Origin of the sequence: Streptosporangium sp. NPDC023963 (assembly GCF_040639135.1) — a bacterium.
Classification (GTDB): Bacteria; Actinomycetota; Actinomycetes; order Streptosporangiales; family Streptosporangiaceae; genus Streptosporangium.
This window is the reverse complement of sequence record NZ_JBEZZK010000014.1, coordinates 115,343-172,126: the sequence shown is the minus strand read 5'-3', so window position 1 is coordinate 172,126 and position 56,784 is coordinate 115,343. Positions and strand designations below refer to the sequence as shown.

Below are 56,784 nucleotides of genomic sequence, written 5' to 3'. Positions count from 1 at the left end.
GAGCAGGCCGCGAGCCTCCTGGACCGCCAGGACTCCTGGCGGCAGCGGCACCGCAGCGGGCTGGCGGCGCTCCAGGAGGACATTCGCGACGTGGAGGCGCGGACCACCCAGCTGCGGGTGTTCGAGCCCGGCGTGATCATCGGACTGCTGCAGACCACCGAGTACGCCCGGAGCATCTTCACCCGGATCAAGCGCCTCTACCAGGCGCCCGACGAGATCGACGCGGCCATCCGGGTGCGCATGCAGCGCCAGGACATCCTCTACGACCAGAGCAAGCGGTTCAGGTTCGTCATGCCGGAGGCGGCGCTGCGCCACCGGCTCGCCCCGCTGGACGTGATGCGCGGGCAGCTCGACCGGTTGCTGGCGGTGACGGCGCTGCCGAACGTGGAGTTCGGCGTGATCCCCTTCGAGGCGCCCCTGCCCTCGGCGCCGCTCAACGGCTTCTGGATGTACGACGAGGACCACGTGGCGGTACCGACCAGGACGAGGGACCTGCTGCTGCGCGACCCGGAGGACGTCGCCTTCTACGCGCGGACCTTCGAGGAACTCTGCGAGGTCGCGGCCTTCAGGGAGGATGCCAGATCGGTGATCGTCCGAGTACTCAGCGATTTCTCCGGACAATCAGCGGACCAAACACCGCAATTGCTTGATTAGCATCCCAAGATCGTGCAATTCTCTGTCGAGACGGAGGTGACGCACGATGCTGGACACGCTGTCTTGTCTCGAGAGACTCGTTGCCGCGATACGACTGCACGCCGACCTTTCCGTGCAACGGATCTCGTTCGGCGATCCCGCTTACGTCTACGTCCGCAACCGCTTCAGCAGCACCCTGGCCGAGACCGTGACCTGCTCCCCGGACGGGGGCTTCATCACGTCGTGGGGTTACCGGCTCGGCTGCAGCGAGAACATCGACGCCGCCGCGGCCCGGCTGGCCTTCCTGCTCGCCGCCCTGCCCACCCCCCGGACCTGACCGCCCGGACACGCCGCGACGGCCGGAAGCCGGACGAGACCCCCCTCTCAGGTCCGCGTCGCGTAACGGGCGGGTGTGGTGCCGACGTGCCGGGTGAAGTGCCGGGTCAGGTGCGCCTGGTCGTGGAAGCCCACGCTCGTGGCCACCTCGGCCGGTCTCCGGCCGCTCAGCAGGGCCCGGCGCGCGTGTTCGACACGCCTGCCGGTGAGGTAGGCGTGCGGCGGCAGGCCGTAGGTCTGCTTGAAGCATCGAATCAGGTGGGTCGGGTGAGCGTGCAGGATGGCGGCGGCCTCCCGCAGTGACAGGCCCTCCTGGACACGCGCGTCCAGGAGCTCGCGCAGACCGGCTGCCAGGCGGTGTGCCTCACGGCCGGGTGTGCGAGGCCGCGACGCCTCCAGATGGAACCGCAGCCGCTCCGCGACGAACGCCAGGCGCGATCCGGCCTCGAACTCCTCTCCGGGCCGGCCGAGAGCGGCGTGCAACCGGTGGATCCGGTGACGCAGGAGCGGGTCGGCGACGATCGGGGCGTCCACCGCCCTGCCGGTCAGGTGTTCCGGGAACACGGTGGTGTCCAGGTAGAGCACTTTCTTGCGGAAGCCGGCGGGGGTGACGGTCCTGCCGTCGTGCGGGACACCCGGCGGCAGGAGCACGACGGCGGCGGCGGGGTCGGCGGCGCCGTGCCGGTGACGGTCCAGCCCGAAGTCGACCGCGCCGGCATCGAGGATCATGAGATCCCACGTGTCGTGCGTATGGGCCGGGTAGGCGTGGTCGGTGAAGTGCGCGTGGAAGACCTCGGCGACGCCGGCGACGGGCGGCCGCCACGCCCTGATCGTCGGCGGCGGGCGGCGGGAGGTCATGCAAGGAACGTACAAGACGGACGGCCCGCGAGCGGGCCACGCTCGTCACATCGGCCACCGCCCCGATCGGGGCGGTCCTGTTCGAAAGGTGGCAGTGAATTGTCCGTTTCCCTGGATCCCGTCAACATCGTCCGCGCGCTGGACCGGTTCAGCGAGCTGTGGACGCAAAAGAAGATCGCCGACCTCAACGACTACGAGATCAAGCTCGCCAAGCTCAAGGGGGAGTTCGTCTGGCACACCCACCCGGAGACCGACGAGCTGTTCCTGGTCGTCAGCGGCCGGCTCACCATCCAGCTCAGAGAGGGGGACGTCGTCCTCGGGCCCGGCGAGCTGTACGTGGTGCCCCGCGGTGTCGAGCACTGCCCGATGGCCGAGGAGGAGACGGCCATCCTGCTCGTGGAGCCCGCCGGCACGCTCAACACCGGTGACGCGGGAGGTCCGATGTCCAAGGCCGCCGAATCCCTCGGTTAGGGCCACGAGGTCACGGGCCTCGTCGCCGTGACCGGCGGACGGCTCCGGCCCGCCTCGGCACAGGCCCCAAAACCTTTCTGCTCAACGCCCACCCCGTGAACCTCGTGGTCACCGCGAACTTGGGGGAAAGTCACCTGATTGAGCGATTTGCGGTTTTCTTAGAGCCATCGGCACATCATGATTTCAGGGCTTATGCATGAGCTTGTCGCTACATATCTGTCCTCAGTGGGATTCGTGGTTATTATCTGCCCAGTTCCCCGCGATCAAGCGGGGCCCCGATCGGAACGAAGGTGGCGAGGTGTCCGAAAGCGGCGAGGATTGGAGCGGGGCGACGCTGAACAGGAGTCAGCTTCCCGCGGAGATCGACACGACGAAGCCCAGCATCGCGAGGGTCTACGACTGGTTCCTGGGCGGGAAGGACAATTTCGCCATCGACCGGCAGGTCGCCGAGGCGGCCCTGAAGATCGCCCCGGGAGCCGATCAGGCCGGGCAGCAGAACCGGGCCTTCCTGCGGCGGGTCGTGCACCACATGGCGGCCGAGGCGGGGATCAGGCAGTTCATCGACATCGGGTCGGGCCTGCCCACCCAGGGCAACGTGCACCAGGTGGCGCAGGAGGTCGATCCGGCCGCCCGGGTGGTCTACGTGGACAACGACCCCATGGTGCTGGTCCACGGGCGGGCGCTGCTCACCACCGACGACAGCACGACGGTCATCCAGGCGGACGCGCGCGACCCGCGGTCGATCCTGGAGAGCGATCAGGTCAAGAAGTTCATCGACTTCAGCGAGCCGGTGGGGCTGCTGATGCTGAGCATCCTGCACCATCTGAACGACCAGGAGGATCCCGCGGGAGTGGCGGCCACGCTGCGCGCCCCGCTGGTGTCCGGCAGCTTCGTGGCGATCTCACACTTCTGCAATCCCGGTGAGGCGCACCAGGCGGCGTCCCAGCAGGCCACGACGGTCGAGAAGCTCTTCAACGAGAACCTCGGCACCGGCCGCTGGCGCACCAGGGACGAGATCACGGAGTACTTCGGCGACTTCGAGCTGCTCGAACCGGGCCTCGTCCCGCTCCCCGAGTGGCGTGACGAGCCGAGCTTCTTCGTCAGGAACGCCCTGCTGTACCACACCTATTACGGCGGTCTGGCCCGCAAGCCCTAGCGGCGCGAGGGCTCCAAACCCGCTGGTCGAAGGGTTCCAAACCCGCTGGTCACCTGGGCAGGCCGACGCCCCGCCTGCCACCGGCGACCGCCCCGACCGCCTGACGAGGCACCGCTAGGGGGACTCGGCCGGCGCGTCGGGGAAGTCGGAGAGGGCGAGGCCGACCTCCCGGGCGGCGGCGACCCGGGCGTGGTGGAGCATCCTGCTCCGCGACATGTTGCCGGTGTGCAGGGTGTACCGGACCACGAGGCCGTCGAGCATGCCGTCGATCCGCTCGGCCGAGCCCAGGGGGTCGTCGCAGGTGAACTCGCCCGAGGCCACGCCGTCGGAGATCACCTGGCTGAGGATCTCGATCCAGGCGCCCTCGAGCTCCAGCAGGATCGTGCGGACGTGCTCCTCGCGCACCCCGACGGCCCAGGCGTCGACCCACAGGATCCAGCTCTGGTCGGAGCGGGAGGCCGGGATGTAGAAGCGCAGGACCCGGTCGAGAAGCTGGACGGCGGTGCCGGGGCCCGCGACGATCTCCTTCAGCCGCTGGATCTCGGAGTCGCTGGTGCTGCGGAGCATCTCGGTGATGAGATCGTCCTTGGTGGCGAAATGGTAGTGGATCAGCCCGCCGCTCACGTTCGTCGCCCTGGCGATGTCGGCGACGCGGGTGCTGGCCAGCCCGCGCTCCAGCACGACTCGCCTGGCGGCTTCAAGGAGCTCCGCTCGGCGCTGGTCGGCCTGGTCGGCGCGGCTGCTGCGCGCTCCTCCTCCGCTGTGCACGGCGCAAGACTACAGCAGCGCGCGGCCACCGCCTCACTACTCCTGATTGGCGAATCAGTCAATAGCTTCGCCCCGGTCTCACCGGCCGTATCCGGTCACCGTACGAGCGGCTCACGCGCCCGCGGCGGCGGGGGACCCGGTGGGGGAACCGGGCAGGCGGAGGCGGGCGAGGGTGCCGCCCCCGGCGGCGTTCTCCAGGTTCACCTCTCCCCCGGCGTCGCGCACGGCCTTGGCCACGATGGCCAGCCCCAGTCCCGAGCCGGGCATGCTGCGGGCCGAGGACGACCGCCAGAACCGGTCGAACACGTACGGCAGCTCCTCCTCCGGGATGCCGGTGCCGTGGTCCCTGACGGTCAGCTCGCCGCCGCGGAGCCGCACGCTCACCGGATCGGCCCGGCCGGCCGAGAACTTCACCGCGTTGTCCAGCAGGTTCACCACGGCCCGCTCCAGGGCGGCCTGGTCGCCCCGCAGGTACCAGGGGCTCAGCTCCACCTCGATCGCGGTGTCGGGGGCGCGCAGCCGGGCCCTGCGCACGGCCGCCTCGACGGTGTCGTGGAAGGCGACCTCGACGTGCGGCTCGTGCTCGTCCTCCGAGCGCGAGAGCTGGAGCAGGTCCCCGACGAGGGTGGACATCTCCTCGAACTGGGCCTTGAGGCTGGCCAGCAGCCTGCGCTTGGGAGCGGCGTCGAGGGGGCGTCCGGCGTTCTCGCTGCGCAGCAGCAGGTCGATGTTGGTGCGCAGGCTGGTGAGCGGGGTGCGCAGCTCGTGCCCCGCGTCGGCGATCAGCCGTCGCTGGCGCTCGCGGGACCCGGCCAGCGCGGTGGTCATCGCGTTGAAGGAGACGCCGAGCCTGGCGATCTCGTCGGTGCCCTCGACCGGGATCCTGGTGTCGAGGTCCTCGGTCCTGGCGACGTACTCGACGGCCTCGGTCAGGCGGCCGACGGGACGCAGCGCCGTACGGGAGACGAGCAGCCCGGCGGAGGCGGCGCCGAGCACGCCGAGCGCGGTGACCCCCGCGAGGAGCCAGGCGAGCGCGGCGAGGGTGGAGCGGACCTCCTCCAGGGACCGGGACTCCATGACCGCGAGACCCGGGCGGACGCTCTTCGTCATCACCCGGACCTCCTCGCCGCCGTCGGTCACGCCGTTCCGCAACGCCCGCCGGCCCGGGGGGCCGTGGGTCAGGGCCAGGTCCGCCGGGGTGACCTTGACGGGCGTGGAACCGGCCACGCACCTCCCGCCGTCGGCGTAGACCAGCTGGACGGGCGGCAGGCGGGACGGCAGCCTGCGGCCGGCGATCTCTCCCCGGTCTCCCGGGACTCCCGGGACTCCCTGCCCCCGCGGCCCTCCCGGCCCGCCCGGGCAGTACGGCCCGATCCACTCCATGCCCTGCGGCCGTCCCTCCAGCGAGCCGTCCACCTGCCGCAGCAGTTCGGCCCGCACGACGAACCAGCACAGCATCGCGCACACCGCGATCGCCAGCGCCACGGCCGCCGCCACCAGCAGGGTCAGCCGGGAGCGCAGGGAGCGGCGACCGTTCACGCGGAGGCCCGCAGCACGTAGCCGACGCCCCGGACGGTGTGGATCAGCCGGGGGCGCCCGCCGATCTCGGTCTTGCGGCGCAGGTACATGACGTAGACGTCGAGGGAGTTGGAGGACGGCTCGAAGTCGAAGCCCCACACCTCGCCGAGGATCTGCTCGCGGGTGAGCACCTGGCGGGGGTGGATCATGAGCAGCTCCAGCAGCAGGTACTCGGTGCGGGTCAGCTCCAGCGGCTCGCCGCCCCGGGTGACCTCGCGGCCGGCGACGTCCATCCGCAGGTCGCCGAAGGTCAGGACCGCGTCGTCCTCGGCCGCGGGCGCGCTCAGGGCCCCGCGCCGCAGCAGCGCCCTGACGCGCGCCAGCAGCTCGTCCAGCTCGAACGGCTTGACCAGGTAGTCGTCGGCCCCCGCGTCCAGGCCCGACACCCGGTCGCCCACGGCGTCGCGGGCGGTGAGCATGAGCACCGGCAGGTGGTTGCCCGCCGCCCTGAGCCTGCGGCAGGCGGTCAGCCCGTCCAGCCGGGGCATCATGACGTCGAGCAGGACCAGCTCGTACGGCTCCCGGTCGATCGCCTCCAGCGCCGCCTGGCCGTCCGAGGCCAGGCCGACCCGGTAGCCCTCGAACTCCAGGCTGCTCTGCAACGCCTCCCTGAGCGCGGGCTCGTCGTCCACGACCAGCACCCGCGCCGCCTCACCCTCGGCCATGGCCTCCACGGTAGACGCCCATCATGAGAGCCGGATGAACGCCTCAGGCGAGCAGCGCCATGGCGGCGTTGTGGCCGGGGATGCCGCTGACGCCGCCGCCGCGCCGGGCGCCCGCGCCGCAGAGCAGGACGCGCTCGAAGGCGGTCTCCACCCCCCACCGCCCCGGCTCCCCGTACGGCCAGGACAGGTCGCGGTGGAAGATGTGCCCGCCGGGCAGGCCCGCCTCGGTCTCCAGGTCGACCGGGGTCTTCGCCTCCAGGCACGGACTGCCGTCGGGGGCGCGCAGCAGGCAGTCCTCGACGGGTTCGGCGAGCACCGCGTTCATCGAGGCGAGCGTGGCGCGCAGCGCGGCCTCGCGCGCCCCCGCCGGGTCCTCGCGGAACAGCCTGGCGGGCATGTGCAGGCCGAACAGCGTCATCGTGTGGGCTCCGGCCTCGCGCAGTCCCGGGCCGAGGATGGAGGGGTCGGTCAGCGAGTGGCAGTAGACCTCGGCCGGGGGCAGCGAGGGGATCCGCCCGGCCGACGCCTCCGCGTACGCGCGGGCGAGCTGGTCGCGGCCCTCGTTGATGTGGAACGTGCCGCTGAAGGCCGCCGCGGGGTCCACGCCGGGATCCCGCAGGCGCGGCAGCCGCGAGAGCACCATGTTGACCTTGAGCTGGGCCCCCTCCGGGACGGGCTCGGCCTCTCCGAGCAGCCGGGCGAGCACGGCGGGCGGCACGTTGGCCAGGATCCGCTCGCCCGTCACCGCGTGCTCGCCGTCCGCGTCGCGGAAGGCGACCTCGCCCGAGGGGTCGACCGCGAGGACCTCGGCGCCGGTCAGGATCTCCGCCCCGGCGGCGCGGGCGGCGTCGGCGAGCGCGCCGGACACCGCGCCCATGCCGCCGACGGGGACGTTCCAGTCGCCGGTCCCGTCGCCGATCACGTGGTAGAGGAGACAGCGGTTGGCCAGCAGGCCGGGGTCCGAGGGGTCGGCGAAGGTGCCGATGAGGGCGTCGGTGAGGACCACGCCGCGCACGGTGTCGTCGGCGAACCGCTCGTCCACCACCTCGCCGACCGGCCGCTCGAACAGGTCGCGCCAGGCCTCCTCGCCGACGAGGTTCCGCATCGCCGCCCGGTCCGCGAGGGGTTCCAGCAGCGTCGGCGCGACCCGCTCGGCGACGTCGGCGGTCATCCCGTAGAAGCGCCGCCACGCCTCCAGCTCGCCGTCGCCTCCGGTGACCCGGGCGAAGGACTCCGCGGTCCGCGCGGCGTCGCCGTTGTCGACCAGCAGCCCGGTCTCCCCCACCGGCGTGTACGAGGCGTACCGGCGGCGGCGCAGCGCGATTTTCAGCCCCAGGTCGGCGACGACCTTCGAGGGCAGCAGGCTGACCAGGTACGAGTAGCGCGAGAGCCGGGCGTCGACCCCGGGGAACGCCCGCGCCGACACGGCGAGGCCGCCGACGTGACCGAGGCGTTCCAGGACGAGGACGCGCCGCCCGGCGCGGGCGAGGTAGGCGGCGGCGACCAGGCCGTTGTGGCCGCCTCCGACGATCACGGCTTCGTAGCGAGAGCGGAGCACGAGACTTCCCGATGGGGGTGAGATGAGGTGAGGGGACGCGGGGCCGGGGCCGCGGCTGTCAGAGACCCGTCTGCCAGTGCGGCTCGGGGCAGAGCACGCTCGGCGTCTCGACCGTCACCATGCGCCTCACCATATCCCGAAATCCCGAAATATCGCTGTATCGGCAGCCATGAGCGCAGCCGCACCGCTCCACCGCCCCCACCTGCCGGCGACCGCACGCGCTCCGCCGCCTCACCTGCCGGCAATCGCACGCGCCCCCGCCCGCGCCCCGCGGCCACCCCGATCACCGCCCCTCGCGGGCGGCGGAGAGGGTGATCGTGAGGAGGGTGGCGGCGGGGCCGGTGGGGGCACGGCCGTCGCGCCAGATCGCCCGCAGCCGGCGCGTGAGGTCGATGTCCCTCGTGGGCACCTCGACCAGGCGGCCGGTGGCCAGCTCGGCCTCCACCGCGTAGCCGCTGAGCACGGCGGGGGCGGCGCCCTCGCGGGCGGCGCCCTTGACCGCGGCGTTGGAACCGAGCTCCAGCTTCGGGGCGGCGACGTCGTGCCCGGTGAGCGCGAGGTCCAGCGTCTCGCGGGTGCCCGACCCCCGCTCGCGGACGACCAGCGGGGTGGCGGCCAGTTCGGCGGCGAGCAGCGGGGTGCGGCGGCGCGCCCACGGGTGCCCCGGCGCGACCACCACCACGAGCCTGTCGGTGGCCACCACCCGCGACACCAGCCCGGCCGGGACCGAGGGCCCCTCCACGAACCCGAGCTCGATCTTCCCGCCGATCAGCCTCGCCACCTCGGCCGAGTTCTGCACGTCCAGACCGACCTGGACCTGGGGCTCGCGGTCCTGGAGTTCCCCCAGCCAGCGTGGCAGCAGGTACTCGGCCACCGTCATGCTGGCGGCGATGTGCAGGTGCGCGGCCCGGCCGCGCCGCACCGCCTCCGCCCCCCGCATGAGCTCCTCCGCCGCCGCGAGCACCTGCGTGGCCCAGGCCGAGACCATCACGCCCTGCGGGGTGAGGGTGGACCCGCGCGGGGTGCGTTCCAGCAGTGGCAGCCCGAGGCGGCGTTCCAGCAGCGAGATGCGCTTGCTCACCGACGGCTGCGCGATGCCCGCGGCCCGGGCAGCCTGGCCGAGGCTGCCCAGGCGTTCCACGTCGACGAGCAGGCGCAGGGATTCGAGGTCGGGCAGCTCGCTCATAGCTCCAGGCTATGACCTTCCAGGAAGGTGATGGCTACCGGCCTCCCGGCGCCGCGCCGACACTCGTGGGATGCCCGTCTCCCCCTCCCCTCTCACCCGTTCCCCCGGCTCCGCCGCGAGCACCCCTCAGGTACCCGTACGACCGGCACCGGCGACGAGACCTGGAGCGCTCGGAGCGCTCGGAGCGCTCGGAGCGCTCGCGCCGGGGCTGGGGGCCGCGACCGTCGCGGTGGTCCTGGCGACGGCCGCGACCAGGATCGTTCCCGGGGTGAGCGCCGCCGTGATCGCGGTGGTCCTCGGGGTCGCGCTCACCAACCTCGGCGGCCTGCACCGGTCGCTGGCCCCCGGGCTCGGGTTCGCCGCCCGCCGGGTGCTGCGCCTGGCGATCGTGCTGCTCGGCCTGCAGATCGCGCTGCCGGAACTGCTGGCGCTCGGCTGGAGGGCACTGGCGGTGGTCGCCGTGGGGACCGGCGTCACGTTCGCCGCGACGCGGTGGATCGGAGGCCGCGTCGGGGTGAGCCCGCGCAGGTCCCTGCTGATCGCGACCGGCGTGTCCGTCTGCGGGGCGGCGGCCGTGGCCGCCATGCACGAGGTCGCGGAGAGCGACGACGACGACGTGGCGGCCGCGGTCGGCGTGGTCGTCCTGTACGGCAGCGTCTCGATCGTCACGCTGCCCCTGCTCGCGGGGGCGCTGGGGCTGACCCCGCACCAGCTGGGCCTGTGGGCCGGGGCCTCGGTCCACGAGGTCGCGCAGGTGGCGGCGATCGGCGCGGCGGCCGGGGCGGGGGTGCTGGTGAGCGCGGTGGCCGTCAAGCTCGCCCGGGTCGTCCTGCTCGCCCCGATCGTCGGGCTCACCTCCGTCTCCCTGCGCCGCGCCGCGGCCTCTCCGCGCCGTACCGCGGCGGAGCGCCCCGAGGCCGGGCGGGCGACGCGGCGCCCGCCGGTGGTGCCGCTGTTCGTCGCCGGGTTCGTCGCGGCCGTGGCGGCGCGGAGCCTGGGTGTGGTGCCGGACGGGATCACCCGGGTGGTCCCCGACCTGACGGCGGTGCTGCTCGCGGCGGCGCTCTTCGCCCTGGGCACCGGTGTCGACCTCCGGAGGCTCGTGCGGGGTGGGCGCTCGCTGCTCCTAGGCGGGATCGCCACGGTCATCATCGGCGGGATCTCACTGCTCGGAGTGGTACTCATTGGCTGATCTTTAAGTGGACGTCTCCCCGCAACCGCCGTAACGTGCTCTTTTTGGGGAAGACGGTGTCGTTTACACCGTTCCAAAAGCAAGCAATGATTACGACCTCGGACAAGGAGACAGAACCAGCTCATGCGTACCACCCGACAGTCCCTCTCCGGCATGCTCCGCCCCTCCAGCGAGGTGGCCGAGGCGCTGGAGCAGGGCGCCCCGATCGTGGCCCTGGAGTCCACGATCATCTCCCACGGCCTGCCCCAGCCCCGCAACCTCGAGGTCGCGGTGGAGCTGGAGCAGATCGTCCGGGAGGCCGGGGCGGTGCCCGCGACGATCGCGGTGCTGGACGGCGTGGCGCGCATCGGTCTCGACAAGAGCGAGCTGGAGCGCGTCGCCGGTGAGCCGGGGCTGCGCAAGCTGGGCTTCCGCGACCTGCCCGCCGCCGCCGCGCTCGGGGCGAGCGGGGCGACCACGGTCTCCGCCACCTCGTTCCTCGCCGCCAGGGCGGGCATCCGGGTCTTCGCCACCGGCGGTCTCGGCGGCGTGCACCGCGGGTGGACCGAGAGCCAGGACGAGTCGGCCGACCTCGACATGCTGAGCCGGACCCGCATCACCGTGGTCTGCGCGGGCGTGAAGTCGATCCTGGACGTTCCCGCCACCCTGCAGCGGCTGGAGACGCGCGGCGTCACGATCGCGGGGTTCCGCACCGACGAGTTCCCCGGCTTCTACCTGCACACTTCGGGCGAGCCGGTCGACTGGCGGATCGAGACCCCGGACGAGGCCGCCGGCATCATGCGGGCCCAGGACACGCTCGGCGGCCCGGAGACCGCGCTGATCGTCGCCAACCCGGTGCCGCTGCCCGAGCAGCTCGACCCCGAGCTGCACGACCGGGTCCTCGCCGGGGCCCTGGCCGAGGCGGAGCGGCGGCAGATCACCGGTCAGGCCATCACCCCGTTCCTGCTGGGCTACCTGGTGCGCGGCACCGACGGCGCCTCGCTCGAGGCGAACCTGGCCGCGGTGCGGGGCAACGCCCGCGTCGCCGGGCAGATCGCGGCCTCCTGGAGCCGGGGAGACTGAGGACACCGTGACCGGAACGGGTCTGCTGGTCATCGGCGACGTGGTGACCGACGTCGTCGCACTTCACGGCGGGTCCGCCAGGAGCGGCCTGGCCGTCGGGACGGACACCGCCGCCGACATCGTGCTGCGCCCCGGCGGGTCGGGGGCCAACACCGCCTCCTGGGCCGCCCGGCTGGGCGCCGACGTGCGGATCCTGACCCGGGCCGGCTTCGACACCGCCGACTGGCACGCCGCCGAGCTGCGGCGGTTCGGGGTACGGCCGCATCTGCGGGTCGACCCCCACCGGCCCACCGCGGTGGTGATCGCCATGGTCGACGTGACCGGGGAGCGTTCCATGCTCACCAACAGGGGCGCGGGCGGGCACATCGGCACGGGTGACTGGGACGAGAGCCTGCTCGACGGGGTGGGCCATCTCCACCTGTCCGGGTACACACTGTTCGCCGAGCCGGGGCTCCAGCTTTCCCGGCTCGCCATGGCCGAGGCGTCCCGGCGCGGCGTCTCGATCAGCGTGGACCCGGCCTCGACCGGTTTCCTGCGCTCGTTCGGCGTCGAGCGGTTCGTCCAGGAGACCCTGACCGCCCAGCTGATCATCCCCAACCTGGACGAGGCGCTGCTGCTCACCGGCGAGACCACCGCCGAGGGGGCGGCCGAGAGCCTGAGCCTCCGCTACGGCGCGGCGGCGGTGAAGCTCGGATCCCGCGGCGCGTTGATGGCCAGGGACGGAAAGTTGGCCGCTCGGGTTCCCGCGCTCACCACCGAGGTGGTTGACTCCATTGGAGCGGGGGACGCGTTCGCCGCCGGACTGCTCACGGCCCTGCTGAGCGGGGCCGCGGACGAGGCCGCGCTGGACGCCGGACGCCGTGCCGGAGCGGAGGCCGTGACGGTCCTGGGCGGACGTCCGCGTGTCCTTCCGTCTGATTTGGGTACTAAGGAGCTTTACCCTCTTAACACCAATTGATAGCTTGCGGCGTAAGCTGCACCATTAGCCACACGCGTCACTTTGGGGAGGTTACGGTCCGCCGATGGATGCCGAGTCATCGATCTGCCTGAGTGATCTGGTCCCGGCCCTGCGCTGGAGCCGCCCCCAGCAGGTCGCCGAAGCCCTGGCCGACCCCCGGCTGCCCGCCGGCTGGTGGTCGTCGGTCACCTTGCCCAAGGCCCTCGGCGCCGCGGGGCTCGACTGGGTCTGCGACCGGCTGGCCCGGCTCTCGCTGTCACGCTGGGACCATCTGCCGTTGAGCGACGTGCTGCCCGCGCTGCACGTCCACACGGTCGACCCCACCCTGCCCGGCTGGCCGGAGCCCACGCGCTCGGCCATCGCCGGCCTGGGCGGCTGGAACCGCCTGCGCCGCCTGACCGCGGGAGACCTGAGCGGGCCCGCGACAGGGCCCGCGACGTTCTCCCCCGAGATCGTGGTCACCGCCGTGTTCCGCGAGGTGCTCGGCCACATCCCGGGGATCGCCGAGCAGGCCGCGCCGGCCGCCGTCCACGCGCAGGTCCCGCTCCAGGAGCGGGTCCAGGACCCGGCGCAGACACCCGTGCCGCAGGTCCCCGCCCAGCCGTCGCCGCCGCCGCAGGAGCAGCGGCAGGCGCCGGTCCCGGAACCGGCCGCCCCGGAGCCGGTCGCTCCCAGCCCGCAGGCCCTTCTCAGCGACTACCCGCTGGTCCGCCTGGTCGACAACATGTTCAGGGACTGGAGCCCGCTGGAGCGCGCGGTCGCCGTCGAACGGCTCTTCGCGGTCGACCCGATCAGCCTGCGCGCGCTCGCGCACAAGCTGAACGCCGACCGCGACGCTCTCTCGGCGGCCCAGCGCGCCGCCGAGGAACGCATCCTGCTCTGGCTGCGCTCCTCGGAGTCGGCGCCGCTCACCGGGCACATGTTCGGGCTGACCGAGTGGCTGGGCTCCGCCGCGACCAAGGACCAGCTCATCGGTGCCGACCCCGCGCACCCGATCGAGGTCCCCACCCTGCGGACCCCGCTGTGGAGGGTGCTGGTCACGCTCATGCCCGACCGGCGGCTCCAGGACGACTGGCTCGTCGTGGGCGACCTGGGCGGCCTGCGCGACCGGACCCGCCAGCTCCTGGCGGGCAAGCCGATCGACAGCGACGCGCTCAGGCTCATGGAGCACCAGCTCGGCATCCGGTCCCACTCGGTCCAGGCCTGGCTGGACGCCCTCGCCGCGAGCGCCACGCAGGAGGCGGCCCCCCAGGAGAGCGCCACCGAGGCGGTCAGGCAGCTGCCGCGCCGCACCCCGGGGGCGAACGGCCACCACCACCACCGCGGCGGGCAGCCGATCCCGCAGGTGAACACCGGCGCCATCGACCCCCGCGCCGCCCTGGCCACGCTGTCGGCCCTGGCGAGCGGGAACTCCAGGCCGCACCTGATCACCAGCCAGCGGGTCCCGATGCACCCGCCCGCGAGCCCGTCGTCCGACCCGGCCCGCTGGCAGCGCATCGAGGTGACCAGCGACCACCTGCGGGGCGGCCCGGTGGCCGTGCCCGAGGGGTACGCCACCCAGCTGGGCATGCGTCCCGGCACGCTGCTGTCGGTCACCGGCCCCGGTGACAACGCGGTGGTCCTGGTCTGGCGGGACCATCCCGTCTTCGACTCCCTGCAACCCGTCCTGATGCGCCTGAACGCCCGCCCGGGCGACCAGGTCTACGTCACCGTGGACGGCTACCGCCTGGACGCCCAGCTGCCCGCGTGACTCCCGCCTTCTCCCGGGCCGTTTCCGACGGCCCGGGAGAAGGCGCGGGTCCACCCCGGGCGCGGGTCCATGCCGGAAGGCGACCCGGGCACCGGGCGACCGGCCCGCTCCGATCCACTGCCGGGCCGCGGCGACCACCGAGGCCGGGTTTCCGGCGGCGGCTCCCGGACGCGGTCCTTCGGACGCGGAAACGGCCGACCTTTCCCCGCTGCTCTTTTTCGGCGCTATGCTCTTGGGACTCAAGTGACTTGGTGACACCAGTGTGACCCGTTTTGCCGAACCGGCTCGCGCTGTTGCCGATTCCTGCGGCTTTTTGTCAAGAAATTGTCATCGTTCACCTAACAACGGGAGTCTGTATAGCTCTCTCCCCGAATTGCCTTGTGAGGTGTTCCCTAGAACGCGGACGGGGACGGTGAGCGACCATGTCGCACCAGGGCCCGGGATCAGAGAGCGACGTCGAGCTAGCCGATGAGAAGAATCGCCCGCGTCTGGCTGGGGATGACGTTCTCGACCGTGGGATCACGAGCCGTGAGTGTCGCCTATCCCCTCCTGGCATTGGCACTGACCGGTTCTCCGGTGCAGGCGGGCTGGACCAGTTTCGCCCTGACCTTCCCGATCCTGGTCTTCTACATTCCGGCGGGCGTCCTGGCGGACCGGGTGGATCCGCGTTCGCTCATGCTCCTCACCGAGACCCTGCGAGGACTGACCGTCCTCAGCGTCTTCCTCGCCCTCGTCCTCGGCCATCCGTCGCTGCCCCACCTCCTGGCGGCCGCCTTCCTCGAGGGCACGCTGTGGGTGGTCTACTCGCTGGCGGAGACCGCGCTGATCTCGTCCCTCGTCACGAGGGACCAGGCCTCCATCGTGATGGCCAGGAGCGAGACGATCTCACACATCGCGGTGCTGGCCGGCAGGCCGCTCGGAGGGTGGCTGTTCGGGGTCATGCACGCGATGTCCTTCGCGGTGAACGCGGGACTGTTCTTCCTCGCCCTTCTCTCTCCCCTCAGCGTGACGGCCGGGAAGGGGAGGGGCCGGACGCTGCCGCGCGCGCTCCGGGAGCTGGCGGACGGCGTGAGAAGCCTGGCGGGACGGCACCTGCTGCGGGAGATAGCCGACGGCTTCAAGGAACTCTCCCGGCACCCGTTCCTGCGCAGGGCCATGGCCCTGACCATGGTCACCAACCTGATGATCAACGCGCTCATCATGATCTTCATTGCCGGGTCGGCGAACCTTCCCTCGTACCAGGTCGGCCTGGTCCTGGCCGCCGGAGGCGTGGGCGGCGTGGCGGGATCGGGCCTGGCCCCCTACCTCAGGCTCGAACCGAGGAACTTCACGCTCTTCGCCCAGTTGTGGATATGGGTGCTGGCGCTCTTCATCGCGGCGTACGGGGAGGGCCCGCTCTTCTTCGGGCTCGCGATACTGCTGACCGGGTGCGCCGGGGCGCTCAGCAACGTGGCCATCAGGACCTTCGAGGTCGGCACCGTCGACCAGGGCAAGCTCGGACGGGTGATGAGCGTGCACCGCCTCGTCGCGCACGGCGCCGTGTGCGTCGCCGCCCCGCTCGGCGGGATCCTCGTCGCCGTGTTCGGCATCCGGGTGGCGGCCGTCATCCTGACCGTCGTGATGTTCGCCGTCGCCGCGGTGGTGACGTTCGCCTCGCTGCTGCGTCTCCACGCGCGGCTGGGTCTCGCCGGAACGGCCAGGAAGGTCAGGGCGACCGGCACCCAGGTGGGAGCGCGGGTGCTCACAACGTGGCGAGCAGCCGATCCGCTTCCGCCACGAGATGGGCAGGGAGGCCCGGCGCTCGCGCCGCCCTCGCCCGCAGCACCAGATCCGCCGCGGACGCGGCGTCACCGGCCAGGGCGTGGACCCGGGCGGCGTACAGCAGCGCCGGACCGTGATCTCCCGCCTCGGCCGGCACGGCCCTGATCTCCCGTTCCGCCTCGGGAAGGCGCCCCAGGAGGGCGAGCGCGAGAGCGTGGGCGGCCCGGGTGGACGGCCACTGCAGCGGCCGGACCCTGTCGAGGTCACGCAGCGCCGCCTCCGCCCGGCCGAGGCCGGCGAGGATCTCGCCCCGCGCTCGCAACGCCTCGGTGATGTTCCCCTCCCTGCCCAGGACGTCGTCGAGAACGTCGCGCGCCGCGTCGGGATGGCCGTCGTACCAGAGCGCCCAGGCGAGCTCGGTCTCGATGTTCAGGTCGTTGGGCACCCGGCGTATGGCCGAGTACAGTTCCCGGACCGCGACCGAGGTGCGTCCCTGGGCCAGCCGCAGCCTGCCGATCCCGGCGAGAAGGCCGCCGACGGCCGAGGTCGCCCCCAGCGTCTCGAAGTGGACCGCGGCGGTGCGGTAGTGGGAGACGGCCTTCTCGAAGTCCTCCCGCCGGTGCGCGACGTTTCCGAGGAAGGACTCGATCTCCGCCCGCATCCTGGTGTTGCCCCCGCACCGCGCCAGCGCCTCCTCGGCCTGCTTCGCGGCCAGCGCGAACTCCCCGTCGCGGAAGGAGAGCTCGGCGGCCCGCAGGTAGTCGTCGGGAAGGGAGCGGCTCTCGGCCCGCACGACGACGACGTGGTCGTTCTGCAGGATCGGCTGGATGAGGCGCTCGTGCGACAACTCGCACCATCGCGTACCGGCCTTGATGTCCTCGCGCAGGATGTGGCGGTCGACCAGCGCCCTGACCACCGCGTTCGGCACGCCCGCGGTGACGGTCTCCCCCTGGTAGACGACCTCGCGGGTGCCGAGCTCGGTGATGAGGCAGCGGCGCAGCCAGCTCCTGAGCCCGGCGACGTCGTCGCCGAAGTGGTCGCGGGCCACCTCGGCGATCATCCGCTCGAAGAAGTCGGTGAGCGACCGGTCGGCGTTGGCGAACCTGCGGACGTGGTCGGAGGAGATGACGCGCACGTCCTCGGGCAGCGAGCGCCACATGGCCGAGCACACGACCTGCAGCTGGACGGGCTCGACCGCCTGGGCGTCGGCGACGACCTCCTCGCCGAGCGCCCTGCCGACCCTGATCATGCGCAGGTCGTCCACCAGGCCCCGCGCCGCGCCGGGGGCGAACGAGCGTCCCGTCCCCTCCAGCGGCCCCTCGGTCGCCCGGACCGCGGCGGCCGTGTCGAGGGCGGTCAGCGAGAACCGGCTCCTGGCCATGCCCGCCAGCTTCGGCTCGTGGGGGAGGATCGAGGCGAGGTGGTCCTCCCTGATCGAGACGAGGAGGCGCAGGTTCGGGTCTTCGTCCAGTGCCTCGACGAGCTGGCTGATGAACCACTCCCGGTACGGCTGGCGGTGGGCGAAGTCGCCGAAGAGCTCCTCCGCCTGGTCGATCGCGGCCAGGGTGAGCACCGGGTCGCCGTACGGATCCTGGCGGGGCGGGCGCCGGCTCAGGAACTCGCGGATCGTCAGCCCGGCCAGCCGGGTGGGCGTCTCCGAGGGGGACCACGACGACAGCAGCGCGAACACGTGCGGGTTGTGCCGCGAGAGCGCGGCGGACGGGAAGGGCGAGCCGTGCGACACCCGGCCTATCGGCAGGACGTCGGTCCTGCCCGCGTCCAGCAGGGGGAGCACCCCCGCCTGGATCAGCGAGGTCTTGCCCACGCCGGACGGCCCGTACAGCACGGTCAGGCGCCCGGCCTGCCACAGGTCGGAGACCTCGCAGGCCTCCCTGTCGCGGCCGAAGAACCTGGAACCGTCCTCGCGGCGAAAGGCCCGCAGGCCGACGTACGGCTGGCCGGCCGTGTCGGGCCGGTCTCGGCCGGGGGTCGCGTCAGGGGTCGCGTCAGGGGTCACGGTACCGGTCCCATCCGCCGGCGCAGCTCACGGCAGAACTCCTCCGCCGTCCCCCAGAAGATGGAGATCCGCCAGTCTTCGTAGTATCTGGCCAGCTGGCGCTGGACCTCCAGCACGTCCGCCCTCGTGCTGGCGAGCGAGGGCGCGAGCTGGACGCTCACGTGCCTGCGGCGGTTGATTCCGGGAACGGCTTTCAACAGCCCGTGGAAGAGCACGCGAAACGTCCAGTCCTGCAGGCTGTACCCGATGAACAGCAGGGGTCTCCTGGTCAGCGCCGCGAGAATGGAGGTGGGCAGCATCCGCTGGCCGCCCGCGACGCCGTCCACCGCGAGGTTGGTGAGAAACTCCAGATAGTCGTCCTCGGCCAGCACGATCGACGCCGGATCCTGCAGATTGCCGTGCAGATGGTAGATGAGCGGGGCTTCGGGCCTGGGGTTCCAGCCCGCCTCGCTGCTGAACAGATCCTCCGCGTAGGCCAGCCCCTTGTTCCACGGGCAGACGGCCACGTTCGGCCTTTTTCCCACCGCCTCGAGCGAGCGGAGGATGAAGTCGTCGTAGTTCGTCGTCAGATATACCGGGAGCGGAAAGCTCGCGAGCAGGCCGTGCGGTTCGAGGGGGTCCATGAAGTCGGGCGCGCCCCCGGCGTCGAGCTCGTCGCAGATCCGCCTCTTCACGTATACGGAATCCCCGTATCTCATCACCGCGAACTGCGTCACCCGGGGGAGGTCGTGGTCGTCACCGAAGGGATAGTCCCATCGGCGCGCCATGTCGCGGCTCAGCGCCGTCCCCGTCGGCAGAGTGCCCACGCACGCCCCCGATCCCAGGAAGGGCGTGCAGTCTCCGCTGTTCAGCTGGTCGAGCAGGCGCTCCCACTCGGCCTCCCCCATGTCGTGCACGCAGGGCACCACCTCACGGACGGCAGGTCCAATCAGGTCATGGACTCGATGCCGTACGACTCTATTGGCACGGTCAATCCCCCCCGCGCGGGAAGGCACCCCTCGTATCGCCGATGCGACCGGAGTGGACGAACGATTCACGACCACCTTTCTGCCGCAACCCGCGTGAAACGGCAAGGTGATTCCTCAGATCGAACTCGTGAATCCCGCCGTCGGCTCCGCCGTCTCCAGCAGCAACGGTTCCAGCATCCTCCGCAGCCAGGCCTCGTCGACCTCCGTGAGTCTCTCCAGGGAGAGGCCCTCAAGGTCGACGAGACCGTCCGACCTCGAATTGTCATCGCGCATGCGTGCTCCCATCCGTGTCGCGTCGCATCCGGTCCGGCCCGGCACCCAGATTGCGGGCATCCAAAAATGGTGGTGCGACACCGCTTTCGAAAGTCACCCGGCCGTGTTTTTTCTCAATGTGATTCTGTAATACCCCACTCTTCGAATCAACCTTTAGGATGACCGTACGATCCCTTTGGCTAGAAAAAAGCGGAGGCCCGAGGTGGTGGAGCTTTCACACGCGGCGAACACGGTGCCGGAACGACAGCCCGAGGTCTGGGAGAAAGTGCCGCCCCGCAACAGGAACTTCACCGGGCGAGACGACATGCTCGTCAAGCTCCGCCAGGGCATCAGCACCGTCACCGCCGTCGTGCCCCAGCCCCAGGCGCTGCAGGGGTGGGGTGGTGTCGGCAAGACCCACCTGGCCATCGAGTACGCCCACCGCTACCGGTCGCACTACGACCTCGTCTGGTGGATCCCCTCCGACCAGCGCGTGCTGGTGCCGTCCGCGCTGGCGGCGATGGCGCCCCACCTGGGCCTGCCGCCGGCCTCGGCCACCGGCGTCGAGGAGGCCGCCGAGGCCGTGCGCAGGACGCTGCAGAGCGGCACCCCCTACCGGCGCTGGCTGCTGATCTTCGACAACGCCGAGGAGCCGGGGCAGGTCCAGGAGTTCATCCCGCGCGGGCCCGGTCACGTCCTGATCACCTCGCGCAACCCCAAGTGGGAGGACCACTTCGAGACCCTCCAGGTCGACGTCTTCACCCGCGAGGAGAGCGTGGCGTTCCTGAAGAAGCGCCTGCGCCGGGAGGTTCCCGACGACGACGCCTCGCGGCTGGCCGAGCAGCTCGGCGACCTTCCCCTGGCCCTCGAACAGGCCGGCGCGCTGCAGTACGAGACCGGCATGTCGGTCGACGAATACCTGGAGCAGCTCGACGAGCAGGCGAGCAGGCTGCTGGGCGCGAACAGGGCGCCGGGATACCCGCTGTCGATGACGGCGGCCTGGAAGGTGTCGGTGTCGCTCCTGGAGGACCGCCTCCCCGAGGCCATCACGCTCCTGCGGTGCTGCGCCTTCTTCGGCCCCGAGCCCATTCCCCGCGACGTCTTCCGCAGGGGCAACAAGGCCGTCGTCCCCCGGCTCGGCAGGATCCTGTCCGATCCGATCCTGCTCGCCACGGCGCTGAGCGAGCTGAGACGCTTCGCGCTGGCCAGGATCGAGCCCGCCACCCGCACCATCCAGGTCCACCGCCTGATCCAGGCGCTCCTGCGCGACGATCTGCCGGAGGAGGACCAGGCGGAGATCCGGCACGAGGTGCACGTGCTGCTGGCCGGCAGCGCCCCGAACGACCCCGACGAGAGCGCCAGGTGGCGCCGCTTCGAGGAGCTGGTCGCCCATGTCACCCCCTCCGGCCTGGAGGAGTGCACGGACCCGACCGTCAGGCAGTTCGCCCTCAACGTCACCCGTTACCTCTACATATCGGGCAACTACCAGTCGGCCCGCACCTTCCTGGAGAGCTTCGCCAAGAGGTGGACCGAGGTCAGCGGGGCGAGACACCCGGACGTGCTCGTCGCGCACAAGCACCTGGGCAACGTGCTACGCGGGCTCGGCCAGTACTCCGAGGCGTACGAGATCGACCACAGGACCCTCGACGACATGCGCGAGGTCTTCGGCCCCGACCACGACGAGACGCTCCTGACGACCAACGGCTACGGGGCGTCCCTGCGGGCGCGCGGCGACTTCATCGCCGCCAGGAGACTGGACGAGGAGTCCAGGGCGGCCCATGCCGCCAGCCGGGGCGCCGGCCACCCGTCCACCCTGCGCGTGCTCAACAACCTGGCCCTCGACTACGCCCTCACCAGCGACTACACGCAGGCGCGGCTCCTGCACCAGGACACGTACCTGGAGATGAGCGACGCGGGGGGAGGCATCGGCAGGACCGTCCTGCTGCTGTCGTGGAACGGCCTGGCCAGGGCCGTGCGGCTCTGCGGCGACTACACCGAGGCGTGCGACCTGGGCGAGGAGGCCTACGCCTACGGCGTCCAGGAGCTGACACTCGACCATCACGCCACGCTGCTGACGGCGAAGGACCTGTCCATCGCCAAGCGGCGCTCGGGAGAGGTGGCCGAGGCGCTGGACCTCGCGCGCGACACGCACACCCGCCTGCAGCGGCTCTTCGGGGACGAGCACCCCGACACGATGGCGGCCGCGATCAACCTCTCCAACGCCCTGCGAACCGCCGGCGACCTCGACGAGGCGTTCGCGACGGCCGACAGGACGGTCACCCTCTACTACCCCCAGGTGTTCGGCGCGGATCACCCCTACAGCCTCGCCTGCGGCGGCAACCTGGCGATCCTGCATCGTCTGCGGGGCGATCTCGCGACGGCCAGGCGGCTGAACGAGAGGGCGGTGGAGGGCCTGGTCGCCAAGGTCGGCCAGAAGCACCACTACCCGCTGACGTGCGCCGTCAGCCTCCAGACGGACCTCGCGGCGATGGGGGAGACCGTCCAGGCGTGCGCGCTCGGCAGGGAGACGCTCGCCCGGCTGCGGGCCCTCTTCGGCGAGAACCACTTCCTGAGCCTGTCCTGCGCCGGCAACCTCGTGCTCGACCTGAGGGCCGCCGGCGAGAAGCAGGAGGCCGAGATCCTGTACGAGGACACGATGCGGCGCTACGAACGCCCGCTGGAGGCCGGCCACCCCGACGCGCTCTTCGCGAGCGAGGGCCGTCGCATCGACTGCGACTTCGACCCTCCTCCGATCTGACCGGCCGATCCGACCGCCGGGCCGCCCCGGCCTAGTCCGCCCGGAACCCGGGGTTGCGCCTCTTCCACGCGTCGAGGTGGTGCTCGGCCTCGCGGAGGGCCTGGCTCTCCGCGGCGGGGTCCACCGGCTCCGCGGCACACTCCTCCAGCGTCTTCCTCATCCGCGCCACGAACTCCTCCCCGCGCTCGTTCAGGCCCCCGCCGGCCAGCAGCGTGCCGGTGACCGCGTAGGCGGCCCGCCTCCAGCGGGCGAGCTCCACCCGCGCCCGGAACGCCTCCTCGTCCCGCTCGAACCGGTGCTGCCTCCGCCAGAACTCCGCCACCCCGAGATAGGCGTAGGAACCCTGCAGCAGGCCGTAGACGGGGCGCGGGTCGTCCCGCCAGGGCGCGTAGTGGCGCCTGCCGTCGTCCGGCAGGGTCAGCGGGATCACCTCGGTCAGCGCGGTGAGCTTGGCGTGCTGGATCTCGTGCGCGAACGTGGCGGCGAGCCCCACGCCGTGCCACGGGTCCGACATGGCGATGGTCCCGAACGTCTCGCGCGAGGAGGCGCTGTTCTGTCCCCTTTCCGGGGCCTTGATGGGGGTGAGCACCGACACGGCGAGGCCCACCTCCTCCGCCACGGTCTCGTGGTGGGCGGTCAGGACGCGCCACGCCTCGTCCATGTGCGTCCCCCACGCGCGAAGGCGCCCGGGGTCCAGCCGCGGCTCCACGACCTCCTCCGCGGCCCACCGGTACGGGTCGAGGTCGTCGACGACCAGGTCGAATCCCGGGGTCACCCGCAGCTCGCGCAGAGCCTGCCAGCCGGGCCGGTCCCCGGAGGGGTGGACGCGGACCGTCAGGCCGCCGGCGTCGAGCTCGGCACCGTCCCCGTCCGGCCTCACCACCACGTCGGCCGTCTCCCCCGCGCCGGAGGGAAGGACGAGGCGCCCCAGGGACGGCAGCGTGATCGCGCCGTCGCGGACGGGCAGCCGGACGCGGCAACCGATCCGCGCCCGCACCGCGGCCGCCACGGCCAGCGCTCCCAGCTGCGCGGGATCGTCGTGCGTGCCGTTCCCGCCCCTCAGGGACCGGTAGGTCCGCCCTGCCCACGCCCCCACCGCCGGGTAACGCAGCACGCGCTCGACCTCCTCGCCCGCCGCCCCCTCCAGGTCCGCCAGGAGGTCGTAGGCGCGCGTCGCCAGGGCGGCGCCGGGGTGCCCCGCCGACCGCGCCTCGGCCGCGACCCCGCGTACCAGCAGCCTGTTCTTGACGCGTTGGACCGCGCTCAGCTCGGATACGGCGTCCGCTCCGCCCTCACCGGCCGCCAGCGTGAGAACCGTCGTGTCGGACACTCCCTGCGCACCGAGCCTCATCGACTTCCCTTCAACCGGGCGACATCTCGCGCGAAGCTTGTACGGATATGGGTGATCAGCCGGTAGAGATCCGGACAGTAGACCGAGGGCCCCTTGAAACCGGCGGCCTCGCTGTACCTGTGCGCGTACAACCCTCCGCCGCAGACCGGCCGGATGTCGCAGGCCAGGCAGACGGGAGCCAGCGCGAGTTCGCCGATCTGCCGGGCGGCCATGGCCGGATGCCTGAGCGCGGCGTCGAACGAGTCACGGAGCAGATGCAGGCGGGTCGCGGCCGCTCCGTGGTAACTGGACTTCAGGATGTCCGACTGCTCGATGCTGCCGTCGGTCTCCACGACGGCCATCCTGGCGGGTGAGAGTCCCACCGTCTCGCTGCGCGAGGCGCCTCCCGCCAGCAGGCGCATGATCTCGCGGAACAGCCGGATCTCCGTCTGGCCGGCGGCCGAGCCGTACCAGCGGTCGAAGATCGGTATCAGCCAGTCGGCGTACGGCGTCGCGGTGACGTCCGGGAGGCGGTACGGCGGCGGGGTGGACCAGTTGCCGTGCGGGAGCAGGAAGTCGACGGCCGGCGGGTCGAAGGCGAGGAGCGCCTCGTAGGTCGCCAGCGGATCGTTGCGGACGTCGATGGTGCACAGCAGGCCGCTGAACAGGTGATGGAACGGGCCCTCGGTCAGCCTGCGGAGCGAGTCGGCGACGATCGCGTGGCTCCCCCTGCCGTCCGCGTAGCGCCTGTGCCGGTCGTGGCCCTCGGCGTAGCCGTCCATGCTCACCCCGACGCGGATCTCCAGGCTCTCGAAGAGCCGCAGATAGGTCTCGTCCAGGCGCAGCCCGTTGGTCTGCACGCCGACGCGGACGCGGGTCCCGACGTCGGCGGCGGCCCCCCTGATGGTGCGCACCGCGTAGGAGATGAGATCGGGCCCGGCCAGCAGGGGCTCTCCCCCGTGCAGGATGACCTCGACCTCGGCCAGCTCGTGGGCGAGCGCGTGCTCGGCGACGCGTCTCGCCGTGCAGTCGACGATCGCCTTCGACATGCGCCGCGGCTGGGCCTTCCACGACTGGTCGGCCATCTCGTAGACGTAGCAGTGGCGGCAGGCCAGATCACACCTGCTGTGGATCTTCAAGATGAACTGCCGGAAAGCCGCCGGCCGCCACCCCGAGTCCAGCAATCCCCCGACATCGAGCGTCTCGGGGAAGACGCTCCTGGTTGAGGGGATTATGGGGTCAGGTTTCTCAGGCAAACGCGGCACACCTCTCTTGCGCCATTACCTATATGGCATGAGTTTGCATCAATAGTCAAGTTTCAGCATCGCTAATACGTACCCTTCCCCGACATGATCACTGGTTTTCCCCTCACCCTGGAACGGCGACCGGCCATCATCTATCGTGTAGACATCTTTCGGGCGTCACATAACGAGGTCTCAGCAGGGGGCTGATCAGCGATGCACGAGTGGCCGTCGACTCTCGATGTCGGAGAGCTGATGGCAGACGGCTGGCGGCCGACTCCGTTCAGGCAGTTCATCCTGAAGATCCATAGTAGATGCGATCTTGCCTGCAAATATTGCTACATGTACGAAATGGCCGATTCTTCGTGGCAGAACCGACCGAAACAAATGTCACGAGAGATCTTCGCCGCCACGGCCGCGAGAATCGCCCAGCACGCCCACCGCCACGACCTGGCCGACATAGAGCTCATCCTGCACGGGGGAGAGCCCCTGCTCGCCGGGCACGAGGCGATCCGCGAGCTCGTCACGCTGGTCCGTTCGGCGGTCGGCCCCGGCACCAGGACCGCGGTCGGCCTGCAGACGAACGGCACCCTGCTCGACCTTCCCTACCTGCGGCTCTTCGACGAGCTGGGCGTCCGGGTCGGGGTGAGCCTCGACGGCGACGAGACGATGCACGACCGCGGCCGCCGCCGCGCCAACGGCCGGGGAAGCCACGCCGACGTCCTGCGCGCCCTCGGCCTGCTGGGCTCGCCCGCCTTCAGGCACCTCTTCAGCGGCCTGCTGTGCACCATCGACCTCAGAAACGATCCGATCGGAGCCTACGAGGCGCTCCTCGCCTTCGATCCGCCGGCCGTCGACTTCCTGCTCCCGCACGGCAACTGGTCGGCGCCGCCTCCGGGCCGGACCCCGGACACCGACGCGACGCCGTACGCCGACTGGCTGATCCAGATCTTCGACCGATGGTACGCCGAACCGCGGCGGCCCACCTGGGTCCGGATGTTCAACGAGATCATCCACGCGCTGCTCGGCGGCTCGTCGTCGAGCGAGCACATCGGCCTGTCCCCCGTGGGGATGGTCGTCGTGGAGACCGACGGCGGTATCGAGCAGTCGGACGCCCTGAAGTCGGCCTACCCGGGAGCGCCGGAGACCGGGCTGCACGTCACCCGCGACTCCTTCGACGACGCCCTGCTCCTGCCCTCGATCGCCGCCCGCCAGATCGGGGAGAGGGCCCTCTCCCCGACCTGCCTGGCCTGCCCGGTCTCCCGGGTCTGCGGCGGGGGCCTGTACGCCCACCGTTACCGCTCCGGCCACGGGTTCGCCAACCCCTCCGTCTACTCCCCCGACCTCCTCCGGCTCATCGGGCACATCCAGAGAACGGTCGAAGCCGACCTTTCGGCCCGATCGAAAGGGCAGGGAAAGGGCACAATGCACCTACGTGAGCACCGGATCGCGGCCGGGACGTTCTCGGAACTCGCCGGCGGCGGTGGAGGCACCACCGCGGTCGCCGAGCTCTCCGCGGCACAGCACAGCAAGCACGTCCTCCTCGTACGCGGGGTGCTGGAGAGCGCACGGGCGAGCGGGCATCCCGACGCCGCCGCCGCCCGCCGCGCCTACGACCTGCTCGCCACCGTCCAGCGTCGCCACCCCGAGATCGTCAACGCCGTCCTCCGCCACCCGTCGGTGGGCGCCTGGGCGCGCCGGACGGTCAGGATGCTCGCCGCGGGCGACGGCGCCGCGGCTCCGGGACAGCTCGCGGCACTCGCCGCCGCCGCGGCGATCCGTTCGGGCACCACCTGCGAGATCGACGTACCGGCGGTGGAGGGAGTGGTCACACTGCCGTCACTGGGCCAGGCGGTCCTGCCGCCGACCGTCTCGACGGCCACGGTCGAGTGCGCCGCCGACGGCACCGAGATCGCGGCGGCCGGGACCATCGTCCGGATTCCCCGCGACCCGCGCCAGGACGACCCGAGGTGGAGAGGGCTGCGGTCGCTGTCCAGCGAGGCGGACGGCATGTCGCTCCACCTGGTCATCGACGACCTCGACCCCTACCGGATGCCCGAGACGACCAACATCGGCGGGCGTCTCACCGAGGCCGAGACGGAGCGATGGCAGTCGACGCTGCACCAGGCCTGGGACCTGCTGGTGCGCCACCACCGGATCGTGGCCGAGGAGGTGTCCACGGCGATCAAGGTCCTCACGCCGCTGACCGCGCCCGCCAGGGGCCAGTCGAGCTCGTCCTCGCGGGAGACCTTCGGCTGCGTGGCCCTGTCGACGCCGCCGGACGCCTCCTCGCTCGCGGTCACGTTGACGCACGAGACACAGCACGCGAAGCTCTCGGCCCTGCTCGACCTCGTCCCCCTCACCCTGCCCGACGACGGCTCCCGCTACTACGCCCCTTGGCGGGAGGATCCCCGCCCCGTACCGGGACTGCTCCAGGGCGCGTACGCCTTCCTGGGCGTGGCCGGCTTCTGGATGCGCCAGCGCGGCCTGGAGTCGGGGGAGGCGGCCCTGCGCGCGAACGCGGAGTTCTTCCAGTGGCGCGAGGCCTCGCGTCTCGTCACCGGCACCCTCCTCGGCAGCGGGCGGCTGACCCCCGCCGGGCAGAACTTCACCGCCGGCATGGCGCGGCGCCTCGACGGCTGGTCGCGGGAGAGCGTACCGGCCCGCGCGCGGGCCATGAGCCGGGAACGCTCGGAGGACCACTACGCGCGCTGGCTCCGGCGCAACGGTTAGAGGGCGGGCGGGTCGAAGTCGAAGTCGAGCCGCTCCCCCCTCAGCGCCACCGTCGTGTCGGGATGGTCCTCGCCCAGCACCCGCCGGTAGCGCTCGAAGGTGTCGGCCGCCAGCGTCTCCGCCGCCGCCGGCTCGCCCAGTACCCGCAGGTCGACGACCAGGTTGTTCGCACAGGCGAGAGTCAGCGGGTGGTCGACGCCCAGGAGCTCCCGCAACTGGGCCAGGGTCTCCTGCCCCAGTCGCCCGGCCTGGGGGACGTCTCCGCCGGCGGCGAGGTCACTGGCGAGGTTGATCGCGCAGGTGAGCGAGTAGTGGTGCTCACGCCCCAGCGTGCGGTCGAAGCCCTCCAGAGAACTCAGGTCGAGCTCGGTCGCCTCCTCGACGTCTCCGTTGACCCGCAGCAGCAGCGCCAGGTTCATGTTGCAGCCGAAGATGAAGGGGTGCTCGTTCCCGTATCTCCGGGGGTAGCGGGCCGCCGTGTCGCGCAGCAGCTCCAGCGCCTCGTCGATCTCTCCCTTGGTGCGCTGCGCGTTGGCCAGGCACAGGGCGGCCGCGAGCGTGTCGGGATGGTCACGGCCGAAGATGCGCTCCTCCAGCTCGAAGGTCCGCTGGGCGATCTCGAACGCCTCGTCGATCAGTCCCGCCCTGCGCTTGGCGATGGACAGGTCCTTGGCCGCGCGCAGGGTCCTGGGGTGGTCGGCCCCCAGCTCCTGGACGCTGGAATCGTAGGCGTCCTCGCCGATGTCGCAGGCCTCGGAGTATTCGCCCCTGAGCCGCACGATGCGGGCCAGGCCGTTCCACGAGGTGAGGATGGACTGCTGGCTCGACTTGGAATCGCCGGCGCGCTGCAGCGTGTACGCGCTCTGCTGCAGCTCGCTCGCCTTCTGGTAGTCGCCGAGCAACATGTAGTCGAGCGCCAGGTTGTTCATGGTCCGCAGCGTTCGGCGGTGCTTGGGGCCGAACAGCCTCCGGTGCTGGCTCAGCGACTCCTCGTCGTGTTCCAGGGCGGTTGCGAAGTCACCCCGCATCCTCAGGTCGCCGCCGTGGCTGTTGGTGATCAGCAGGGTCTCCTCGTGATCGGGCCCGAGGACCTCCCGCATGCGCGACAGTGTCGTGCGGTTGAGCTCGAAGGAGGCCCGGTAGTCGCCGAGCTCGCGCAGGACGATCCCGAAGTGCCGCTGCGCGGAGAGCACGTGCCAGTCGTCCTCGCCGCTGTCGGCCCGCCATCTCTCGATCAGGCGCCCGACGAGATCCCGCGCCGACTGGTAGCCCCCCGACGAGTAGAGGTAGCGCACGACGTCCAGGGCGAAGCGGCGGATACGGGTGTCGCGGCTGACCTCGATCTCCGCGGGTGTCACGTGGCTGAGCAGCTCCGCGTAACGCGGCCACAGGAGGTTGTCGTCGGGGAGGCCCGGTGACGCCGCCGCCAGCAGCAGGTGCACCTCGTGGCGGAAGGACGCGTGCTCCTCCTCGCCCAGCTCGTCACGCAGGAGCGCCTGGACCAGCCGGTGCACCTGGATGGTCCGGTTGTCGGAGTCGATCCTGGCCAGGGCGTAGCGTCCCAGTTCCTTGATGCCCTTGCTCAGCAGGATGGGGTTGTCGAGGAGCGGGCCGAGGCGCGATCCGGGCGCGAAGTCGTCGGGAAGCACCCCGAACACGTCGCGGGGAATGGGATCCGGCCCGAAGAAGGCGCAGCAGCGCAGGAGCTCCACGGCCTCGGGCAGTTTCGCCTTGAGCTGGGACACCGACAGCGACCACGCCGCGGTCATGGAGAGCGGGTAGTCCGAGGCCTTGTTGGCTCCGAGAAGCTGGGTCGTCTGTTCCTGCAGCAGCCGGAGGTACTGCCCGACGGACATCCCGGTCTCCGTCTGCAGGGCCCCCGCCTGCTCCAGGGCCAGCGGCAGGTCGCCGAGCTGCTCGGCCAGCCGGTTCCTGTCGTCGAGGCTGGTCGAACTGGGCACCCGCTTGCTGAGGAACTCGATGCTCTCGGCCCGGCTGAAGACGTCGACGGGCAGGGTGTCGACCACACTCTGCCAGGCGTGGTTGCGGGAGGTGATCAGGACGTGCCCGGGGCCGCGCGGGATGATCTCGTTGATGTCCTCGGGCTGCTCGGCGTTGTCGAAGACGAGCAGCCAGCGGGAGTAGGGGTCGCCGCGGCGCAGCGCGTCCAGCACGGCGGCGGACGCGTCCTCCACTCCCATCGCGGAGGAGGAGGGCACCCCCAGGTGCGGGGCGAGCGCGGCCAGCGAGGAGCGCACCAGCATCGGCTGGTCCGCGGGAATCCACCAGACCAGGTCGTACTCGTGCCGGTAGCGGTAGGCGTACTCGATCGCGACATGGGTCTTGCCGACGCCGCCGAACCCGTGGAGGGCGTGCGGCACCACCGCGGTGACCTCGGAGGTGACCCCGGTGTGCAGCTTTTCGAGAAGGTCTTCCCTGCCGGTGAAGTTCTTGTTCTGCTGGGGGATCTTGCCCCAGACCTGGGGCTGGCGTCCCGCTGACCGGGAAGGCCCCGACGACTGTGAAATGGGCACGCGACCGCCTCCACTCGCCCGAGTTGGGATCAGCCTAGACTCCTTGCCCCCGCAAGCGCATAAACGAAGGAGGCAGAGTCTTATGGCTACGCCCCAAAGGGCATCACCGTCACATCCTAAAAAGGGTTTTTATCCGTAAACCATATCTCCCCGTCTTCCAATTTATCCTTCGAAGCACTCGCCTGACCAACGGAAGAGTGTAACGATGGGGCGGCGCGGGGACACACGGAGAGCCGGGAACGCGGGGGCGCAAGGGAGTCCGCATGAGCGATGAAGCCGTCATAGCCGACGCTGATTTCAGCAAAGACCTGTTCGACGTCGCAGAGGAGAGCCTGGCCGATCTCGACAAGGCCGACGGTTCCGCCATCGCCCGCGCGTACCGGAGAATAGCCGAGGACAAGGACACCGGCCCGGTGGCCGGATTCGATTCGTTCATATCAAAACCTTTGTGACAACCCACCGATGTGCGACATTGGAGTGCGGGACTTACGCTCTTTGTCGACAAACATGGTGGAGCCGTGGACGACACCGACTGGGAACGTTTGATCGACCAGCTCGGCAGGGGTGACTGCGCCCCTTTCCTCGGAGCGGGAGCCTGCGCCGGCACCCTTCCCACCGGCACCGTCCTCAGCAACCGGTACGCCCTCCGCTACGGCTATCCGTTCGCCGACGCGGGCGACCTGGCCCGCGTGATGCAGTACGGCGAGGCCGTGGTGCGCGATCCGGTCGACCTCAAGGAGACGGTCTGCGGCCACCTGCGCTCGCACGGGCGGCCTCCCATGGGTGATCCAGGGGAGCCGCACCGGCTGCTGGCCGGTTTCCCGGTGACGACGTTCCTCACGACGAACTACGACGACTTCCTGGCCGGGGCGTTGCGGGCGGAGGGCAAGGAGCCTCACGTGGCCGTCTCCCCCTGGTGGGACACCGACCCGGCCGCCGCCCCCTTTCTGCCGGAGCCGACGGTGGAGCGGCCCGTCGTCTACCATCTGCACGGAAGCTGGGCGGAGCCCGCGTCGCTGGTGCTGACCGAGGCCGACTACCTGACGTACCTTGTGAACATGGTGGACGCCGTCGCGACCGACGGGCGGCACCCGCTGCCGACCCCGATCCTGCGGGCGATGACCACCAGGCCGCTGCTGTTCGTGGGCTACAGCCTGCAGGACTGGACGTTCCGGGTGCTGTTTCACGGCCTGGTGCGCAACACGCCCCGCAGCAACAAGCGGCGGCATGTGAGCGTGCAGCTCATGCCCGAGGTCAACGGGTCGGCGGGCGACGCCGGGGCCGCCGAGGAAAAGGCCAGACGCTACATCACCCACTATCTCGACCGCTGGAACATCTCGATCTTCCTGGGGACCGCCTCGGAGTTCTGCGCGGAACTCCGGCGGAGAATGGGACGGATGCCATGACGACCGGGACGCGCGGCGGTGACGGGACCATCCGGCCGTACGTGGGACTGCGCCCCTACGACCGGAGCGAGCACGCGCTGTTCTTCGGGCGGGAGCGCGAGGCCCGCGACATCGCCACCATCTGGCAGGCCACGGGCCTCACCGTGCTGTTCGGGGCGTCGGGGGTCGGCAAGACGTCCCTTCTCCACGCGGGTGTCCTGCCGCGCGTGGAGCCCGAGCGCGCCGACGTCCTGCCCGTCGCCCGCGTGTCTCCCCATGGCATCACCGCACTGCGCCCGAAGGTGGCCGGCAACCCCTACGTGCTGGCGCTGCTGTCGGCCTGGGCGCCGGACCGGCCGCTGCCCGCGCTGGCCGGGCTGACGGTCTCGGACTTCCTGGCGGAACGCCCGGAACGCGTCGACAGGTACGGCGACCCCGTACCCGTCCTGGTCGCCGTCGACCAGGCGGAGGAGCTGTTCGGCGGCCCACTCGACCGGGAGGAGGAGCGTCAGGGACTCCTGCGCCAGCTGGCGAGTGCGGTGGAGGACCACGACGGCCTCCACCTGCTGCTGTCGCTGCGCGAGGAGTATCTGGCCTCCGTCCTGCCGTACGAGCGCCCACTGGGCCGTGGCTCGCGGGCGCGGTTCCAGCTGCTGCCGCTCACCCGCGCCACGGCGCTCGACGCCACCACGAGGCCGCTCGAGGGCACCGGCCGGCTCTTCGCCCCCGGCGCCGCGGAACAGCTCGTCGACGACCTGCGCACCGTCCCGATCTCCAACGACGAGGGACAGACCACCACGCTGACCCTGAACACCGTCGAGCCGGTCCAGCTGCAGGTCGTCTGCTCCGCGCTGTGGGAGTCGCTGCCCTCCGGCCTGCGGGAGATCAGCGTGGAGCACGTGAAACTGCACGTGAACGTCGACCGGTTCCTGACCGGCTTCTGCGATCGGATGCTCGCGCGCGTCTCGGCCGGGTCCGGTGTCACCTCGAGCGAGATCCGCGCCTGGTTGCGCAGGACCTTCGTCACCGAGCACGGGACGCGCAACACCGTCTACGAGGGCCTGCACGAGACGGCCGGCATGCCGAACGCCGTCGCCAAGGCGCTGGAGGACTCCCACATCCTGCGGGGCGAGCACCGGCTGGGAATCCGCTGGTACGAGCTGCAGCACGACCGCCTCATCGGCTCGGTGCGCCAGTCGCGGCACCCGGCGGCCTATCTCGACGACGCGAGGCTGGCCCTGGCCAGGCGGGGCTGGGAGACGGCCCGCGGCCTCGCGGAGGAGGCCGTCCGCGCCTCGGGGAGCGGCGAGGCCTGGGTGCGCGCCGAAGCCCTGCTGATCCTGGGAGAGGTGGCGTCGGCGGAGGGTGAGGCGGAGAGCGCGCTGAGCCGGTTCGAGGAGGCGGCCGGCATGTTCGCGACGCTCCAGCGGTTCAACGGGGTGGCCTCCGCGCTGACCGGGGAGGGACGGCTCTGGCTGTCGCAGGGACACCACGACAGGGCGGTCGAGCGGCTGCGCGCCGCCCTGTCCTGGGTCCCCAACGACCTGCCCGCGCATCTGGCGCTCGGGCAGGCCCTGTGGCACCTGGGACAGCCGCACGCCGCCCTCGCCCTGCTCAACGGGGCCGTGGCGCTCGCGGACGAGCCCCCCGCCGAGGCGCTCGCGCTGCGCGGCGAGATCCTGGCCGACCTCGGGAAGGCCACGGAGGCCCTGCGCGACCTGGACCTCGTGCGCAGGCACCAGCGGCCGGCCACGATCGCCGCCAGGGCGCTGGCCCTCGCCCTGGAGCGGCGGTTCGACGCCGCCCAGCAGGAGATCCTCGACGCGCTCGCCGACGGGTCCGACAGCGGTCCCGTCCTGGTGCGGGCCGCGCGCGTCCACGCCCTGCTGGGAAGGGCCGTGACGGCGGAGAGACTCGCCTCGCGGGCGCTCGGCGCGGTCACTCCTGGACTTCCGCCACATCTGCGGAAGCAGGCCGAGGAGCTCCTGCGGAGAACGGCGTGACATCGTCGCTCCTCGCCGCCTCCCACATGTGGTCGAACTGGTTCAGCCAGTAGGTGAACCAGCGCTCGTCGCGACCGCGGGTCAGCTCCAGGTGCATGCGCGAGGAGGTCGACGCGTTGTGGTAGCCGTGGATCTCCACGATGACACGGCCCCCGGGGGTTTCCGGGTCGACGAGCACGAGGCTGAATCCCGGGTTGTAGGAAAGCAGCCGGTACTGGAACTCGCCCGCCGTTTTCCAGCCGTTCATCAGCCGGAGGCGTTCCATCGTGCTGTCCAGCGCGGCGGGGAGCCGTTGCACGGGAAACTCGATCGCATCGTCCAGCTGTTTCGCGGCCTGCCGCACGGCCGCCTTCTCCAGGGGGTCGAGAATGACGATCCTGACATTTCCTCGCTCCCGCGCGAGCACCGTGTTGCGCATGATCTCGCAGGTCTGCGCCGACAGCAGGTTGACCGCGGACGGCGCGAACACGCGCACGTCGCGCGCCTGGGCGAGCAGCGACGACAGCGGTACCACGTCGTACACGGAACGGTCGTGCAGAAGGCCGGCCGACGGCTCGGCCTGCTCCGCGGGCAGGGTGATCCGGTAGAGGAGCAATCCGACCCCGGAGAACAGGACCGCCCATCTGAGGTCGACGTCCAGCTTGTCGGCGAAGATCGAGAGAAAGGCGAAGGCGAAGAGAACGAACGTGAGAGCGTACGCGTCGATGTGCTGCCGAGCCTTGAGATCCCTGCCGATTCTTTGGAGCGAACGCACGCCGACCCCCAGCTCTTTGGGCGCTGTCGAAATAGCTATGCCCATTGTCCGGGGTAGGATCTCGCGATTTTCGATCTCGTGAATTCCGGTCGGCCGGGCCCTCCCGTTGTAGAAAGGCCCGGCATCCGTAATCCCGTTCTCCGGCCGTACCCGCCCTGACCGCCTTGGCCGGCTTGACACCTTGACCGGTTCAACCCGGTCCGGCTTGTGACCGGCTAGACGGCGGCCGGCTGGCGGCGGCGCTGCCAGAGGGCGTCGACGGCGAAGGCCCCGCCGCCGCTGAAGGCGACGGCCAGGGTGCCGGCGGCGAGGGCGAGCACGAACTCGTAGCCGCCCTCCCCCACCGAGAAGCCGTTGGCGAGGTGGACGAAGACGATGGCGCCGAGCATGTTGAGCGCGAGCAGGACGCCGAACACGGGCAGGGCCGCGCCCAGGATGAGCGCGAGGCCGCCGACGACCTCGAGGACGGCGACCGCCGGTGCGGCGACGATCGCGAGCGGGATCCCCGCGGACTCGAAGAACCCGGTGGTCTTGTCCAGTCCCGTCAGGAACTTCTGGGCGCCGTGGACCAAGAAGATCACGCCGAGGGCGATCCGCGCCAGCAGAAAGGCGTAGGGCCGTGCCTGGTCAAGCATGATGACTCCTCTTGTCATTCGAATTTGTACTAAACCATAGCGGTTAGTTCAAATTTGAACAAGCCGTACAATACTCCGGTGAGCGACACGAAATGGCTCAATGAGAGCGAGATGGCCGCGTGGATGGCCTATGTGGCCGCGACGCACCTTCTGGAGCGACGTGTCGAGGACCAGCTGAAAGCCGACTCGGGCCTGACCCATGCCCAGTACGAGATCCTGGCGAAACTCTCCCAGCAGCCCGGCGGGCAGCTGCGGATGACCGAGCTGGCCAACCGGTTGATCGTTTCGAAGAGCGGCCTCACCTACCAGATCGGGCAGCTGGAGCGGAGGGGGCTCGTCACGCGGGCGGCGTGCCCGTCGGACGAGCGGGGCGTGCTGGCCGTGCTCACCGAGGAGGGAATGCGCTGCCTGGAGCGGACCGCGCCGGGGCACGTGGCCGTCGTGCGCGCCTTCCTGATCGACCGGCTCACCCCCGAGGAGGTCGAGACCATGCGGCAGATCATGACGAAGGCCGCCGCGGCCATGAAGGCGGCGCCGGCGGGCCCGCTGCGTGCGCACCGGCCGGGCAAAAGCCCAGGGTAACGCGCGGAACGGATCTGAGGGACCGGTTCTCCCTTTCGGCCACGGAACCGCGGCGAAGACGGAAGAATCCGGTACGGCTCGCGCGGGGGGCATACCGCGCGAGCCGTACCGGATCACGGCCGCACCGCCGGGTCAGGCGGCGGTGCAGCTGACCGAGGAGGGCGCACCGTTGCTGCCCGACCAGTTACCGGTGAACCCGAAGGACGCCGAGGCGCCCGGGGAGAGGTTGCCGTTGTGCGACACGTTCCGCACCGAGACGCTCGCACCGCTCTGGGTGTGCTGCCCGTTCCAGAGCTGGGTGATGCTCTGGCCGTTGGGGAAGGACCAGTTCACCGTCCAGCCCGAGAGGGCCGCGGTGCCGGTGCTCTGCACGGTCACGTCGGCCTGGAAGCCGCCCTGCCAGGAGCCGGCCACCTTGTAGGAGGCCGTGCAGGCCTTGCCCACGCCCGGCGTCGGGGTCACGGTCGGGGTCACGGTGGGGGTGGGACTCGGGGTGACGGGCGGGGCCGCCATGGCCAGCTCGTAGGCGCGCTGCGGGACGAACTGCCCGGCCCCGGCGATGCAGCCGTCGGCCTCGCCCGGCAGTTTGATCCACAGGAAGGCGTCGATCGCCGAGTCGCCGGTGGCGTTGGTGCTCGGCGTGCCGATCGCCCGGCCGCCCGGGTCACACCACTCGCTGCCCTGCGGGCCGTTGCCGTTGCGGCTGGTGTCGATCACCGCACGGAGCCGGGAGACCCCGGTGGCGGAGATGACGTTCTTGGCGTACGCGATCTCGGTGGAGCTCCACCGGTAGTTGGAGACGTTCAGGGAGATGCCGTCCGCGCTGTTCGCCACGTCCGCGGCCCTCAGGCGGGCGGCGGCCTCCGACGGCGACAGCCATCCCGAGTGCCCGATGTCGAAGTAGACCTTGGCCGAGGACGAGGCGGCCCTCAGCTTCTTGCCGGCGTACGCCATGGAGGCGTTGGTCTCCTGCTGCTGGGAGGAGTTCATGCAGTTGGTCATGATCGGGAGCACGTCGGGCTCCAGGATGATCGACGCCGGGCGTCCCTGGAGACCGGCGGCCACCTCGTCGACCCACTGCCGGTAGGCCGTGTGGTTGGGCGCGCCACCCGTGCTCGCGCCGCTGCAGTCGCGGTTGGGGATGTTGTAGACGACGAGGATGGGAATCTTGCCCGCTCCCTGCGCCGCTCCGACGAACGCCGACACCTGCCCGCGCACGGTGGAGGTGTTGGTGGTGGTGAACCATCGGGCCTGCGGCACGGCGGCGATCCGGTCGCGGATGACCGGCGCCCTGGAGTCTCCGGGGTTGGCCGCGACCCACTTGGCGGCACCGGTCTCAGGATCGACGTAGAACGGGGAGTCGGCGGCGGACGCGCCGGAGGCGGCGGCGACCGCGGCACCTGACGCGATCACCAGAGCCGCGCAGAGCGTGGCCAGGATCGACCTTCTTGGCATGGAACGGCTCCTTCGAGGGAGGCATGGGAGCGCTCCCACCATAGGTGTCACACCCCTTCCTGACGTAGGGGACACAGGCGCCGCCTCACACCGTTACACGCTGACCTGTGCGAACACCCTGACGTGCGTTGAAAGTTTCACTGCCTCAGGTCCCCGGCATCGGGCACGGCGGTCCCGTTGATCGGCGGGGAGGAGGCCGCGGAGCGGCGGTCCCCGAAGACCCGTGGTCCCGGAGGCCATCCCGGAGGCCATCCCGGAGGCCATGGCCCAAAGGCCCGCGGTCTGGAACCCTGGTCTCCCATGGGCCGGACGACGGTGGGGGCGTGGTTCGCGGGCAGGCTCCCCGTGCCCGGAGGGAGATGGCCCGCGGCGAGGCGTTCGCGCGTCGCCGACGCGCTGCTCGCGCTGGGCGTGTGGGCGGTGTACGTCACCCTGAGCGTCCTCCAGGACAGGTTCGGCACGCGAGAGCTCCCCCTTTTGACATTCGCGTTCTTCACCGTCTCGTCGGCGGCCCTGGTGTGGTGGCGGCGCCGGCCGATCGGCGTCGTGGCCGTCACCGTGGTCTGCGACAGCGTGATCGTCGTGTCGACGGGCTGGCAGGGGTACGGCCTGCAGGCAATGCTGGCCCTGTACGCGGCGGGCAGGTACGGCGCGGCCCCGCACGCCTGGGTCGCGGCCGTGGCGGTGGGCCTGTTCTACCCGGCGGTGTCGACGGCCGTCCAGCTCGTCACCGGAGCCGGACGCCAGGACTCCGGCTCCCTCGGGGTGTTCGTCCCGCTGCTGCTCGTCGGGCTGGGCAGGCTGGTACGGCTGCGCCGGGAGACCGCCCGCAGGAGGCAGGCCGAACTCGCCGAGGAGATCGTACGGGCCGAGCGCCGCCACATCTCCCGCGAGCTGCACGACGTGGTCGCCCACAACATCAGCACGATGCAGGTCCTGATGGGGGCGGCGCGCACCACCATGGCCCGCGATCCCGCCGGGGCGCAGGCCGCCCTGCTCAGCGCCGAGCGCGCCGGGCGGGAGGCGATGGCGGAGATGCGGCAGTTGCTGCACGTGCTGCGCGCCGACCGGGCGGACGACCCGGCCGGCCCGGGGGCCGCCCCCGTGGACGGCGGCTCCCCCACCGGCGCGGGAACCGGCCTCCCCGGCGAGGCGGGTCCTCCCGGTGGGACGGGCTCTCCCGGTGGGGCGGGTCGTCCCGGCGAGGCGGGTCCTCCCGGTGGGGCGGGTCCTCCCGGTGGGGCGGGTCGTCCCGGTGGGTCGGGCTCTCCCGCCCGCGGGGCCGCGGCCCTGCCCTCGCTGGTCGGCCGGGCCCGCGAGGCGGATCAGCCCGCCGTCCTGGAGGTGACCGGCACCCCCGGCAGGCTGCCCGCCGCGGTCGACCACGCCGTCTACCGCATCGTCCAGGAGTCGCTGACCAACGCGCGCAAGCACGCCGGAAACGTCCCGGTGAGGGTGCGGGTCGAGTACGAGCCCGCCGCGGTCGAGGTGGAGGTGGTCGACGAGGGGCCCGGGACGGCCTCTGCCGGGAAGAGCCACTCCGGTGGGGGTTTCGGGCTGGGCGGCATGGCCGAACGTGTGGCACTCTGCGGTGGGCGGCTGGAGACGGGTCCCCTGCCCGGCGGGGGCTTCCGGGTCCACGCGCGGTTGCCCCTCCCGGTGCTGGGAACGGACGGGCGGGGAGGCGCCGGCGAGGGACCGGCCGAGCAGGAGGCGGCCGGCCGCCCACCGGTCGCGGGCAGGCCTGTCGGGAGGGCGGCGGCGGAACGGGAAGCGACCGGACAGGAAGAACCCGGACGGGAACCCGCGGGGCCCGAACCCACCGGGCGGAAACCGGCAGAGCGGGAGGGAAAGACATGATCAGGGTGCTGGTCGTCGACGACCACGCGCTGGTGCGCTCCGGCTTCCGGATGATCCTGAACGCCCAGGACGACCTCTCCGTGGTGGGAGAGGCGGGCGACGGCGAGGAGGCCCTCGCTCTCGCCCGCGACCTGCTGCCCGACGTGGTGCTGATGGACCTGCACATGCCCGAGGCCGACGGCGTCACCGCCACCGGGCGGATCACCGCCGAGCTGCCCGGCGTGCGCGTGCTCGCGCTGAGCACCTTCGACCTGGACGAGTACGTCGTCGATGCCCTGCGCGCCGGGGCCTCGGGCTTCCTGCCCAAGGACGTCTCCCCCGAGGAGCTGCTGGAGGGGGTGCGGGTGGTGCACCGCGGCGACTCGGTCGTCGCGCCGCGGCTGCTGACCCGGCTGATCGGCACCTTCGTCCGCGCCGTACGGCCCCGGCCCGCGACGATGCCGCCGGAGCTCGCCGGTCTGACCGGCCGCGAGCGGGAGGTGCTGGTCCTCATCGCGCACGGGCGGTCGAACCCGGAGATCGCCGAAACGCTCGACGTGGCGGCCTCCACCGTGAAGAACCACGTGACCAGCCTGTTCGCCAAACTCGGCGTCCGCGACCGCGCCCAGGCCGTGGTCGTCGCCTACGAGGCGGGCTTCGTCACCCCGGGCACCACCGGCTGACCCCTGCGCGCCTGCCCCGGCGCTGTCATCACCCCGGGCACCACCGGCCGCCCCCTGCGCGCCTGCCCCGGCGCTGTCATCACCCCGGGCACCACCGGCCGCCCCCTCCCCGGCACACCGGCTGTCCCCTCCGGCACCCCTCCCCGGCTGTGACGGCCGCCCCTCCCGGGCACCGCCCGGCTCCCACCCGGCTCCCCGTCCCGTCTGGGACCGTACTCCCAGACGGGGGCGCGACCGGTGCCCGGCTCCCAGGCGGGAAACCGTTCCTCGCGGCGAGGGACGGGGCCCGGTCGTGGACGAGCCTGGAAACATGAACGGAAACCAGCGATCCATCACACGCCGGGCCGCGACGGCGCTCGTCGCGGCGGGAACCTGCGGGACGCTTCTCCTCTCGCTCCTCACCGCCCCGAACGCCGCCGCCCGCGGCCACGACACGTCCTCCGCCACCGCGCGCGCCGGGGCAGGGAAGGCGGGCGGAGAGGCCGGGAGGGGCGCGGGCGGGTTCCGGCATCCGTGCGCCTCCGCGAAGACCCGCTGCGACGGGGAGATACGGGTTCCGCTCGACTGGGGCGACCCGGACTCGGAGCGGATCGCGGTGGCGTTCGCCTGGCTGCCCAGGAAGGACGCCTCCCGCCCGGCCTCCGGGACCGTGCTGGCCAATCCGGGCGGGCCGCTGTCGGCGCTCCCCGCGGTGCCGTCCCTGGCCGAGGGCCTGGGACCGGTGCTCGACCGGCACAACCTGCTGGTGGTCGAGCCGCGCGGGCTGGGGAAGCCCGCCCCGCTGCTCTGCCCGGGGCTCGATCTGACGGTCCGGGAGACCGTCAAGGCCTGCGCCGCCCACCTCGGTCCTCGTAGCCGGTTCTTCACCGCCGACCAGGCCGTCACCGACATGAACGCCGTCCGCGACGCCCTGGGCGTGCCGAAGGTGACGTTCTACGGCATCTCGTACGGCACCTTGTTCGCCCAGGCGTACGCCACCCGCCACCCGGGCACCCTCTCCGGGGTGCTGCTCGACAGCGTGGTGCCCACGGGCGAGGACGGCTACGTGGCCGAGCGCATCCGCAAGCGCACCGACCTGCTCGACGTGGCCTGCGACCCCTCACGCGCCTGCCGCCGCCTGCCGGGCGATCCCTCCGGCGCCTTCTCGAAGCTGGTGCGGCGGCTGCGCGCCCACCCCGATCCGGAGATCCGGCTGTCGTCGCTCGCGCGCCTGCCGGACTTCCTCTTCCTCCCGGTGGCCGGCCGCGAGGCCGGCGCGGCCGTCGCCGCCCACCTGGACGGCGACCCGCTCCCGCTGCGCCGCCTCATGCGGATGGTCGACGGAGCACCGGGCCAGCCGCTGCGCGCGCCGGAGCTGGCGGGCCTGCTCTCCTACGTGTGCGCCGACAGCGCCTTCCCGTTCGAGCGCGCCGCACCGGCGGACGAGCGGCGGCGCCAGATGGACCGCCACTACGACGAGGAACGCCCGTTCAGGCCGTTCACCGTCGCCGAGCTGGGCGGGCCTCCCGCCGGCACGCAGGACTTCTGCGTCGACTGGCCGACTCCCCGCACCAGCCCGCCGGTGCCGCCGGGCGCCGGGTACCCCCGGGTGCCGGTCCTGACCCTGGGCGGCGACTTCGACTCGACCACCCCGGCGGAGGCGGCCGCGGTGACCCGGCGCTTCCCGGACTCCACCTTCGCCCGGGTGCGCTTCGCCGGCCACAACCTCACCACGGGCGCCCAGGTGAACGAGTGCGTCCGCGGCGCGGCGCGCGCCTTCCTCGCCGGCCCGGCCGACTTCGACGGCACGCCCCGCTGCGACGACGCGAACTACCGCGCCCTCGGCTCCTTCCCCCGGACCGTGGCGCAGGTGCCCCCGGCACGCGGCACCGGCCTGGACGCGAAGGAGCGGCGGATCCTCGCGGCCGCCTTCGCCACCGCCGCCGACGCGACCGCCGGGCGCAACCCTCTCAGGTCCCCGTTCTGGCTGCCGGCCACGCGGGAGGGCCTGCGCGGCGGCCGGCTGACGTTCGACGACAAGGCGGGCACCGTCCGGCTGCGGGACGTCCGCTTCGTCGGCGACCTCACGGTGAACGGCGAGGTCCGGCTGGGCGGCGACGCCACGGCCCGGCTGACCGTCACCGGCGGCGACGGCGGATCGCACGCGCTGGAGCTGTCGTGGAAGGCGTTCCTGGCCGAGGACGACACCGCCGTCTCCGGCACCTTCGCGGGCCGCGGCTTCACCGCGACGATCCCCTCGCACTGACACCCCGGCCCGGCCCTCGAGAGAAGAGCGGCCCGGCCCCTCACGGGGCCGGGCCGCTCTTCGGCGCGACCGCCGTAGCCGGTGCCGGTGGAACGGGAGGCGAGGGGAAGGGAGGTCGCGAGCGGCCGTACTTCCCCTGCTCCCCCTGCTCCCCTTGCTCCCCCTGCTCTCCCTCGCCCCCGCTCACCGGCCTGCCGTCTCAGGCGGCCGGTTCACCCGTCGGGATCGTCGCGTCCGCAGCGACCGCCGCCGCAGCACGAGCGGTCCGTGGTTTCCCGGCCGTCGGCGTCGGTGACCGTCTCGAAAACGAACTCCGGTGCCTTGTCCTCGCGAGTGATGTCATCGTTCACGATGTTTCTCCCTCCAGGAGAGCGCCTGCCGAGGCAGGGCTGGACGACGACCCGATGCCGGGCCGGTTTCCCCGCGTACGGCACACCGGGTGCGCCGGGCGCGGAGGATCGGTGGCGACCCCCGCGAGGGGTCGCGTCCGGGTCAGGATCGTGACCACACCAGACCGGCCAGTGCCAGCTCGGCGAGTGTCTCCGCGGCACGAGCGCGGTCACCGCCCACCTCGGCGATCACCTGGCCGGCGTCGCGGGTACCGTCACAGCGGGCCAGCAGCATCGCGGTGCCCTCACCGATCCGGTAGGCCCGCACGACGGGCGCCCGCCAGCGGCGCTGCAGCAGCACTCGCGTCCGCACCGCGGGCAGCTCGCCGATCGGCGGCCCCGCGGTGACGTCGTGGGTGTAGGTCCCGACCCCGGCGGCGGCCGACAGCCGGAGCGCCCCGGCCGGCGGCCGGCCGTCCGAACCCGCCACGGCGGCGGCGCGGGCGGCCAGCGCGGCGTCCCGGTCGTGGACCAGCGCGGCGCGCGCCAGCTCGTAACGGGCGTAGGCGGTCAGCCGCGGTGCCGCGTGGATCGCCAGCCAGGCCGTCAGCCGTTCGGACTCCCCCATCCCGAACGGCCGGTCCACCGGCTGCGGGCGGCACAGCGCGCCGCGGGTGAACTGCTCCCACAGGGCACGGTGACCGCCGGTGAGCTCGGCGACCGTGTCCGGCAGGCAGGCGGCGACCGCCGACCGCAGCTTGCCCCGCACGCCGTCGCGCGTCACCCGGTAGCCGTCTGGCGCGGCACCGCCCAACATGGCCAGCTCGGCGTCGCTCAGCTCGTACCGGCGCTGCAGCCTCACCGGGTCCTCGCGCAGCAGCGCGGACTCCGCCTCGCAGGTCAGCATCGCCGCGAGCGCGTCCTGCACGCCCATCACGCGCCCCCCGCCGGTCGCGCCGCCACCCGCCCGCCGTCCGGACCTCCGGCGCGGGAGCGCAGCACGGTTCGCGCGCGGTCGATCTCGGCCAGCAGGTCGCCGAAGTCGTCGGGGAAGTTCTGGTCGCGTTCGACCAGCGTGGCGTTGACGTGCGTACGCGACATCAGCTCCGCCAGCAGGTCCCACACCCGGTCCGGGATCGCGGCACCGTGGCTGTCGAGGGACAGCCGGCCATCGTCACCGTCACCGTCACCGTCGTCACCGCCTGCCAGATGCACCTGGACGACCCGTTCGAGCGGGATGGCGTCGAGGAACCCCAGCGGGTCGAAGCCGTGGTTGCGCGCGTTGATGTCGAGATTGGCCAGATCCAGCAGCAGGCCGCACTCGCAGTGCTCCATCACCTCGGTGATGAACTGCGCCTCGGTCAGCGGGGTGGCCAGGTCCACGTAGTAGGTGATGTTCTCCAGCAGGAACGGCCGGCCCACCGCCTCCTGCACCCGCCGCGCCCTGCGCCCCAGCCGCCGGGCGACCTCCCGGGTCCGCGGCAGCGGCACCAGCAGCCCCACGTCGACCCTGTCGGTACGGGTGAAGCACAGGTGGTCGCTGAACCACGGCGCGCCGATGTCCGCCACCAGTGCGGCCAGCGCCTCCACGTACGCCCCGTCCGGTTCCCGTTCCGAGCCGATGGACAGTTCCACCCCGTGCGGCACGACCGGGAACAGGCGGACCAGCTCCTCCAGTCGCTCGCGCTCGTCGGCCGGGGCGAACAGGTAGCGCTCGGTGATCACTTCCAGCCAGTCGATCCGGCCGGCGTGCGCCTCGATCGCCTCGGCCAGTTCCACGCGATGTCCCAGGCCGGACCCCAGTGCGGGCAACCCTGTCAGCATGTGGTTCTCCCATCACCTCACAGTGATGTTCACGAGCACCTGATGTTCACGAGCACCGCGCAACGGCTGTACCCCGCAACGTGCCCGGCGGGATCGGGGCCACGCCGGGCCGCCACGTCAAATTTTCACAAAGCGGCGGTCCGTCGGCCATTGCCGGGAAACAGGGAGATGGGCCAAGATCAATGGTTGATCCGCCGCGGCACGCGCCGCGGCTCACCGTCGAAGGGGAGACAAGTGACTGGGTCCGTTACAAGGGTCGTCGCCGTGGCGGCCCTGGCCGCCGGTGTTCTCGCGGCCAACCCGGCGTACACGGCGTACGCGGCCTCCGCCCCCTACACTCCCGAAGGACTCTGCGGGGCGGGGTTCACCCGGGCGAAGGACGGCGTCCGCCCCCTCAAATCCGGACGTGACACCTTCGGCCACGTCTACCTCATGTACAACCGCAGCACCGGTTACAACTGCGTGGTCAGCATCAAGACCGCCTTCTACCGGACCGCCACCTACACCACCGCCACCCTGACGGTGAAAGGCGGCAAGCCGAAGACCGACGCGGGCAAGTTCAAGTACTACGCCGGGCCGGTCAAGGTGAAGGCCCGCGGCAAGTGCGTCTCGTACTGGGGCAGCACCCGGGACACCCGCCTGGACTACGCCGAGGCGACCGGCGGCCGCAAAACCTTCGGCAACTGCGGATAGGGGACCTCGAGCACCGGGCCACCGCGGCCGGGCGGTGGCCGGACCCGCTCTCCCCTGTCCGTGTGTCGGCGGGTCAGAGGCCGCTCAGGCCGAGCTCTCTGGCGATGAGCATCCGCTGGACCTCGCTGGTGCCCTCGCCGATCTCCAGGATCTTGGCGTCGCGGTAGAAGCGGCCGACCGGGTACTCGTTCATGAACCCGTACCCGCCGAAGATCTGGGTGGCGTCGCGGGCGTTGTCCATGGCGGCGTCGCCGGCGACGAGCTTGGCGATGGCGGCCTCCTTCTTGAACGGCTCGCCGGCGAGCATCTTCGCGGCCGCGTGGTGGTAGGCCAGGCGGGCGGTGTGGGTCCGGACCTCCATGTCGGCGATCTTGAACTGGATGGCCTGGTAGTGGCCGATGGGGTGGCCGAAGGCGTGGCGCTCGCGGACGTAGCGCAGCGACTCGTCCACGCAGCCCTGGGCCAGGCCGGTGGACAGGGCGGCGATGGCGACCCGGCCCTCGTCGAGGGTCTGCAGGAACTGCGCGTAGCCGCGCCCGCGCTCGCCGAGCAGGTTCGCCGCCGGGACGCGGCAGCCGTCGAAGGAGAGCTCGCGGGTGTCGGAGCAGTTCCAGCCCACCTTGGAGTACTTCTTCGACACGGTGAGGCCGGGGGTGCCGGACGGCACCAGGATGGTGGAGATCTCCTTCTTCCCCCCGGCCAGCTCGCCGGTGATCGCGGCCACGCCGATGACACCGGTGATGTCGGTGCCGGAGTTGGTGATGAACGCCTTCGTACCGTTGATCACCCACTCGTCGCCGTCCAGCACGGCGGTGGTCCGCATGCCGCCGGGCACGTCGGAGCCGCCGCCGGGCTCGGTGAGGCCGAAGGCGCCGAGCATCTCGCCCGACGTCAGCCGGGGCAGCCACTCGGCGCGCTGCTCGGGCGTACCGAACCGGTAGATCGGCATCGCGCCCAGCGACACCGCGGCCTCGACGGTGATCGACACGCTGGAGTCGACCCTGGCCAGCTCCTCCAGGGCCAGGCAGAGCGCGAAGTAGTCGCCGCCCATGCCGCCGTGCTCCTCAGGGATCGGCAACCCGAACAGGCCCATCGCGCCCATCTGCCGCACGATGTCGTAGGGGAACTGCTCGCGCTCGTAGAGGTCCCCGATCACCGGGGCCACCACGTCGCGGGCGAACGCCTCGACGGTCTTGCGAAGCTCCTCGTACTCCTCGGTCAGCTTGGGCGATGTGGACATGGTCACTCCTCGACGTTCTCTGCGGTGGTGCGGGACGGGTTCTCGCCCAGGGCCTGGACGACCCGCGACGGGCTGGGGCGGCCGAGCCTCGCGGCCAGCCAGGTGCTGGTCTCCACCAGCGAGGAGAGGTCCAGTCCGGTCTCGACGCCGAGGCCGTGCAGCATCCAGACCAGGTCCTCGGTGGCGAGGTTGCCGGTGGCGCTCTCGGCGTACGGGCAGCCGCCGATGCCGCCGGTGGAGGCGTCGACGACGGTCACCCCCTCGCGCAGGGCGGCGAGGGTGTTGGCCAGGGCCTGGCCGTAGGTGTCGTGGAAGTGCACCGCGAGCCGGGAGGGGCCGCCGAAGGCCTCGATCAGCGCGGCGACGTGGCCGGGGGTGCCGACACCGATGGTGTCGCCGAGCGACAGCTCGAAGCAGCCCAGGTCGAGGAGCCTGCGCCCGACGGAGACGACCTGGGCGACGGGCGTCGGGCCCTCCCACGGGTCGCCGAAGCACATCGAGACGTACGCCCTGACCTTCAGGCCGTTGGCCAGCGCCCGCGCGACGACCGGCTCGAACATCTCGAACTGCGACTCCAGCGTCCGGTTGAGGTTCCGGCCGGCGAAGGTCTCGGTGGCGCTGGCGAAGATCGCGATCTCGTCGACGCCGTGTTCGAGCGCGCGGTCGAGGCCGCGCTCGTTGGGGACGAGGACCGGGTAGCGCACGCCGGGAACCCGTTCCATGCTCGCCAGCAGCTCCGAGGCGTCGGCGAGCTGGGGCACCCACTTGGGGTGCACGAAGCTGGTGGCCTCGATCACGCCGTGTCCCGCGGCGGCCAGCCGGGCGATGAACTCGGCCTTGACCTCGACGGGGACCACCGCGGCCTCGTTCTGCAGCCCGTCGCGCGGCCCGACCTCGTAGATCGTGACCCGCTCGGGCAGCCCCGCCGCCCGGACCCGCTGTGGCTCGCGCATCATGCCCCCCTCGCCGGCTCGCGCCGCACGGCCCTCGCGGCCCGGGGGGCCGCCGGTGTCGCGACCTCGGCGACCCATCCGGCCGTGATCTCCCCGTCGCCGTGCGTCACGGCCCATCTGACCACCGGCGTCGCGATCTCCCGGTGTTCCCGTACGGCCTCCGCGACCGTCGCGAGGACCGTCACGGCTCCTCCTCGCGGACCACGGCCAGCACGGCGTCCATGGCGACCGCCTGGCCGGCCCGGACCCGCAGCTCGGCGACGATCCCGCCGATCGGCGCGGTCACGGTGTGCTCCATCTTCATCGCCTCCACGATGAGCAGCGGCTGCCCCTCGGCGACCCGCTCCCGGAGGCCCGCCTTCACCACGAGTACGGTGCCCGGCATCGGGCTGCGGACCTGCCCGTCCCCCGGGCCGCCCGCGCCGGTCCGGTCGCCGGGGTCGCCCAGGTGGCGGCGGGTGAGCGCCCAGGCGTCGCCGTCGCGGCCGAGCCAGATCGTGTCGCCGCCGTCGCCGCCCCTGGCGACGGCGTAGCGCCTCGCGGTCCCGCCGAGGGTGACGAGCAGGTCGCCGTCCCCGTTCCTGCCGCCCTCGTCGGCGAGCCGCGCCCGTACGACGTCGGCTTCGGGCAGGCGGATCTCGGCTCCCGAGGCGGGCAGGCCGCGGACCCTGAGCTCGCGGACGCCGTCGCGGGTCTCCAGCCGGTAGACGGTCCAGGCCGCCTCGCCCAGCCGCCAGCCGTCGGGGACGTCCCACGGGTCGGCGGGCCTGCCGGTGGACACGGCGGGCACGTGCTCGCGGTGCAGGACCAGGGCGGCGGCGGCCAGGACGTCGTCGGGGACGGAGGGAACGCCGTCGCGGGGGACCAGCTCGCCGAGGTGGCGTTCCACGAGGCCGGTGTCGAGGTCTCCGGCGACCACGGCGGGGTGGCCGATCAGGGCCCGCAGGAAGGCGATGTTGGTGGGCACCCCGAGCACGGCCGTGGCCGCGAGCGCGCCGTCGAGCCGCCGCAGGGCGGCCGCCCTGTCGGGCCCCCAGGCGATGACCTTCGACAGCATCGGGTCGTAGTCGCTGCCGACCAGGCCGCCGGCCATCAGGCCGGAGTCGACCCGCACCCCCGGCGGCTCGCGCAGCGCGAGGACCCGGCCGCCGGTCGGCAGGAAGCCCCGGGAGGGGTCCTCTGCGTAGACGCGGGCCTCGACGGCGTGGCCGTCGAGGCGCACCTCGTCCTGGGTGAGCGGGAGGGGCTCGCCGGCGGCGACCCTGAGCTGGAGCTCGACCAGGTCCAGGCCGGTGACCAGCTCGGTGACGGGGTGCTCGACCTGCAGGCGGGTGTTCATCTCCATGAAGTAGTAGTCGCCGGTCGAGCCCTGGACGATGAACTCGACCGTCCCGGCGCCGGTGTAGCCGACGGACCTGGCGGCCTCGACCGCGGCCGCGCCCATGGCGGCCCTGGTCGCGGCGTCGAGGAGCGGGGACGGCGCCTCCTCGACGATCTTCTGGTGCCGGCGCTGGAGGCTGCACTCGCGCTCGCCCAGGTGGATGACGCCGCCGTGCGCGTCGGCCATCACCTGGATCTCGATGTGCCGGGGGTTCTCCACGAACCGCTCGATCAGCAGGGTCGCGTCGCCGAACGCGGCGGCGGCCGTGCGCCGGGCGGAGGCCAGCGCCTCCGGCAGCTCCGCCGCGGAGCGCACCAGCACCATGCCCTTGCCCCCGCCTCCCGCCGAGGGCTTGATCAGCGCGGGGAAGCCGACCCGTACGGCCGCCTCGGCCAGGTCGTCGCCGGGCTCCGCGCCGCCGGGGACGACGGGGACGCCGGCGGCGGAGACGGTGGCCTTGGCGCGGATCTTGTCGCCCATCGCCTCCACGGCCTCCGGCGGCGGGCCGACGAAGACGAGCCCGGCCTCCGCGCAGCGCCGGGCGAAGGCCGCGTTCTCGGCGAGGAAGCCGTATCCGGGGTGCACCGCCTGGGCGCCGGTCGCCGCCGCGGCGGCGAGGATGCCGTCGATGTCGAGGTAACCGCCGGGCAGCCGCACCGCGACGTCGGCCTCGCGGACGTGCCGCGCCCCGGCGTCGGCGTCGCTGTGGACGGCGACGGAGCGGATGCCCAGCCTCCTGAGGGTGCGGGTGATCCGCAGGGCGATCTCGCCGCGGTTGGCGACGAGGACGGTGTCGAACATCCGACGGGGTGGCGGTGAGAGGGTCATGGGTGGGGTCACATCCGGAAGACGCCGTAGCCGACGGGTTCGAGGGGGGCGTTGGCCGAGGCGGACAGGGCCAGGCCCAGGACGGTACGGGTGTCGAGGGGGTCGATGACCCCGTCGTCCCAGAGGCGGGCGGTGGAGTAGTAGGGGTTGCCCTGCTCCTCGTACTGCGCGCGGATGGCGTCGGGGTCGGCGTCGCCCACCGTGGACAGGACGTTGGCGGCCTGCTCGCCGCCCATCACCGAGATGCGCGCGTTCGGCCACATCCACAGGAACCGGGGCGAGTAGGCGCGCCCGGCCATCGCGTAGTTGCCGGCCCCGAACGAGCCGCCGACGACCACGGTGAACTTGGGCACCCGGGCGCAGGCGACGGCGGTGACCATCTTCGCGCCGTGCTTGGCGATGCCGCCCGCCTCGTACGCCCTGCCGACCATGAACCCGCTGATGTTCTGCAGGAACACCAGCGGGATGTTGCGCCGGTCGCACAGCTCGATGAAGTGGGCGCCCTTGAGCGCCGACTCGCCGAACAGGATGCCGTTGTTGGCGACGATCCCGACGGGGTGGCCGTGGACGCGGGCGAACCCGGTGACGAGCGTGGCGCCGTACTCGGCCTTGAACTCGCCGAACCTGCTGCCGTCGACGATCCGGGCGATGATCTCACGGACGTCGTAGGGCGTGCGGGTGTCGGCGGGGACGATGCCGTACAGGTCGCGGGGGTCGTGCGCGGGCTCCTCGGAGGGCGCGCGCTCCCAGGGGGAGGGCGTGCGCGGCGCGAGGGTGGAGACGATGTCGCGGACGATCCGCAGCGCGTGGCGGTCGTCGTCGGCGAGGTGGTCGGTGACGCCGCTGACGCGGGCGTGCAGGTCGCCGCCGCCCAGTTCCTCGGCGCTGACCTCCTCGCCGGTGGCGGCCTTCACCAGCGGCGGGCCGCCGAGGAAGATCGTGCCCTGGTTGCGGACGATCACCGCCTCGTCGCTCATCGCCGGGACGTACGCGCCGCCCGCCGTGCAGGAGCCGAGGACCGCGGCGATCTGCGGGATGCCGCGCGCCGACATGGTGGCCTGGTTGTAGAAGATCCGGCCGAAGTGCTCGCGGTCGGGGAAGACCTCGTCCTGCCGGGGCAGGAACGCGCCCCCCGAGTCGACGAGGTAGACGCATGGCAGGTTGTTGTGGAGGGCGACCTCCTGGGCCCGCAGGTGCTTCTTGACGGTGATCGGGTAGTAGGTACCGCCCTTGACGGTGGCGTCGTTGGCGACGACCACGCACTCGCGCCCGGAGACGCGGCCCACCCCGGTGATGATCCCGGCGGCGGGGGCGGCGTCGCCGTACATCCCGTTGGCGGCCAGCTGGGAGAGCTCCAGGAAGCGCGAGCCCGGGTCGAGCAGGGAGTCGACGCGGTCGCGGGGCAGCAGCTTGCCCCGGGAGACGTGCCGGGCGCGCGACCTCTCCGGGCCGCCCAGGCCCGCCACGGCGACGCGTTCCCGGAGGTCGGCGACGAGGCGCTCGTTGACCTCGGCGTTGCGTTTGAAATCCTCGCCACCCGGGTCGCAGGCGCTTCGCAGCACCGGCCAGCCACTCATCCGAGCCTCCCCGTCCGGCCTGCCCGGCCTGTCTGATCCGCCCGGCTTCGCCGCCGCTGGGTCACCGGTCATCAACTCCATCGCAGATGTTAGTCATCATTAACGTTACCGTCTACCATGCGAGGGGTGACGACTGCTCAGCCCTCCACCCGCAACCGAGGCTCACGACGCGCGGAGATCCTGGACGCCGCGGCGGAGCTGTTCGCCGCGCGCGGCTTCCACGGCGTCTCGATCGAGGACATCGGCGGTGCGGTCGGCACCTCGGGCCCGGCCCTCTACCGGCACTTCAGCGGCAAGGAGGCCCTGCTCGCGGAGATGCTGCTGGACGTCAGCGAGCGCCTGCACGCCTCGGGCGCGCGCCGGGTGACCGAGGCCGCCGACGCGGAGCAGGCGCTGGACGCCCTGCTCGGCTGCCAGATCGAGTTCGCGCTCAGCCATCCGGCGCTGATCACCGTGCACGACAGGGAGCTGGGCAACGTCCCCGAGCCCGCCCGCCGGCGGATCCGCAGGCTCCAGCGGCTGTACGTCGAGGAGTGGGTCACCGTGCTGAGCGAACTCTACCCGGGACGCCCGCAGGCCGGGCTGCGCGCCGCGACCCACGCCGTCTTCGGGCTGCTCAACTCCACCCCGCACAGCGCGGGCGAGCTGCCGCCCGCGGCGATGGCCGAACTGCTGCGCGGCATGGCCCGTGCGGCGCTCGCCGCCACCCAGGGTTAGGAAGCGCTAACTCCTGACGAGACGTTCCCGCCGCGAGGACGGGTGCCACGCCTGCGAGGGGGTCACCACGACCGTGCACGGCGCCTCGCGCAGCATCACCTGGCAGACCGGGCCGATGGCGGGATCCAGCGGGTCGTCGTGCTCCCGGTCGGCGACCACCAGCAGGTCCGAACGGTCGGCCGCGTGGCGGAGCACCTCGACGTGGGGCCGCGTCTCGATCAGGCTCTCCACCTCGACGGTGGGATACCGCTCCTCCCACACCGCGACGTTGGTGTTGAAGCGGACGGCCACCTGCCTGGTGTCGTGGGCGTTCTCGGGACAGAGGCAGATGATCAGCAGCGCCGCCCTGCGCAGCCTCGCCTCCTCGAAGGCGATGCCCAGCTCCGGCGAGTCGAGGTCTGGGCCCTCCACCGCGATCGCCACGCGACCGGCGCGCGGGTGGCCGGACCGCCTGACGACGGCCACCGGGCAGCGGGCGTGCGCGGCGACCTCGACGGTCGAGCCGATCCTCAGCTCGTCGGGACCGCCGGCGCCACGCGGGCCGATCGCGATCAGCTCCGCGGCGCCCGACAGGCCCACCAGGGCCGCGGCCGGGGTCCCCTCCACCAGCTGCCCGCGCACCCGTATCCTGGGCGCCAGCTCGCGCACCGTCGTCAGCCCGCTGTCGAGGACGCGCCTGCCCATGCGGCGTACGACCTCGGTGGTCTCGGGGGCGAGGGAGAGCCTGGGGTAGGGCCACTGCCAGGCGTGGCAGACGAGCAGCGGGAGAAATCTCAGGCGGGCCTCCTCAACGGCCCACCGCAGGGCCAGCCGGCTCTCGGCCGAACCGTCGAATCCGGCGACCACCGGCCGCCCGTCGTCCTGTACCGGCATCACGGCTCCTCTCCCCCGTCACTCCTTCCCATCCTTCTCCGATCCGCCTGCCGAGAGGGGTGCGCTTCTCCAAGACTCTTCGTGTTTTGCGGCCCGTATCGGCAAAGACGCCTTCTCCCGCCCGAGGGGCGGCGGGAGGGCGCTCATGAACAAGCGGGAGGGCGCTCATGACCGGGCAGGGCCGGGACACGTGCCGCCAGGGCCCGCCGGAGCGGTTACGGCGGCCGGTCACCGGCACGGCCGCCGGTCTGTCACCGGTCTGTCACCGGCACGTCACCGGCGCAAGGCGGTCACGGGGCCGGATGTCCGATCACCGGCACGAACCGGTCACAGGCAGGACCCGGCCACCGCCACGACGGCGGTCGGCGTGCAGAGCACGCTCGCCCAGGCGGCGACGGCCGACGTGACCGCGAGGGGGGTGCCCGGCGCGGCGAATATCACCGGCGCCGGTGCGACCGGGACCGGCGGGACGGCCACGGGCGGCACGACGTCTACCGGCGGGGTGACGATGGGCGGGGTGGCGATGGGCGGAACGACATCGACCGGCGGAGTGGCACCGGGCGGGGTGGCGATGGGCGGAACGACATCGACCGGCGGAGTGCCGCCGGGCGGGGTGGCGATGGGCGGAACGACGTCGACCGGCGGGGTGCCGCCGGGCGGCAGCTGGGTGTCCGGCGGCGGCGGGGTCCCGGGCGCCGCGGCCGTGGTGCCCGGAGCGGTCCCTGGCACCGGAGGCGGCGTCTCGGCCGAGGGTGACAGCGCGGACATCGATGCGGCCCCCGGCACCGGTGCGTCTCCGGGCGCCGGTGCGCTCCAGGCGGCCGGTGCGGCGGGGGCCGGTATCCCGGGCACCGGTGTGTCGCCGGAAAGCGCCGGGACGGGCGACGCCGTATCCGGAAACGGCACGGCGGCGTGGGCGGCGGCCGGCAGCATGACGGCCGCCCCCACCGCCCCGGTGAGAATCAGTTTTCCAAGCATGTGCGCCTCCACTGATGTGACCGATGTGACTGGTGTGATGGACGTGAACTCCGAAGATGCTGGCAGCCGCTGTGTCCGCGGATGGCAAAGACACCCTCCTGGGGAAGTCCGCAGGAGGAACGGCTTGTGGCAACAGGGGCGCGAGATGCCCGGGGATCGCAACACAGGACCCGGAAACGAATGTGCTTTCACCGTTCGGGGCTTCCGCCCCTTGTGCTGGTCAGCCCCGGCGTGAGGTCTCCGGTTCATTCATCGGGCGGATCGGTGAAAACAGACCTGACAAGCTGTCATGAATAATGGTTAAATGCGATCGGCCCGCAAGTCCGTGCGCACCAAAGATGTCAAGGTTGAGGACGGCATCCGTCCATGGGGGACATAATCGGGCTGTGGCGCGCGACACTGTTGAGACCCATTTCACCGAGGCCGTGACCGCCCTTTCCCCGGGGGCGCCGCGCGATCCAGGCCTGCCCGTGCGGGAGGGCACGACCCTGACGGGCGCCCGCTGTCGCGAGCTGTTCGAGTTCCAGCTCGGCAGCAGGCTGCTGGACGTCACCGCCCGCTGGCTGCGTGAGCAGGGCCAGGGCTTCTACACCATCGGCTCGGCCGGCCACGAGGGCAACGCCGCGGTCGCCGCCGCGCTGCGCGCCACCGACCCCGCCCTCCTGCACTACCGGTCCGGCGCCTTCTACCTGACCCGGTCGGCGATGGCGGGCCGGCTGCCCGAGGAGGGGCTGCGCGACGTGCTGCTCGGCCTGACCGCCTCGGTCGAGGAGCCGATGGCGGGCGGGCGGCACAAGGTCTTCGGCCACCCCGACCTGGCGGTGATCCCGCAGACCTCCACGATCTCCAGCCACCTGCCCCGCGCGGTGGGCGTGGCCTTCGCCATCGAGCGCGCCCGCCAGCTCGGCCTGCCGGGGCCGTGGCCCGCCGACGCGATCGCGACGTGCAGTTTCGGTGACGCCTCGATGAACCACGCCAGCGCCCTGTCGGGCCTCAACACGGCCGCCTACGGCTCGTACCAGAAGCTGGCGCTGCCGATCCTGTTCGTCTGCGAGGACAACGGCCTGGGCATCAGCGTGCGCACCCCCGACGGCTGGGTCCGGGCCGCCCACCACCCGCTGGTGAGGTATTTCGAGGCCGACGGCTGTGATCTCGCCGACGTCCACGACGTGGCGCTGGCCGCCGCCGACCATGTCCGCGCACACCGCGCCCCCGCCCTGCTGCGCGTCGGCACCGTCCGGCTGATGGGCCACGCGGGCTCGGACGTGGAGCTGTCCTACCGGACCAAGCGGGAGATCGACGCCGACCTGGAGCGCGACCCGCTCGTGGCGACCGCCAGGCTGCTCGTCGAGGCCGGCCTCACCACCCCCGACGAGCTGCTGCTGCGGTACGAGACGACGCGCGAGCACCTGTTCAAGATGGCGATGGAGAGCTCCCGGCGGCCCCGGCTCGTCTCCGCCCTCGACATCGTGGAGCCGCTGGCCCCGCGCACCCCCGCGGCCGTCGCCGCGGCCGGCGCCGGGGCGGCGGCCCCGGAGGCCAGGGCGAGGGCCTTCGCCGGCAGGCTCCCGGAGCAGGAGGGCCCGCTCACCTTCTCCCAGTCTGTCAACCGCACCCTCGCCGACTCCCTGGCCGCCCGCCCCGACGTGCTGGTCTTCGGCGAGGACGTGGCACGCAAGGGCGGCGTCTACGGCGTCACCCGCGGCCTGCAGAAACGCTTCGGTCCCGGCCGGGTGTTCGACACCCACCTGGACGAGCAGGCCGTGCTCGGCCTCGCGCTCGGTTCCGGGGTCTCCGGCCTGCTGCCGGTGCCCGAGATCCAGTATCTGGCGTACCTGCACAACGCCCTGGACCAGATCCGGGGCGAGGCCGCGACGCTCCAGTTCTTCTCCCAGGGGGCCTTCCGCAACCCGATGGTGGTGCGCGTCGCCTCCTACGCCTACCAGAAGGGCTTCGGCGGCCACTTCCACAACGACAACTCCGTCGCCGCGCTGCGCGACATCCCGGGCCTGGTCGTGGCCTCCCCCGCCCGGCCCGACGACGCCGCCTCGATGCTGCGCACCTGCCTGGCCGCCGCCCGCGTCGACGGCAGTGTCTGCGTCTTCCTCGAGCCCATCGCCCTGTACAACACCCGCGACATGTTCGAGGAGGGCGACAGCGGCTGGCTCGCCCCGTACGCCCCCCCGGCCCGATGGGCGGAGACGCACATCCCGATCGGGCGGGCCCGCAGCTACGGCGACGGCCGCGACCTGACCATCGTGACCTTCGGCAACGGCCTGCGGATGAGCCTGCGCGCCGCGGTGCGGCTCACCGCCGAGGGGCACGGCTGCCGGGTCCTGGACCTGCGCTGGCTCTCCCCCCTCCCGGTGGAGGATCTGATGCGGGCCGCCGAGCTGACCGGCAAGGTGCTGATCGCCGACGAGACGCGCCGTACCGGTGGCGTCTCGGAGAGCATCGTCGCCGAGCTGCTCGACGCGGGTTTCACCGGCAGGATCGCCCGGGTGACCTCCTCGGACAGCTTCATCCCGCTGGGCGAGGCGGCCAGGCACGTGCTGCTGTCGGAGGCGGAGATCGAGGCGGCCGCCCGCAAGCTGCTCGGCTGACCCTCCCCTCGGCCCGGAATCCCGGAATCGGCCCCACCTTCCCATCGGAAAGTGTTCAATTGATCGCACGCCGTCACGGGTCATGGCCTCGGCCCGCCGGCGGACCGACCCTCCATTCCCCCTGAGTAGGAGGTAGCATGCCCGACGTGGTGACCCGGAGCACCGTTCAGCGCGTGACGGATCTGGAGGCCTGGGCCTTCAGGACCGGCAAGGACCTGGCGGACATCAAGGAGACTCTGCACGATCTCCCCAAGACCATCCGCGAGGAGGTCATGACCTATACCGCGCCGATGTTCGAAGAGATCATGAACCGGATGGCCACCAAGGAGGATCTCTTCGCGCTCTCCACCAAGGTGGACGGCCTGGAGACCAAGGTCGACAACCTTGACGCCAAAGTCGACGGCTTGGAGACCAAGGTGGACGGTCTGGAGACCAAGGTCGACGGCCTTGACGCCAAGGTCGACGGCCTTGAGGTGAAGATGGACACCCGGATGGAGTCCTTCGAAGGCCGTATGAAGGCCTTCGAAGGTCGGATGGAGTCCTTCGAAGGCCGCATGGACTCCTTCGAAGGTCGGATGGACTCCTTCGAAGGACGGATGGACTCCATGGAGGGCAAGCTCGACCTGATCCTGACCAAGCTCGGCTGACCTTCGCCGTGGGCCCCGGGCCGGCGGTCCGGGGCCCACGGCGGTGTCAGAGCCAGTCGCGGCGTTTGAACACCAGATAGAGCGTGAGGCAGACGCCCGCCATGAGCAGGACCGCGAAGGGGTAGCCCCACTTCCAGTGGATCTCGGGCATCACGTCGAAGTTCATGCCGTAGATGGTGCCGACGAGGGTGGGGGCGAACAGGATCGCGGCCCAGGCGGAGATCCGCTTGACCTCCTCGTTCTGGGCGTTGCTCGCCTCGGTGAGGTTGGTCATGTGCTCGTTCTGGGCCTGGGCGACCATGGTCGAGTTGACCACGAGGATGTCGTGGAGCATCTGGCGGAAGCCGCTGACCCGCTCGGCGACGGTGATCGCGTGGTCGGCCACGTCCCGCAGGTATCTCTGCAGCTCCTGGTCCACCCCGTACTTGGCGGCCCCCGCGATGAAACCCTCGATCATGCCGAGGAGCGGCTGGGTGGCCCGCTGGAACTCGATCACCTCGCGCGACAGCTCGTAGATGCGGCGGGAGACGCCGGGCTCGTTGCCGAAGACCTGGACCTCGATCTCGTCGATGTCGTTCTGCAGGCCGGCGACCACGGGGGCGTAGCCGTCCACGACCGCGTCGAGGATGGCGTAGAGCACCGCCTGCGGGCCCTGGCCGAGCAGCTCGGGGTCGTGCTGCATGCGGCGGCGGACCTGCGACAGGTCGGGCGCCTCGCTGTGCCGTACGGTGATCACGAAGTTCGGGCCGACGAAGACGTGCAGCTCGCCGAAGTCGACCTCCTCGGCCTCGTCGA

47 protein-coding genes and 1 pseudogene (2 of these 48 only partly in view) are annotated in these 56,784 nt (G+C 71.8%); 22 read left to right on the top strand and 26 right to left on the bottom strand.

Annotated elements, in window-relative coordinates; genetic code table 11:
• Together AB0F88_RS33000 and AB0F88_RS32995 are read left to right on the top strand one after the other, a co-directional pair.
• Positions 1-654 carry the 3' portion of a helix-turn-helix transcriptional regulator gene (locus tag AB0F88_RS33000; RefSeq protein ID WP_362693116.1) on the top strand. The gene continues 219 nt to the left of window position 1, outside the view, so 654 of the gene's 873 nt are visible here — the last part of the coding sequence; the start codon falls outside the window, past its left edge; the stop codon is at positions 652-654.
• 46 nt (positions 655-700) lie between these two features.
• Positions 701-970, top strand: a complete 270-nt coding sequence (locus AB0F88_RS32995; RefSeq protein WP_362693113.1) for a hypothetical protein — start codon at positions 701-703, stop codon at positions 968-970.
• Between the two features lie 47 nt (positions 971-1,017).
• Here AB0F88_RS32995 and AB0F88_RS32990 read toward each other — a convergent pair whose 3' ends face one another.
• Complete coding sequence (locus AB0F88_RS32990; RefSeq protein ID WP_362693110.1) at positions 1,018-1,827, bottom strand: AraC family transcriptional regulator; 810 nt, start codon at positions 1,825-1,827, stop codon at positions 1,018-1,020.
• Positions 1,828-1,926: 99 nt separating this feature from the next.
• On the opposite strand from AB0F88_RS32990, the gene AB0F88_RS32985 reads away from it, so the two are divergent.
• Both AB0F88_RS32985 and AB0F88_RS32980 read left to right on the top strand, forming a co-directional pair.
• Positions 1,927-2,298, top strand: a complete 372-nt coding sequence (locus AB0F88_RS32985; RefSeq protein ID WP_362693107.1) for a cupin domain-containing protein — start codon at positions 1,927-1,929, stop codon at positions 2,296-2,298.
• Between the two features lie 298 nt (positions 2,299-2,596).
• A complete protein-coding gene (locus AB0F88_RS32980) occupies positions 2,597-3,454 on the top strand; it encodes an SAM-dependent methyltransferase (protein WP_362693104.1) in 858 nt (285 codons plus the stop codon).
• Between the two features lie 114 nt (positions 3,455-3,568).
• Here the strand turns inward: AB0F88_RS32980 and AB0F88_RS32975 are convergent, their stop codons facing one another.
• The 5 genes from AB0F88_RS32975 to AB0F88_RS32955 all read right to left on the bottom strand — a co-directional run bounded on the left by AB0F88_RS32975 (position 3,569) and on the right by AB0F88_RS32955 (position 9,209).
• Positions 3,569-4,222 carry a TetR/AcrR family transcriptional regulator gene (locus AB0F88_RS32975; RefSeq protein WP_362693101.1) on the bottom strand — a complete coding sequence of 218 codons (654 nt, stop codon included), beginning with the start codon at positions 4,220-4,222 and terminating at the stop codon, positions 3,569-3,571.
• 111 nt (positions 4,223-4,333) lie between these two features.
• Positions 4,334-5,761 (bottom strand): HAMP domain-containing sensor histidine kinase, encoded by a 1,428-nt coding sequence (locus tag AB0F88_RS32970; protein WP_362693098.1) that lies wholly within the window; start codon positions 5,759-5,761, stop codon positions 4,334-4,336.
• Positions 5,758-6,465 (bottom strand): response regulator transcription factor, encoded by a 708-nt coding sequence (locus AB0F88_RS32965; RefSeq protein ID WP_362693095.1) that lies wholly within the window; start codon positions 6,463-6,465, stop codon positions 5,758-5,760. Before AB0F88_RS32965 ends, AB0F88_RS32970 begins: the two co-directional genes overlap by 4 nt.
• Positions 6,466-6,508: 43 nt before the next feature.
• Positions 6,509-8,023 carry an NAD(P)/FAD-dependent oxidoreductase gene (locus AB0F88_RS32960; RefSeq protein WP_362693092.1) on the bottom strand — a complete coding sequence of 505 codons (1,515 nt, stop codon included), beginning with the start codon at positions 8,021-8,023 and terminating at the stop codon, positions 6,509-6,511.
• A gap of 283 nt (positions 8,024-8,306) precedes the next feature.
• On the bottom strand, positions 8,307-9,209 hold the full coding sequence (locus AB0F88_RS32955; protein WP_362693089.1) for a LysR family transcriptional regulator: 903 nt from the start codon (positions 9,207-9,209) through the stop codon (positions 8,307-8,309).
• Positions 9,210-9,279: 70 nt separating this feature from the next.
• Here AB0F88_RS32955 and AB0F88_RS32950 point away from each other — a divergent pair, with 70 nt between their 5' ends.
• From AB0F88_RS32950 to AB0F88_RS32930, 5 genes and pseudogenes are all read left to right on the top strand, one after another.
• Positions 9,280-10,401, top strand: coding sequence for a putative sulfate exporter family transporter (locus AB0F88_RS32950; protein ID WP_362693086.1), 1,122 nt, complete (start codon positions 9,280-9,282; stop codon positions 10,399-10,401).
• A 123-nt stretch (positions 10,402-10,524) separates the two neighbouring features.
• Positions 10,525-11,463 (top strand): pseudouridine-5'-phosphate glycosidase, encoded by a 939-nt coding sequence (locus AB0F88_RS32945; protein WP_362693083.1) that lies wholly within the window; start codon positions 10,525-10,527, stop codon positions 11,461-11,463.
• Between the two features lie 7 nt (positions 11,464-11,470).
• The gene (locus AB0F88_RS32940) at positions 11,471-12,421 is read left to right on the top strand and encodes a sugar kinase (protein WP_362693080.1); all 951 of its coding nucleotides are present in this window, start codon (positions 11,471-11,473) and stop codon (positions 12,419-12,421) included.
• A 64-nt stretch (positions 12,422-12,485) separates the two neighbouring features.
• Complete coding sequence (locus AB0F88_RS32935) at positions 12,486-14,171, top strand: hypothetical protein (RefSeq protein WP_362693078.1); 1,686 nt, start codon at positions 12,486-12,488, stop codon at positions 14,169-14,171.
• A gap of 468 nt (positions 14,172-14,639) precedes the next feature.
• Positions 14,640-15,824, top strand: a pseudogene (locus AB0F88_RS32930) (MFS transporter); the annotation flags it as partial.
• Positions 15,825-15,912: 88 nt separating this feature from the next.
• On the opposite strand, the gene AB0F88_RS32925 reads toward AB0F88_RS32930, so the two are convergent.
• From AB0F88_RS32925 to AB0F88_RS32915, 3 genes are all read right to left on the bottom strand, one after another.
• Entirely contained in the window at positions 15,913-17,949 is a 2,037-nt protein-coding gene (locus AB0F88_RS32925; RefSeq protein ID WP_362693076.1) for a tetratricopeptide repeat protein, read from the bottom strand.
• Positions 17,946-18,836 carry an SIR2 family protein gene (locus AB0F88_RS32920; RefSeq protein WP_362693287.1) on the bottom strand — a complete coding sequence of 297 codons (891 nt, stop codon included), beginning with the start codon at positions 18,834-18,836 and terminating at the stop codon, positions 17,946-17,948. The genes AB0F88_RS32925 and AB0F88_RS32920 overlap by 4 nt, the downstream gene beginning before the upstream one ends.
• Positions 18,837-19,031: 195 nt before the next feature.
• Complete coding sequence (locus AB0F88_RS32915; RefSeq protein ID WP_362693074.1) at positions 19,032-19,190, bottom strand: hypothetical protein; 159 nt, start codon at positions 19,188-19,190, stop codon at positions 19,032-19,034.
• 205 nt (positions 19,191-19,395) lie between these two features.
• Between AB0F88_RS32915 and fxsT (AB0F88_RS32910) the strand changes: the two genes are divergently transcribed.
• Entirely contained in the window at positions 19,396-21,927 is a 2,532-nt protein-coding gene (gene fxsT / locus AB0F88_RS32910) for an FxSxx-COOH system tetratricopeptide repeat protein (protein WP_362693071.1), read from the top strand.
• Positions 21,928-21,958: 31 nt separating this feature from the next.
• Here fxsT (AB0F88_RS32910) and AB0F88_RS32905 read toward each other — a convergent pair whose 3' ends face one another.
• On the bottom strand, positions 21,959-23,278 hold the full coding sequence (locus AB0F88_RS32905; protein WP_362693068.1) for an HEXXH motif domain-containing protein: 1,320 nt from the start codon (positions 23,276-23,278) through the stop codon (positions 21,959-21,961).
• Positions 23,275-24,513 (bottom strand): FxsB family cyclophane-forming radical SAM/SPASM peptide maturase, encoded by a 1,239-nt coding sequence (locus AB0F88_RS32900; RefSeq protein ID WP_362693065.1) that lies wholly within the window; start codon positions 24,511-24,513, stop codon positions 23,275-23,277. The genes AB0F88_RS32905 and AB0F88_RS32900 overlap by 4 nt, the downstream gene beginning before the upstream one ends.
• A gap of 201 nt (positions 24,514-24,714) precedes the next feature.
• On the opposite strand from AB0F88_RS32900, the gene AB0F88_RS32895 reads away from it, so the two are divergent.
• Positions 24,715-27,231, top strand: coding sequence for an FxsB family cyclophane-forming radical SAM/SPASM peptide maturase (locus AB0F88_RS32895; protein ID WP_362693062.1), 2,517 nt, complete (start codon positions 24,715-24,717; stop codon positions 27,229-27,231).
• On the opposite strand, the gene fxsT (AB0F88_RS32890) is transcribed toward AB0F88_RS32895, so the two are convergent.
• Positions 27,228-29,765 (bottom strand): FxSxx-COOH system tetratricopeptide repeat protein, encoded by a 2,538-nt coding sequence (fxsT, locus tag AB0F88_RS32890; protein ID WP_362693059.1) that lies wholly within the window; start codon positions 29,763-29,765, stop codon positions 27,228-27,230. The two genes, AB0F88_RS32895 and fxsT (AB0F88_RS32890), sit on opposite strands and share 4 nt — an antisense overlap.
• Before the next feature lie 263 nt (positions 29,766-30,028).
• Here fxsT (AB0F88_RS32890) and AB0F88_RS32885 point away from each other — a divergent pair, with 263 nt between their 5' ends.
• From AB0F88_RS32885 to AB0F88_RS32875, 3 genes are all read left to right on the top strand, one after another.
• A complete protein-coding gene (locus AB0F88_RS32885) occupies positions 30,029-30,217 on the top strand; it encodes a hypothetical protein (protein ID WP_362693056.1) in 189 nt (62 codons plus the stop codon).
• Between the two features lie 66 nt (positions 30,218-30,283).
• Complete coding sequence (locus tag AB0F88_RS32880) at positions 30,284-31,171, top strand: SIR2 family protein (RefSeq protein ID WP_362693053.1); 888 nt, start codon at positions 30,284-30,286, stop codon at positions 31,169-31,171.
• A complete protein-coding gene (locus AB0F88_RS32875) occupies positions 31,168-33,153 on the top strand; it encodes a tetratricopeptide repeat protein (RefSeq protein ID WP_362693050.1) in 1,986 nt (661 codons plus the stop codon). Before AB0F88_RS32880 ends, AB0F88_RS32875 begins: the two co-directional genes overlap by 4 nt.
• Here the strand turns inward: AB0F88_RS32875 and AB0F88_RS32870 are convergent.
• Together AB0F88_RS32870 and AB0F88_RS32865 are read right to left on the bottom strand one after the other, a co-directional pair.
• The gene (locus AB0F88_RS32870) at positions 33,089-33,907 is read right to left on the bottom strand and encodes a hypothetical protein (RefSeq protein ID WP_362693047.1); all 819 of its coding nucleotides are present in this window, start codon (positions 33,905-33,907) and stop codon (positions 33,089-33,091) included. The two genes, AB0F88_RS32875 and AB0F88_RS32870, sit on opposite strands and share 65 nt — an antisense overlap.
• Before the next feature lie 215 nt (positions 33,908-34,122).
• Positions 34,123-34,542: a DoxX family protein gene (locus AB0F88_RS32865; protein ID WP_362693044.1), complete on the bottom strand. Its 420-nt coding sequence runs from the start codon at positions 34,540-34,542 to the stop codon at positions 34,123-34,125.
• A 78-nt stretch (positions 34,543-34,620) separates the two neighbouring features.
• On the opposite strand from AB0F88_RS32865, the gene AB0F88_RS32860 reads away from it, so the two are divergent.
• A complete protein-coding gene (locus AB0F88_RS32860) occupies positions 34,621-35,124 on the top strand; it encodes a MarR family transcriptional regulator (RefSeq protein ID WP_362693041.1) in 504 nt (167 codons plus the stop codon).
• Between the two features lie 132 nt (positions 35,125-35,256).
• Here AB0F88_RS32860 and AB0F88_RS32855 read toward each other — a convergent pair whose 3' ends face one another.
• Entirely contained in the window at positions 35,257-36,579 is a 1,323-nt protein-coding gene (locus AB0F88_RS32855; protein WP_362693038.1) for a glycoside hydrolase family 6 protein, read from the bottom strand.
• Between the two features lie 300 nt (positions 36,580-36,879).
• On the opposite strand from AB0F88_RS32855, the gene AB0F88_RS32850 reads away from it, so the two are divergent.
• The 3 genes from AB0F88_RS32850 to AB0F88_RS32840 all read left to right on the top strand — a co-directional run bounded on the left by AB0F88_RS32850 (position 36,880) and on the right by AB0F88_RS32840 (position 41,346).
• A complete protein-coding gene (locus AB0F88_RS32850; RefSeq protein WP_362693035.1) occupies positions 36,880-38,439 on the top strand; it encodes a histidine kinase in 1,560 nt (519 codons plus the stop codon).
• A complete protein-coding gene (locus AB0F88_RS32845) occupies positions 38,436-39,101 on the top strand; it encodes a response regulator transcription factor (protein WP_362693032.1) in 666 nt (221 codons plus the stop codon). Before AB0F88_RS32850 ends, AB0F88_RS32845 begins: the two co-directional genes overlap by 4 nt.
• Positions 39,102-39,411: 310 nt before the next feature.
• Positions 39,412-41,346: an alpha/beta hydrolase gene (locus tag AB0F88_RS32840; RefSeq protein WP_362693029.1), complete on the top strand. Its 1,935-nt coding sequence runs from the start codon at positions 39,412-39,414 to the stop codon at positions 41,344-41,346.
• A gap of 212 nt (positions 41,347-41,558) precedes the next feature.
• On the opposite strand, the gene AB0F88_RS32835 is transcribed toward AB0F88_RS32840, so the two are convergent.
• The 3 genes from AB0F88_RS32835 to AB0F88_RS32825 all read right to left on the bottom strand — a co-directional run bounded on the left by AB0F88_RS32835 (position 41,559) and on the right by AB0F88_RS32825 (position 43,499).
• The gene (locus AB0F88_RS32835) at positions 41,559-41,696 is read right to left on the bottom strand and encodes a hypothetical protein (protein WP_362693026.1); all 138 of its coding nucleotides are present in this window, start codon (positions 41,694-41,696) and stop codon (positions 41,559-41,561) included.
• Positions 41,697-41,838: 142 nt separating this feature from the next.
• Positions 41,839-42,609, bottom strand: coding sequence for a hypothetical protein (locus tag AB0F88_RS32830; protein ID WP_362693023.1), 771 nt, complete (start codon positions 42,607-42,609; stop codon positions 41,839-41,841).
• Positions 42,609-43,499: a DUF692 domain-containing protein gene (locus AB0F88_RS32825; RefSeq protein WP_362693020.1), complete on the bottom strand. Its 891-nt coding sequence runs from the start codon at positions 43,497-43,499 to the stop codon at positions 42,609-42,611. Before AB0F88_RS32825 ends, AB0F88_RS32830 begins: the two co-directional genes overlap by 1 nt.
• 234 nt (positions 43,500-43,733) lie before the next feature.
• On the opposite strand from AB0F88_RS32825, the gene AB0F88_RS32820 reads away from it, so the two are divergent.
• On the top strand, positions 43,734-44,192 hold the full coding sequence (locus tag AB0F88_RS32820; RefSeq protein WP_362693017.1) for a hypothetical protein: 459 nt from the start codon (positions 43,734-43,736) through the stop codon (positions 44,190-44,192).
• 73 nt (positions 44,193-44,265) lie between these two features.
• Here the strand turns inward: AB0F88_RS32820 and AB0F88_RS32815 are convergent, their stop codons facing one another.
• From AB0F88_RS32815 to AB0F88_RS32795, 5 genes are read right to left on the bottom strand one after another with little or no spacing between them, the layout of a single operon-like run.
• Complete coding sequence (locus tag AB0F88_RS32815; protein WP_362693013.1) at positions 44,266-45,432, bottom strand: acyl-CoA dehydrogenase family protein; 1,167 nt, start codon at positions 45,430-45,432, stop codon at positions 44,266-44,268.
• A gap of 2 nt (positions 45,433-45,434) precedes the next feature.
• Positions 45,435-46,388, bottom strand: coding sequence for a hydroxymethylglutaryl-CoA lyase (locus AB0F88_RS32810; protein WP_362693010.1), 954 nt, complete (start codon positions 46,386-46,388; stop codon positions 45,435-45,437).
• Complete coding sequence (locus tag AB0F88_RS32805) at positions 46,385-46,570, bottom strand: hypothetical protein (protein WP_362693007.1); 186 nt, start codon at positions 46,568-46,570, stop codon at positions 46,385-46,387. The genes AB0F88_RS32810 and AB0F88_RS32805 overlap by 4 nt, the downstream gene beginning before the upstream one ends.
• Entirely contained in the window at positions 46,567-48,567 is a 2,001-nt protein-coding gene (locus AB0F88_RS32800; RefSeq protein ID WP_362693004.1) for a biotin carboxylase N-terminal domain-containing protein, read from the bottom strand. Before AB0F88_RS32800 ends, AB0F88_RS32805 begins: the two co-directional genes overlap by 4 nt.
• Before the next feature lie 35 nt (positions 48,568-48,602).
• Positions 48,603-50,171 (bottom strand): carboxyl transferase domain-containing protein, encoded by a 1,569-nt coding sequence (locus AB0F88_RS32795; RefSeq protein WP_362693001.1) that lies wholly within the window; start codon positions 50,169-50,171, stop codon positions 48,603-48,605.
• A gap of 117 nt (positions 50,172-50,288) precedes the next feature.
• On the opposite strand from AB0F88_RS32795, the gene AB0F88_RS32790 reads away from it, so the two are divergent.
• Entirely contained in the window at positions 50,289-50,888 is a 600-nt protein-coding gene (locus tag AB0F88_RS32790) for a TetR/AcrR family transcriptional regulator (RefSeq protein ID WP_362692998.1), read from the top strand.
• A 6-nt stretch (positions 50,889-50,894) separates the two neighbouring features.
• On the opposite strand, the gene AB0F88_RS32785 is transcribed toward AB0F88_RS32790, so the two are convergent.
• Positions 50,895-51,761: a universal stress protein gene (locus AB0F88_RS32785; protein WP_362692995.1), complete on the bottom strand. Its 867-nt coding sequence runs from the start codon at positions 51,759-51,761 to the stop codon at positions 50,895-50,897.
• Positions 51,762-52,088: 327 nt separating this feature from the next.
• Positions 52,089-52,739, bottom strand: coding sequence for a hypothetical protein (locus AB0F88_RS32780; RefSeq protein ID WP_362692992.1), 651 nt, complete (start codon positions 52,737-52,739; stop codon positions 52,089-52,091).
• A gap of 386 nt (positions 52,740-53,125) precedes the next feature.
• Here AB0F88_RS32780 and AB0F88_RS32775 point away from each other — a divergent pair, with 386 nt between their 5' ends.
• On the top strand, positions 53,126-55,342 hold the full coding sequence (locus AB0F88_RS32775) for a thiamine pyrophosphate-dependent enzyme (protein ID WP_362692989.1): 2,217 nt from the start codon (positions 53,126-53,128) through the stop codon (positions 55,340-55,342).
• Positions 55,343-55,479: 137 nt separating this feature from the next.
• Entirely contained in the window at positions 55,480-55,989 is a 510-nt protein-coding gene (locus AB0F88_RS32770; RefSeq protein WP_362692986.1) for a hypothetical protein, read from the top strand.
• 46 nt (positions 55,990-56,035) lie between these two features.
• On the opposite strand, the gene AB0F88_RS32765 is transcribed toward AB0F88_RS32770, so the two are convergent.
• Positions 56,036-56,784 carry the 3' portion of a magnesium and cobalt transport protein CorA gene (locus tag AB0F88_RS32765; protein WP_362692983.1) on the bottom strand. Its footprint extends 397 nt past the window's final position, so the window shows 749 of its 1,146 coding nt (coding positions 398-1,146); its start codon lies beyond the right edge, outside the window; it ends in the stop codon at positions 56,036-56,038.

What these genes read in the sequence shown, in the direction of transcription:
- AB0F88_RS32995 (WP_362693113.1), top strand. Translation starts at nt 701, where the DNA reads ATGCTGGACACGCTGTCTTGTCTCGAGAGACTCGTTGCCGCGATACGA.
- AB0F88_RS32990 (WP_362693110.1), bottom strand. Translation starts at nt 1,827, where the DNA reads ATGACCTCCCGCCGCCCGCCGCCGACGATCAGGGCGTGGCGGCCGCCC.
- AB0F88_RS32965 (WP_362693095.1), bottom strand. Translation starts at nt 6,465, where the DNA reads ATGGCCGAGGGTGAGGCGGCGCGGGTGCTGGTCGTGGACGACGAGCCC.
- AB0F88_RS32955 (WP_362693089.1), bottom strand. Translation starts at nt 9,209, where the DNA reads ATGAGCGAGCTGCCCGACCTCGAATCCCTGCGCCTGCTCGTCGACGTG.
- AB0F88_RS32950 (WP_362693086.1), top strand. Translation starts at nt 9,280, where the DNA reads ATGCCCGTCTCCCCCTCCCCTCTCACCCGTTCCCCCGGCTCCGCCGCG.
- AB0F88_RS32945 (WP_362693083.1), top strand. Translation starts at nt 10,525, where the DNA reads ATGCGTACCACCCGACAGTCCCTCTCCGGCATGCTCCGCCCCTCCAGC.
- AB0F88_RS32935 (WP_362693078.1), top strand. Translation starts at nt 12,486, where the DNA reads ATGGATGCCGAGTCATCGATCTGCCTGAGTGATCTGGTCCCGGCCCTG.
- AB0F88_RS32920 (WP_362693287.1), bottom strand. Translation starts at nt 18,836, where the DNA reads ATGGGGGAGGCCGAGTGGGAGCGCCTGCTCGACCAGCTGAACAGCGGA.
- AB0F88_RS32915 (WP_362693074.1), bottom strand. Translation starts at nt 19,190, where the DNA reads ATGCGCGATGACAATTCGAGGTCGGACGGTCTCGTCGACCTTGAGGGC.
- AB0F88_RS32905 (WP_362693068.1), bottom strand. Translation starts at nt 23,278, where the DNA reads ATGAGGCTCGGTGCGCAGGGAGTGTCCGACACGACGGTTCTCACGCTG.
- AB0F88_RS32895 (WP_362693062.1), top strand. Translation starts at nt 24,715, where the DNA reads ATGCACGAGTGGCCGTCGACTCTCGATGTCGGAGAGCTGATGGCAGAC.
- AB0F88_RS32885 (WP_362693056.1), top strand. Translation starts at nt 30,029, where the DNA reads ATGAGCGATGAAGCCGTCATAGCCGACGCTGATTTCAGCAAAGACCTG.
- AB0F88_RS32875 (WP_362693050.1), top strand. Translation starts at nt 31,168, where the DNA reads ATGACGACCGGGACGCGCGGCGGTGACGGGACCATCCGGCCGTACGTG.
- AB0F88_RS32865 (WP_362693044.1), bottom strand. Translation starts at nt 34,542, where the DNA reads ATGCTTGACCAGGCACGGCCCTACGCCTTTCTGCTGGCGCGGATCGCC.
- AB0F88_RS32855 (WP_362693038.1), bottom strand. Translation starts at nt 36,579, where the DNA reads ATGCCAAGAAGGTCGATCCTGGCCACGCTCTGCGCGGCTCTGGTGATC.
- AB0F88_RS32850 (WP_362693035.1), top strand. Translation starts at nt 36,880, where the DNA reads ATGGGCCGGACGACGGTGGGGGCGTGGTTCGCGGGCAGGCTCCCCGTG.
- AB0F88_RS32845 (WP_362693032.1), top strand. Translation starts at nt 38,436, where the DNA reads ATGATCAGGGTGCTGGTCGTCGACGACCACGCGCTGGTGCGCTCCGGC.
- AB0F88_RS32840 (WP_362693029.1), top strand. Translation starts at nt 39,412, where the DNA reads ATGAACGGAAACCAGCGATCCATCACACGCCGGGCCGCGACGGCGCTC.
- AB0F88_RS32830 (WP_362693023.1), bottom strand. Translation starts at nt 42,609, where the DNA reads ATGGGCGTGCAGGACGCGCTCGCGGCGATGCTGACCTGCGAGGCGGAG.
- AB0F88_RS32825 (WP_362693020.1), bottom strand. Translation starts at nt 43,499, where the DNA reads ATGCTGACAGGGTTGCCCGCACTGGGGTCCGGCCTGGGACATCGCGTG.
- AB0F88_RS32815 (WP_362693013.1), bottom strand. Translation starts at nt 45,432, where the DNA reads ATGTCCACATCGCCCAAGCTGACCGAGGAGTACGAGGAGCTTCGCAAG.
- AB0F88_RS32810 (WP_362693010.1), bottom strand. Translation starts at nt 46,388, where the DNA reads ATGATGCGCGAGCCACAGCGGGTCCGGGCGGCGGGGCTGCCCGAGCGG.
- AB0F88_RS32800 (WP_362693004.1), bottom strand. Translation starts at nt 48,567, where the DNA reads ATGTTCGACACCGTCCTCGTCGCCAACCGCGGCGAGATCGCCCTGCGG.
- AB0F88_RS32795 (WP_362693001.1), bottom strand. Translation starts at nt 50,171, where the DNA reads ATGAGTGGCTGGCCGGTGCTGCGAAGCGCCTGCGACCCGGGTGGCGAG.
- AB0F88_RS32790 (WP_362692998.1), top strand. Translation starts at nt 50,289, where the DNA reads ATGCGAGGGGTGACGACTGCTCAGCCCTCCACCCGCAACCGAGGCTCA.
- AB0F88_RS32785 (WP_362692995.1), bottom strand. Translation starts at nt 51,761, where the DNA reads ATGCCGGTACAGGACGACGGGCGGCCGGTGGTCGCCGGATTCGACGGT.
- AB0F88_RS32780 (WP_362692992.1), bottom strand. Translation starts at nt 52,739, where the DNA reads ATGCTTGGAAAACTGATTCTCACCGGGGCGGTGGGGGCGGCCGTCATG.
- AB0F88_RS32770 (WP_362692986.1), top strand. Translation starts at nt 55,480, where the DNA reads ATGCCCGACGTGGTGACCCGGAGCACCGTTCAGCGCGTGACGGATCTG.